Source organism: Aequorivita sp. IT1282, assembly GCF_058068205.1.
Genome location: NZ_JBYRHR010000002.1, coordinates 173,015 through 230,685, shown reverse-complemented (window position 1 = coordinate 230,685; position 57,671 = coordinate 173,015). Strand labels below are relative to the sequence as shown.

Here is a 57,671-nt window from a genome sequence, read left to right as displayed (position 1 = left end):
AATATATTGAAATGATAGAAACAATAAAAAATCACATAACCGAAGTACAAGCATTTTCTTCAATTAGTAAAGAAGAAATAGAAAACTTCCGCATAAAATATTTGGGTAAAAAAGGAATCTTAAACGACTTTTTTGCAGAGTTTAAAAACGTGCCAAACGAACAGAAAAAAGAGTTTGGACAAGTAATAAACACGCTTAAAAACGCAGCTCAGGAAAAAGTAGATTTGCTTAAAGACGCCTTAGAAAGTAAAACTGAATCTAAAGGCGTTTATGGCGATCTTTCCCGTCCGGGCGAAGTGATCCCATTGGGCTCTCGTCACCCTATTTCCATCGTAAAAAACAAAATAATCGATATCTTTTTACGTATCGGTTTCAATGTTTCGGAAGGACCAGAAATTGAAGACGACTGGCATAATTTTACGGCATTAAATCTGCCCGAATATCACCCTGCCCGCGATATGCAGGATACGTTTTTTGTACAAACAGATCCAGATGTTTTGTTGCGCACGCATACTTCGTCTGTGCAGGTTCGGTATATGGAAAATAACAAACCGCCCATCCGTACAATTTCACCGGGTCGCGTTTATAGAAATGAAGCTATTTCAGCACGCTCACACTGTTTTTTCCACCAAGTGGAAGGTTTATATGTAGACAAAGGTGTAAGCTTCGCAGATTTAAAGCAAACGCTGCAATATTTCACTACTGAAATGTTTGGAAAATCTAAAATACGATTGCGTCCATCCTATTTCCCGTTTACGGAACCAAGTGCCGAAGTAGATGTTTATTGGGGTCTGGAAACCGAAACTGATTACAAAATGACCAAAGGCACGGGATGGCTAGAAATTATGGGTTGTGGAATGGTAGATCCTAACGTTTTAAAAAATTGCGGTATCGATCCAGAAATCTATTCTGGCTTCGCATTTGGAATGGGTATAGACAGAATTGCCATGCTTTTACACCAAATTCCAGATATCAGAATGTTTGCTGAAAATGACGTTCGCTTTTTAGAACAGTTTAAAAGTGAACTATAATATGCGATGAGAAATGGGTCAAATCTACTGCAAGCTATTGCGGACGAAAGAGGCTCATTGCTCATAATAAACCAAAGGTGTGTTAGTTAAAAATTTAATTATTTTAAAACGTACGCTATGAAAAAATACCTCGTTATCGCCCTACTCGTAATTGTAGGTTTAGCTTTTGCTTATCTTACTTTTATAATTGCAGCCATCAAAATTATAATTGGTTCTATTTTGCTGGGCGTTGCGGCAATTGCACTGATGGCGGTATGGATTATGTGGAAAATTGATGATTAATTATGAAAAAAGATATTGAAATTCCTAAAGCCGAAAACATTCACATTGTTGCAGTAAAGGAATGGGATAAAGATTTTACCGGACAGCAATGGAATATTTATTTTGTTAACGACCGTGAAGACGAAATTTCTACCGTATTAGTTATGTCTCGTGGAAAAAGTGACGACAGAAAAACCTCAACATTGCGTCATGGCTTAGGAGATTTGCAGCCAAAAACATCAGTGAAAGTAGAATTGATTCCCGAAGAAGTTTTTGGTTTTACCAACGAATATTTGGTTACTTTCTTTGCCGAAAATAAGCTCTACGAACGAAAATTTATCTTTGAACCCAACAGTATTTCTGAAGAAAACGTAGTTGCTTTACCCGTTATGGAAAGCAAAGGAATTTTGGCAAAATAAAATTTCACGAAATGCTAAAAGTTGAAATCGATTCCTTTTCATATTCCGAAAAAACCATTTTAAAGAATATCGCTTTTACTTTAAATCCTGGCGAGCACCTCAGCATTCTCGGTGAAAGCGGCTGCGGAAAATCTACACTTTTACATCTTGTTTACGGCCTACTTCATTTAGAAAATGGAAGTATTTATTACAACGAAAAGAAGCTATTCGGACCCACCAAAACACTTATTCCGGGTGAGCCATTTATGAAGCTCGTATCGCAAGAATTCAATATTATGCCGTTTACAACCGTTGCCGAAAATCTTGGTTCGCATCTTTCAAAATTGGATGAAGAAAAAGATGAAAGAAGAATAGACGAACTTCTGGAAGTTGTTGAAATGGAAACTTTCAAAAACACATTGGTGAAAAATTTAAGCGGCGGACAAAAACAACGCGTAGCCTTGGCGAAAGCGCTAGCAAACGAACCCAAAATTCTTTTGTTGGATGAGCCATTCAGCAATATTGATACTTTCAGAAAAAATAAATTACAGCGAAAAATTTTCAGTTATTTAAAAGAAAATAAAATCAGCTGCGTAACCGCAACTCACGACAGCGAAGAGGCTTTGGCATTTTCTGACACTATTATAATGCTGAAAAACGGAACCGAGGAAATGTTCGGAACACCACAATATATTTACGAAAATGTTTCAACTGAATATCAAGCCGGTTTTTTCGGTGAAGCGAATCTGCTTCCAAAAAACATCTTTTCCTCCGCAAATACTTCCGAAGAAGTTGTTATTTTTCCACACCAATTAGAAATTTCTGAGGAAAAAACTAGGCTTAATGTATCTGTAAAAAAATGCTATTTTAAAGGAAGTTATTATTTAATTGAAAGTGATTTTAATAACAAAACTATCTTTTTTAATAATTCACATCTCGTTAAAAGCGGAGAATCGTTTTGGCTTAAAATCTCTGTTTAGCTTAAACTACAACTATCATCTTTCCTTTATTTTTTCCATCAAACAGGTCAATAAACGCTTGTGGAATATTTTCAAAACCTTCCACAACTGTTTCCAAATAGTTGAGTTTATCTTCTTCCATCCATGTGGCAAGTTGTTTTTGGGCGGGGCCAAAATCTTTTACAAAATCGCGTACCGTAAAGCCTTGCATTAAAACACTTTTTTTAATTAGCGTAGTTTCAACTCGTGGACCCGTTGGAGTTTCAGTTTTATTGTAAAGTGAAATCGCGCCACAGTTTATTACACGGCCGTACTTGTTCATATTTGCTAAAGCTGCATCCAGAATTTCGCCACCCACGTTATCGAAATAAACATCAACGCCATCGGGACAAGCCGCTGCAATCGCTTTTTTCATATTATCCGTGGTTTTATAATTTATCCCCGCGTCAAAGCTGAATTTTTCTTGAAGGCGATCAATTTTTTCTTCGGTGCCTGCAATTCCCACAACACGGCAACCTTTTATTTTTCCTATTTGGCCTACAACGCTACCAACGGCACCCGCCGCGCCAGAGACTAAAAGTGTTTCTCCTTTTTGTAGTTTTCCTATTTTTTCTAAACCTAAATAAGCTGTCAGACCAGTTAACCCCAAAACGCCCAAATACGCTTTTAGCGGTGCTTTTTCGCGATCAACTTTGTTTAGTCCAGTTCCGTTAGAAGTTTGAAATTGTTTCAATTGAAGCATTCCATTTACAAAATCTCCCTTTTTAAAATTCTTATTGCTTGATTCTACAACTTCAGCAATAATGCCAGATTCCAAAGGTTTACCAACTTCAAAAGGTGCTATGTACGATTTTTCGTCGCGCATTCTTCCGCGTAAATATGGATCTACAGAAACATATTTCATTTTAAGTAATATTTCGCCTTCTTGGGGTTGTGGTTTTTCTTCTTCGGAAAACTCAAAATCATTGAGTGAAGGTTTTCCTTTTGGGCGATTTTTCAGCAAAATTATTTTGTTCATCAGAATTGATTTTAAAATTTAAAATAAAGTTTCCTAAAGTTAAAGCTAATAAAAGCATCGGCAACACCGCTTCCACTTATTTAATAAAAGAATAACAAACTTACATTTCTGAAAAGATTAACGAACTTCGCTTATATAGACGATATCTTTGCGCGTTCTGAAAAACCATTAATTGAAACTTTCAAAAAACATAGTAGCCACATCTATAAAGGACCTTTCGGAGTTCTTTAAAAGTACCGATTTTTCAAAAGCCATACTTTTAGGAATTGCGCTAACACTTCCTATTGTTGCTGGTGTAAAACTTGATGCACTACATATTGGTATTACCATTACGGTTGGGGCTTTGCTATCATCACCAAGCGATGTTAGCGGTAGTATACGCCATAAAATAACAGGTATTTTATTTGCTACTTTATTGGCAATGATTGTGAGTTTGGTGGGAGGATATCTGCATCTTTCGCTTTGGTTGCTATTCCCGATTTTAGGGTTTTTAATGTTCTCTATTTCCTATATTTCAATCTATGGTTTTCGTGCCTCGCTTATAAGTTTCTCAGGTCTTTTTGCTTTGGTGTTAAGTTTTTCAACCGTTTCTGGCGGAATGGAGCCTTATGAAAGAATGTTGCTCGTTGGTATTGGTGGAGTTTGGTATGCTTCATTAGCCTTGTTGTGGCATTTTATTTTTCCGAAGGCACCTACAGAATATTATCTTTCAAAAACGCTGAAACTTACAGCAGAATATTTAAAAACTCGAGGCGAATTAGTTGCTGAAATCAACGACCGGACAGACCTTTTAAAGAAATTGTTAAACACCCAAACCGAGTTAACCACTATTCACGAAACGCTGCGCGATATTTTAATTGCAAGCCGAAAAGGTTCTGGTAAAAGTGATTATGAAGGCAAGCGATTGCTCATTTTTGTGCAGTTAGTAGATATGTTGGAACTTGCAATGGCGAATCCCGTTAACTATTCCAAAACCGATGAGTTTTTCGAAAAGAAACCAGAGCAGTTGGCAGATTTTCAAGGTTTACTTTTTGCAATGAGTAACAGATTGAATGTTATTGCAGATAATATTTCCACCCCTAAAAGACTTCGGAAAAACACTACAATAGAAGAGTTTCAAAAAAAGATTAGAAAGGATATTTCAGAATATACTTCCTCTTCAAACGAAACTTTTGACGAAAATTTGTTGCTTCTCAAAAATCTTTTCAAATATCAAAAAGAGCAAATTAAAAAGATTGAGAAAATTGAATGGTTGTTGCAAAACCCCGCACAACGAGAGCTATCATTGCTTAAAAAAGAAGATTCTCGAAGATTTTTAACCAAACAAAATTACGATTTTGAAATACTCGTAGAAAACTTCAATCTCCGCTCCCCTATTTTTAAACATTCGTTGCGGTTAGCTGTTATGACAATGATAGGTTACGGCGTAGGTATGTTGTTTGCAGTACAAAATCCGTATTGGATTTTACTTACGCTAATTGTAATTATGCGCCCAACTTTTGGGCTTACAAAAACACGTTCCAAAGAAAGAACTATTGGAACTTTAATTGGCGGTGCATTGGCGGTAGGTATTGTATTTCTAACTCAAAATACTACCGTTTACGGCATTCTGGCCATCACCACATTGGTTATTGCGTTTTCAATGATACAACGCAATTACAAAGCTGGAGCTACTTTTATTACGCTGAGTGTCGTTTTTATTTATGCGCTAATACGGCCAGATATTTTCAATGTAATTCAGTTTAGGGTGATGGATACGTTAATTGGAACTGGATTAGCGACTCTCGGAAACTTATTTCTTTGGCCTGCCTGGGAAATTCAGGGTATGCAAAAAACCTTGTTGGAAACCATTAAAGCCAATAGAATTTATTTGGAAGAAATCATAAACTTTTATACAAAAAAAGGTACTGTTCCTGGGGAATATAAATTAGCTCGAAAAAAGGCTTTTTTGGAATTGTCTAATCTCAGCGCCGCCTTTCAAAGGATGACGCAAGAGCCGAAATCTAAGCAGAAAAATCTAGACAAAGTTTACGAAATTGCTGTGCTAAACCACACTTTTTTATCGTCAATGGCTTCTTTAAGTGTCTATATTTTGAACAACCCAACGACACCTGCTTCCAAGAATTTTGAAAAGGTTTCTGAAAGAATAATTCAAAATTTGGAGGAGGCGGAAAGAATTTTGACTGAAGAAATAGCGAGTAATCCTACTAAATATAACTCGGAAGAAAACGAAATAACTTCATCATCTGAAGATCTTTTTGATGCTACTTTTGGACAAAGTCTTATATTTTCGGACGAAGAAAAAGCATCCAAAACAGAAGGGTTTCATTCAAAAATTGAAGAAGCACATTTGGTTCGCGAACAATTAAAATGGTTACTATCTATGAGTGAAAAAATGCCAAAACTTTTACGAGAAACGGAATTTTAAAAACAAGTTTATTTCACGTTCGTAATTGAATAAATAGTCCCGTTAAGGTTAAACTCATCGCCTTTTTTCTTCCCAGATAGTAACACGCCAACTGGCGAATTTAAAGCCACGCAAAGATAATCTGTCTTTCCAATTGCTACTGTACCAATAGAAATACTGATGAAATAAATAAACTTATCTGTATAAACCAAACTTCCCAATCGCGCATAATCTGAGACAGCTTTTACATCAATTTTTTTAAGAATCTGAACCACTTTTTCAATTTCCTGCAACTGTTTTCCTGCATTTTCACGATCTATTTGAAGCATTGCGCGACCAGTTTCATGCTTATCGCCACTGCTACTTTTTGATTCTTCAAGTAAAGATTCTTCAATCCCACTAATGGTTTGCTTTATTCTGGAATATCGGTTGTCAACCTGATTTTGGCAGTGTTGCAGCAATTCGGTTTTAAGTTCTACTGCGGTCATTTTTTCTTTTTATTAGTCTCTACTTTAGCTTCTTGTTTTTCCAGTCTAAAAGGGCCGTAATAGCGCATCTGTCGCACAATCCATTGTGTTCTTCGCGCCACATACGGACCAGGCGGATTAGCTTTATAGCGCTGTGGACTCGGTAAAATTGCAGCTATTGCGGCGGCATTTTCGGCTCTCAAGTTTATTGCAGATTTTTTAAACCAATATTGCGAAGCAGCTTCAGCGCCAAATACGCCGTCACCCATTTCAATGCTGTTTAAATATACTTCTAAAATGCGCTCTTTACTCCAAAGGGCTTCTATTAGTACTGTAAAATAAGCTTCCAATCCTTTTCTAAACCAAGTGCGGTCAGGCCATAAAAAAGCATTTTTAGCAGTTTGTTGCGAAATGGTACTTCCGCCACGAATTTTCTTCCCTTTTTCGTTGTTCTTTAGGGCCTTTTCAATTGCTTCGCGATCAAAACCGCTGTGACTTAAAAAGGTTTGATCTTCAGCGCAAATAACGGCGAGTTTTAAATTTGGTGAAATTTCATCAATCGGGACCCAATCGTGGCGTGTTTTGTAATCTTCACCGCCTTCTATCGAGCGAATTGCCATTAATGGCGTGTACGGTACGGGAACGAATTTATACAGTAAAACCCATAAAACAGTAAGCCCGATGAACCAAAGTATAATTTTAAATAGAAATTTGAATAGTTTTTTAATCATATTTTTTCTCTGTGGATTTCTGTGCTTTCTTTGTGTAGCTCTGTGAAACCGCTATTACACAGCGAACCGCAAAGTTACTCAGAGAAACATGTTTTTAATCAATTAATTCTGACAGTTGTTTTCCAATGGAGCTCCCAATAGCCACGCCCATTCCCCCCAAACGCACTCCACAATATACATTTTTTGAAACCGCTTTTAAAATAGGTTTTTTCTGTTTTCCAATGCCCATAATACCACTCCACCGCTGTTCAATTTCGAAAGATTGGTTTGGTAAAATTACGGTTTTAAGCAATTGCTCCAACTTGTTTTGCACCAATTGTGTCACCTCCATTTCAGTGGTTTCTTCAGTTTTAAAATCTAAGTTTCTGCCACCTCCAAAAAGAATTCTATTATCAATATTTCTGAAATAATAATAACCTTTATCAAGATGAAAAGTACCTTTTATTTGTAAATTTTCAATCGGTTTAGTTACCAAAACTTGTGCTCTCGCAGGTGTTACATCTTCTTTTAAAAATTGCTTTGCAAAACCATTTGTAGCGATAAATACCTTTTTTGCGCTAATTACTTCTGAGGTGTTTAGTTGAAATGAAACGGCTTCTTCAGTGTCTGAAATATTGCTTATTTCGGAAGAATTTAAAATTAAAATATTTTCTTCCGAAGCTTTTTTAATAAGGCCAAGCATCATTTTTCCGGTATCTATCTGACCTTCAAATTCGCTAAAAATAAGTTTTGTTTGAATATTTTTAAAGCCAAAAGGGTTTGCCTTTTCTGAAAAAATGTCTGCTTCAAATATGGGTTTTAATAGTTCATTTACATAACCAATCTTTGAATTACAGGTTTCAAAAAGCGCTTCGTCTTCCTTTGTAAAAAGTTCATAACCACCGTATTCTTTGTAATCTAATTGCTGGTCTCCTAAAGTATTACGAAGCAATTTTAAGCCTTCCACTCTGCTTTTTACCAGTTGGATAACTTCTTCTTCCGAATGGGTTTTTAAATCATCTAATATTTCAGAAATACTTCCGAAACAAGCAAATCCAGCATTTTTACTGCTCGCACCACTTGGAAGCATCCCGCGTTCAAAGACAACGATTTTACTTTTTGGAAATCTTTTCCGAAGAGAAAGGGCACAATTTAATCCTACAATTCCACTTCCAATCACCGCAAAGTCGATGTTTGAAAGCCAAGTATTGCGTTCCCAAAAGCTAAAGTTCATCATAAAATATATTCAAATTTAAAAAGCACCAAGATCCAAAGATAGTTTTTTGGAAATTGGTGCTTTTAAAAAGTTGTAGTTAACAATAAGACAGTGTCTATTGCCACTGCCTACAGATTTATTCCTCTTCAGGTTCGTTCATTTTAAATGTATTCATAAACGCTGTGGTGTAATTTCCGGCTACATAATTTGGCTCATCCATCAATTGACGGTGAAACGGAATTGTAGTTTTTATACCTTCAATTACGAATTCGTCCAGAGCACGTTTCATTTTACTTATTGCCTCTTCGCGTGTTTGTGCAGTTGTAATAAGCTTTGCAATCATAGAATCGTAATACGGCACAATAGTGTAGCCAGCATAAACGTGTGTATCTAGACGAACACCGTGTCCTCCCGGTGCGTGTAAAACGGTTATTTTACCCGGCGAAGGGCGGAAGTCGTTATACGGGTCTTCTGCGTTAATTCGGCATTCTATTGAGTGCAATTGTGGTGTGTAGTTTTTACCTGAAATTGGAATACCAGCAGCCACTAAAATCTGCTCACGAATAAGATCGTAATCTATTACTTGTTCTGTAATTGGGTGTTCTACTTGGATACGCGTATTCATTTCCATAAAGTAGAAATTGCGGTTTTTATCCACCAAAAATTCGATGGTTCCGGCGCCTTCATATTTAATGAATTCGGCAGCTTTTACGGCAGCGTTACCCATGTCTGTACGAAGTTTTTTCGTCATAAATGGACTTGGCGTTTCTTCGGTAAGTTTTTGGTGACGACGCTGAATGGAGCAATCGCGCTCACTTAAATGGCAAGCTCTACCCGTGCTATCGCCTACAATCTGAATTTCGATATGGCGTGGTTCTTCAATAAGCTTTTCCATATACATGGCATCATTTCCGAAGGAGGCAGCAGCTTCTTGACGAGCACTATCCCAAGCCTTTTTAAGCTCTTCCTTTTTATATACGGCACGCATACCTTTTCCACCACCACCAGCGGTGGCTTTCAGCATAACGGGATAACCAACTTCTTGCGCTAGTTTCTCACATTGCTCGAAATTTTCTATAATTCCCTCGCTTCCTGGAACTGTGGGAACTCCGGCGGCTTTCATTGTAGCTTTCGCAGAAGCTTTGTCGCCCATGCGTTCAATCATTTCTGGAGAGGCGCCAATGAATTTTATACCGTGTTCATGACAGATTTTTGAAAACTTGGCGTTTTCTGAAAGAAATCCGTAACCAGGGTGGATTGCGTCTGCATTTGTAATTTCTGCAGCTGCAATAATATTAGACATTTTAAGGTAACTCAGGCTGCTAGAAGGCGGTCCAATACAAACGGCTTCGTCTGCAAAGCGTACGTGTAGGCTTTCTTCATCTGCCGTAGAATAAACCGCAACTGATTTAATACCCATCTCGCGGCATGTGCGAATAATTCGCAGTGCTATTTCGCCCCTATTTGCAATTAATATCTTTTTAAACATAAGGTTTCTTAAATAACAAATTTCAAATAGCAGATTCCAAAGGTTTGGAATTTAGGATTTGAGATTTGGAGTTTATACTAAGATGGATCTACTAAAAACAAAGGTTGATCAAATTCTACTGGTGAAGAATCATCGACCAAAACCTTCACAATTTTTCCTGAAACTTCGCTTTCAATTTCGTTGAAAAGTTTCATCGCTTCAATTACACAAAGCACATCACCTACGTTAATGTTATCTCCAACTTCAACAAAAACGGATTTGTCTGGAGAAGGTTTTCTGTAGAAAGTACCTATTATTGGCGACTTAATAGTTATGTATTTAGAATCTACAGCATCTGTTGCTGGAGCATCTGTTGCAGGAGCTGTTTGTTGAGTTCCTGTAGCAGTTTGAGGCTGCATTTGCATTTGCGGTTGCCCCATTGTAGGTATTTGCTGAATGTAAGTTGTTTCACCTTTAGCGTCTTCAGATCCTGTTTTAATGGTGATCTTTATGTCTTCAGTTTCAAGTTTTACTTCGCTGGCACCACTTTTTGCCACAAACTTGATCAAGTTTTGAATGTCTTTTAAATCCATATTACAAGTATTAATCTTTTGAGTTATAAATTATTTTGAATCATAGGCCCATTTCACATAAACGGCGCCCCAAGTGAAGCCTCCTCCGAAGGAAGCAAATATCAAATTATCTCCTTTTTTAAGCTGTTTTTCATAGTCGGCCAAACACAGTGGCAAGGTTGCAGAAGTTGTATTGCCGTATTTGTGAATGTTAATCATTACTTTTTCTTCAGGTAATTTCATACGTGAAGCAGCCGCATCAATAATGCGTTTATTGGCTTGGTGAGGCACTAACCAATTTACGTCCTCTCCTTTTAAGTTGTTCCGAAGCATCACTTTTTCGCACACATCTGCCATGTTTGAAACTGCGAATTTGAAAACGGTTTTTCCCTCCTGAAAAACGTAATGTTGTTTATTTGCAAGCGTTTCAGTTGAAGCAGGAAGTAAAGAGCCGCCGGCATCAATTTTTAAGAATGGTCTACCCACACCATCAGAACGCAGGTACTCATCCTTTACTCCTAAACCTTCGGTATTGGGTTCAAACAAGACTGCTCCGCCGCCATCACCAAAAATGATACAAGTAGTTCTATCGGTATAATCAATAATTGACGACATTTTATCTGCGCCAATAAGTAGTACTTTTTTATATTTTCCGGATTCAATGTATCGCGCAGCAGTTGACATTCCGAAGAGAAAACTGGAACAAGCTGCAACTAAATCAAAAGAGAATGCATTTACTGCTCCAATTTGTGTAGCCACATAAACGCCTGTTGCCGCCACTGGCATATCTGGCGTTGCTGTTGCCATGATAACCATGTCTATTTCAGCAGGGTCTGTGTTACTTTTTTGGAGAAGGTCTTTAGCTGCTTGTATAGCAAGAAAGGAAGTGCCTTTGTCTTTATCCTTTAATATTCTCCTTTCCTTAATTCCGGTCCTGCTGGTAATCCAATCGTCGTTGGTATCTACCATAGTTTCCAGAATTTTGTTGGAAAGTACGTAATCTGGAACGTAACTGCCTACAGCGGTAATAGCTGCCGTGATCGTATTCATAAAGCTGAATTAAAATTCACAAAAAAGACCAAAAATCTTTTAAAAAGAGTGAAAAATACTAAATTTTACTTGAAATTCGGCACTAATTAAGTTGTTTTTGACTTTTTGCAAAGTTAAAAAACAAAAAAACCCTCACGGTCGGGTGAGAGTTTTGAATAAGATTATTGAATGTTATGCTTCTACCTGCTCAGTTGCATCAATTACAACTTGACCACGATAGTACATCTTGCCTTCATGCCAGTGTGCTCTATGGAAAAGATGTGACTCTCCAGTTGTAGGGTCTATTGCAAGTGTAGGGGCAGTAGCCTTGTAATGCGTTCTTCTCTTATCTCTTCTGGTTTTCGAGATTTTTCTCTTAGGATGTGCCATTGCTATTTATTATTTATCCGTTAATAGTTTTTTTAATGAATCCCAACGGGGATCGGTATTGTCGTCTTCGGGCGCTTCTTTTTCTTCTATCGCTTTTAGACTAAGTTCTTCAAGTTTATCAAGTATGTCACTTTTTAATGTGCCGTCTTTTACTCCGGGATGAATTTTTCGGGAAGGCAAAGCCAACACGATAGATTCATATATATATTGCTGAATATTCACTTCGTAAGTTCCGTGAGGCAGAATGAGTAAATCTTCATTTTCATCATTATATTCCTCACCAAATTTTACTACAAAACTATAAGTACCTGCAATCGCTAGATCAAAAGGCTCATTTGTTGTGTCGCAAGCAACGTTTACAGTTCCATTATATGTTAATGTGAACTCTAACAACGTGCTCATTTTTTCCAGCAGTACATCGAGATTAATGGCAGCGTCATTAAATTCGTCATACTCAAAATGCTCAAAGAACGCTTTATTTAATTCAAAGTTAAACTGGTGTTTGCCTAATTTTAGCCCTACGAAAGGGATGGTAAACTCTTTCAAATCCTTCATTTTCACACCTATTTAAGACCTTAACCTTACGGATAAGGCGGGTGCAAAGATAAAAAATTATTTGAATAGCAATTAGTTTTTCTATTTCTTTTTTGAGAAGCCTCTTTTACGGTTAGTTTGAAGCGGATTTTTTGAGATTTCTGTGTATTGTTCGCGGGTCTCAAAAATTGAAATAGCACTGAAAACAGCTTCGCGAAAAGATTCAAAATTGGCAGTATTTTTACCAGCCAAATCGAAGGCGGTACCGTGATCTGGCGAGGTTCGGATGCGGTTAAGACCTGCAGTAAAGTTTACGCCTTTTCCAAAAGCAAGCGTCTTAAAAGGTATCAAACCCTGATCGTGATAGGAGGCTATAATGGCATCAAAATTTTTATAATTACCCGACCCAAAAAAGCTATCTGCAGCGTACGGACCAAAGACCATTTTGCCATTTTTGCGAATATTATCTAAGGCAGGACGCAAAATTGTGTCGTCTTCATCGCCAATTACACCATTATCTCCTGTATGAGGATTAATTCCTAAAACAGCAATTTTTGGTTTTTCGATTCCAAAGTCTTCAACTAAAGTATGGTAGATGGTATTTATTTTTTTATCGATGCGCGCTCGGGTGATGTTTTCTACCACATCTTTAACCGGCACGTGATCTGTTAAAAGACCGACGCGAAGATTTTCAGAAATTAAAAGCATTAAACTATCGCCTTCAAGTTCTTGTGCTAAATAATCTGTGTGACCAGGAAAATTAAAATTTTCAGATTGTATGTTTGATTTATTTATGGGCGCAGTAACCAAAGCATCAATCTTTTTTTCTTTTAAAGCTGAAACGGCGGCTTTTAAAGATGTTATAGCATATTCTCCACCTGTTGAAGTTTCTTCGCCAAAAGCAACATCAACGTGTTCCTTCCAAACATTCAAAACATTTATTTTCTTCGGAATAAGATCTTCTATTTTATCAATTCCGTGGAAGTTTATATCGGTTTCGTATTGTTTTTTATAGAAAGACATCAACTTAACAGAAGCAAAAATAACGGGCGTACAAAATTCTAGCATGCGCAAATCCTCAAATGTTTTCAGAATTATTTCACTTCCAATGCCATTGATATCTCCAATGGAAATACCCACCACTATTTTATCTTCTGTGCTCATTATGTTTGGCTTTTTAAATTGTTACTTTTGCAGTACAAATGTAACCAAATACTACGATGTTTACAGGAATTATTGAAACCGTTGGCGAAATAGCCCAACTTACACAAGAAGGTGAAAATCTTCATATAGAAATAAAAAGCCCTTTAGCGACGGAGCTTAAAATAGACCAGAGTGTATCTCATAATGGAGTGTGTTTAACCGTGGTAAAAACACGTGATGCATCTTATATAGTTACCGCTATTAAAGAAACTTTGGACAAAACAAATCTGAAAAACTTAGAAAAAGGCGCTTTAATAAACTTGGAGCGTGCAATGAAAATGGGTGACAGACTAGACGGCCACATAGTTCAGGGCCATGTAGACGGGGTTGCTATTTGCAATAATGTTGAAGAAGCAGACGGTAGTTGGGTTTTCACTTTTCAATATAAAAACACAGATTTCAGTACTGTTGAAAAAGGTTCTATTACCGTAAATGGCGTTAGCTTAACGGTGGTAAATTCTAAAAAAGACGAATTTAGTGTTGCTATTATTCCCTACACTTATGACAATACAAATTTTAAAGAAATTAAGGAAGGAAGCGAAGTAAATTTAGAATTTGATATTATTGGGAAGTATGTAAAAAACCTTATGATGCCTTATTTGTAGTTTGATTGCGATTGTAAACTACATAAAATCCAAATGACAAACCGGCTATTAAAAGAATCCAAATATGATCATCTATAGGCAACTGCGGTCCAGGTGGAGGCAGATCATTAGGGGGTTCAGGCAACGAATCCGAAGCCTGTAATGCCAATAGAATAAAGCCATATATAAATGAAAACATGGTTAAGTTTCAACAATTTGGGATCGTTAGAATCTGCTAAAATACTAAAAAAAATATATAGTAAATAAAAAATGAATTATCGCAACAGTAATAACTCACTATTACACTGTAAATTGTACAGTAAATATATTTTTTATTAGCTCGTTATTGAACAATAACTAGTTTGGTATTTTAAGTCGATATACTTAACATTTTTAAGAACATTCTTCGAGAGCGCTAATTGCAGACTTTTTAATAAAAAGTAATAAATCGCTCGTTTGATGTTAATAATTGCAAAGAAATTGGATATCAATCAACTTTCATTCGGAAAAAATGTGGTCCCACATGGGCTCGAACCATGGACCCCCTGATTATGAGTCAGGTGCTCTAACCAGCTGAGCTATGGGACCTTTATAATATCAATATTTCAATTATCTGCCTAAACTTATACCAAAGCGAAAACACTAATGGGTAGGTTTAAGGTTTGCAAATGTAAAACACTTTACAAATACAGCAAAACTATTTTTAGTTATTCTCAATTTCTTGGCACAATTCGATCAAAACTCCATTTGAAGACTTAGGATGAAGAAAGGCTACTAGCTTATTATCAGCACCTTTCTTGGGTTCGTCGCTCAGTAAAATAAATCCTTCATTTTTCAGCCTATTCATCTCTGCTTTAATATCCTTCACTGCAAAGGCTATATGGTGTACGCCTTCCCCTCTTTTATCGATAAATTTCGCAATCGCACTGTCCGGGTTAGTAGCCTCCAAAAGTTCAATTTTGCTTTCTCCGCATTTAAAAAATGAAGTTTCAACACTTTCGCTTTCCACTTTTTCGCTCTTGTAGGGGGCACTTCCTAACAAGGCTTCATATATTTTATTAGCATCGGCGAGGTTTTTAACCGCAATACCAATATGTTCTATTTTTTCCATCAAGAGTTTCAAATTTCAATTCCACGAGGGTGGAAATACCTATTAAAAACGTAAAAATACAAACTTAATTCTATTGAATTTCAACAAGCTTGCCACTTCATTAACATTCCGTACGGTTTTATATTCTATTTTTGCACTATGGAAGAAACTAACAGACAGAAAAAAATAGGTAGCGTTTTGCAGAATGATCTTGCAAACGTATTGCAGAGTATGCTTCGCGAAGCTGGTCAAATGGGCATTATTATTTCGGTGAGCAAAGTGAGCACAACTACAGATCTTTCCATTGCGAAAGTTTACGTAAGCATTTTCCCCGCAGATAAAGCAGAAGCTATTGTGGCAGAACTGAACAAATTAAAACCAAACATAAAACACCAAATTGCGCAATTAACAAAAAATCAACTGCGCAAAATGCCCGATCTTTCCTTTTATAACGATGATTCTTTGGAATATATTGAAAAGATTGATAGAGCCGTAAAAGGCGAAGAAAACCCACTAAAAAACCCAGATTTGCTTCCGAATAGAAAAAAATCGTAAGTTGAATTTTTCGCTCTACATCGCCAAACGCTATTTGTTTTCAAAAAGCAGCAACAATGCCATCAATATTATTACAGGTATTGCAGCCTTGGGCGTAGTTGTAGGCGCAATGTCTTTGTTTATAGTTCTTTCGGGCTTTTCGGGTTTGAAAGATTTCAGCCTTCAGTTTACGAACCAATTTGATAGTGATCTTAAAATACTTCCCGAAAGCGGAAAAACAATCGTTTTTTCTGAAGCACAAAAATCGCAGCTGAAAGATATTGAAGGAATTGAAAACTTTTCTGAAATAATTGAAGAACGTGTTTTTCTTCATTATAAAGGAAAAAATCACATTTCGTACATAAAAGGAGTGGATTCACTTTACGGTAAAGTAACCCAATTAGACAGTATAATGTATTACGGCGATTGGTTGGTACCCCACGAAAATGAAGTGGTAATTGGCCTTTCCACCGTTGCAAAATTATCTTTGGGCGTTCGCGATTATGGCGAATTGCTAGAAATTTACGTTCCAAAACCTGGTACGGGACAATTAAATGCTTTGGATCCTACCGATGCGTTTACCCAGGAAAAGGTGGTGGTTTCCGGCGTATATCAAGTAAACGAAGATTTAGACTCTAAATATGTTTTTTCTGATTTAGAATTTGCTCGCAACTTGTTGTCGTTAGACAGTACTAAAATATCCGCTGTTGAAATTAAACTGCTTCCAAACGCTTCTGAAGAAAACGTACGAGCCAAAATTGAATATATTTTTCCCGAAAAAATCAGTATCAAAAATCGAATTCAGCAAAACGATGCGCTTTACAAAATGCTGAATACTGAAAATATTGCGGTTTATTTAATCTTCACTTTAGTATTAATAATTGCGCTTTTCAATGTAATTGGTTCCATAATAATGATGGTTTTGGACAAGCGGAAAAATATAAAAACACTCTATAATCTGGGTGCTTCCTTACCCGAAATACGCCGCATTTTTTTCTTACAAGGCACGCTAATGACCGTGCTTGGCGGTTTACTGGGAATATTCTTAGGAATTCTTGCCGTACTTGCGCAATTAAAATTCGAGTTCGTGGCTATTACCAGCACCTTGCCCTATCCTGTAAAAATGGACTTCCTAAATGTTGCGATTGTTTTTGTAACGATAACAGTTTTAGGGGTTATCGCTTCAAAAATTGCATCGAGTAGAGTTAGAGAAAAGCTGTTGGTTTAATACCACTGGTTTGCACCGTGCCTATTTAAACGATTAGGAATTCCGGATCTGCTCCCAAACTTACTAAGGCTGCACAAATCTCTTCAGTAAAAATCTTGGGACCACATACGTAAAAGCGAGAATTAAAATCGCCAATGGTCTCTATTAGAAATTTTCGATCAATTCTGCGCTCGCGAAAACCAATTACTCCCTCTTGGGTAAACACATTTCTATAGGCAGGTCCCAACATGTTCGTCAATTCATCGTGCAAAATTATATCCTCTTTGGTTTTATTTGAATACAAAAGCGCGAGATTCCGCAGATTTCCACTCTCCAAAAGCGCTCTAAATATTGCAATAAAAGGCGTAATACCTGTTCCGCCAGCAATAAAAATGCCCGGTCCTTTATATTGAATTGTACCATAAACGTCGTGAAGTAGCAACTCGTCGCCCGTATTGAGCTTACCCATTTGCGACGTAACGCCTTTATGGTCTTCGTAAATTTTGACTATAAATTCTAAGTAATCCCAATGTTGTAACGAAGTAAACGTAAACGGCCGAATCTGTTTCTCCCATTCCGGCAGATTAATAGAAATATGTGCAGATTGTCCCGGAGTATAAGTAAACTCCGATGGTTTTTCTAGTACAAAGCGCTTAACGTTGTGAGAAATAAAATGTGTGTTGAGTATCTTGAGCCGCTGCATGACGATAGTTTGGTCCCCAAAGATAGAAGGATTTATAAGAAAAACAGTTTAGAGGTTAAGACACTTAAAAATTGTTATTCATTTAAGCAAACTCAAAATCACTAAACACTTCCAAAACCTCATCAAATGCTTCAAATACCGACGCAGAATCATCGCTGGTAACCATCTTCATTCGGTATTCTTTAAAATTTGGAATGCCTTTAAAATAGTTTGTATAGTGACGGCGTGTTTCAAAAACGCCTAGTGTTTCACCCTTCCAGTCAATCGCCATTTGTAGGTGACGTTTGGCGGCATAAACACGTTCAGCCATTGTGGGTGGCGGTAAATGTTCGCCAGTTTTAAAATAGTGTTTTACCTCTTTAAAAAACCAAGGATAGCCAATACTTGCACGGCCAATCATTGCGCCATCTAAACCGTATTTATCGCGCATTTCCATTGCTTTTTCGGGCGTATCAACATCGCCGTTTCCGAAGATTGGAATGTGCATTCGTGGATTGTTTTTTACATCTGCAATCGGTTTCCAATCGGCATCGCCTTTATACATTTGAGCGCGCGTTCGACCGTGAATAGACAAAGCTTGACAGCCAACATCCTGCAAGCGTTCGGCAACTTCCATAATTTTTATGGAATCGTGATCCCAGCCCAATCGGGTTTTTACGGTTACTGGAAGTTTTGTGTGCTTCACCATTGCTTCGGTTAGGCTTACCATTAAATCGATATCTTTCAAAATACCAGCACCGGCACCTTTTGAAACTACTTTTTTTACCGGACAGCCAAAATTAATATCAATCATATCTGGGCCGCTGGCTTCAACTATTTCTACACTACGAAGCATAGATTCTAAAACAGCGCCGAAAATCTGGATACCCACGGGGCGTTCCTTTTCGTAAATATCTAGCTTCATCACACTTTTGGCGGCATCGCGAATAAGTCCTTCCGAAGAGATAAATTCAGTAAAAACCACATCGGCGCCCTGTTCTTTGCAAAGTGCGCGGAATGGCGGGTCGCTAACGTCTTCCATTGGTGCAAGCAGCAATGGAAAATCTGGCAGTTGTATGTTTCCTATTTTTGGCAATTCTTTTGTTTTTGGAACTGCAAAAGTAGTAAATATCAACTAATAAGCGATGAATGAAAAAGCTTGATAACTATTAAGGTTTGTCGAAGCCAAAAAAACTGAATCTTCTCTAGCAATCGGTCGGGGTTAGTTTTATTCAATAGCGAAGAAATTAGCTATCCTTTAAGCCTATCGCCCTCATCCGTTTGTATTTCTTTGTTGTTGTCGCGAAGTCGCGCATTTCCGAAGTTATACTTGAATCCTAAACGAAATAACCTACTCTCTTGAAAACTGGTAAACCGATTGTCTTGATTGTAATATTTTGCAACAGATTCAACATTGTTAAGTGTATCGAAAACATCATCTACACCAACGGTTATACTTGCACGCTTATTCCAAAATTCTTTTCTAAAAGAAATATTTACAAAATTCTGGTTTTTGAAATAGCGGTTTCCGAAGACAAAATTAGAAATATAAAGGGCGGTAACATCTGCAGTAAACGATCGATCTTTCGTAAGCGTAAAGCTGTTATAGGTTTGCAGATATTGCCCAAAAGTATCATTAGTATAAGCATCTTGTGAACTTTCCAATGCTTCAAACTTATTCGATAAATAGAAAGATGAGGTGGATAAATGAAAATACCACCAAGACGTTAGCGAATTAAAGTAACCAATATCAAAACTGTACTGATACGCTTCAATTAAATTTGCATTCACGCTCCGTAAAACGCTTTTTTCATTATCCTGAAAAGACAAGTAAGCCAATTCGTTGTTTACGTTTTCATAATACAAATCAAAGAACCACTTATTATTTAGGGAATAAGTTAAAGTAATTTTATCTTTTATAGATGGAACTAGATTAGGGTTTCCGCCTATGTAATTATTTTCGGTTATAAAATATTTAAAAGGGTTTAAGCTTTCATACCTCGGGCGTTGGATGCTTCGGTTGTAAGCAAGACCAATGCTGTTATTATCATTAATACTATAATTTACCGATGCCGATGGGAAAACATCAAAATAGTCCTGATTGCTTGTTGATCCAAGCCTACGCGAAATAGCATTAGTTTCTGTGTATTCCGCACGCAGTCCGGCAGTAAAGCTCCATTTCTCCCATTCCTTTTCGAAGTTTATATATTCGGCGTAGATATTTTCATTATAATTGAAATCATCTGAAAGTGCATTATTGAAAGTATTTATATTATTAAGAGTATTAAAAAAGTCTATTTTGCTTTCAGTATCTATATTGCTCACTTTAAAACCAACTTCCAATTTACCACCCCAATAACCTGTAGAAACATCTGTTTGTCCCGTAAAAATATTGCTCTTCTGTGCTGAATTTGTAAAAAAGCTGTAGTTCCGTAAAAACTCATTGTCTGCCAAAAAGTAATCGGTGCTTAAACCTTGATCTTGATAGCTGTTGTAATAAATATAATTGGCCGTTGCAGAGATAGTTGCTCCGCTTTCGTTTAATTTTCTTTGATAATCTAGGGCAAAATTTAAGTTATCCTTTTTATAATTCACCTCGCTCATGGTAGTGTTTATAGAGTCTAACTGTTTTTTGGCATCATAAATAGAGGCATTCCCATTGTTATAATACGTACTTGTCGGAGCCACCGAAATACTTGAGGTTAGACTAAGTGTATTTTTTTCATCTAAGGAGAAATCTAAAACTATATTTCCATTATGATTTTCAGAATTTGTAGTTCTATTAAATTCTGTTTCCCAAATAGATTTTGTAGATACCTCATCTGGCTCAAAAAAACGGATGAAGTTATCGTCTTCTTTATACTCCTTTTTGGTATTGTAATTATAGCTGGCGTATAGGTTCAGCCATTTGTTTTTATAGAAATGTGAAGTTCCGAAATTATATTTCGGATAAATACCTTGGGTGTATGTAGTGTTTACCGAACCTTTATAACCTATTGAAATTGCCTTCGAAGTAACAATATTTAGTACTGTTCCCGCCTCGGCATCGTACTTTGCAGTAGGGTTTGTAATAACTTCAATAGATTTAATATTTGTAGCATCGGTATTTTCCAAAAGTGAAGTTACTTCCGAATCTGAAAGATAAACCCGTTTTCCGTTAATATAGATAATCGGAGATGAAAACTTTACTTGAATACTTTCGCCAATAACGACGACACCGGGCGTTTTTTTAAGAAGATCCATTGTACTGCCAACGGAAAGTGAAGTATTCTCAACATTGAAAACTAATTTCCCGACGGTTTTTTTTATGGTTGGTAGTTTTGCAACAACCACGGTCTCGTCCAGCATTTCTTGACTTGCTTTTAGAGTAATATTTCCCAAGTTCTCGTTTGAAGAAAGTTCGACGGTTTGCCGATAGTCTTCAAAACCAATATAACTGAAGATAATGCTATAGCTTCCAACTGGTAAACCCTTGATAAAAAAAGAACCATCCTCATCTGTGGTAGTTCCCTTAAATGGGCTTTCGGCTTCGGCCTTATAGACCAACACGTTTACAAAAGATAATGGAGTTTTTTCTAAATCGCTCACCTTCCCAGAGACTGTTAGGTCCTGAGCCATCATAACACTTGCCTGAAGGCAGGATAAAAATATGAATAATCTTCTCATAACAATAAGTAGACATCTGGGGCGATACCCGTTACTATGACTTTAACTTGGGGAGAAAATGATAAATCTAGCTGAAATATATCAACCGTACTACAAATATGTTAAAAATATATTCAAAACAAAATCTTGAAGGCTATTTTTTTAACTCTTAGAATGATAATAAATATAGTCACTCTTTTAATATATATTTGCAACTTATAGCACGAGAAGGAATTTTTATGAAGAACATCCGCAATTTTTGCATTATAGCCCATATAGATCACGGAAAAAGCACCTTGGCAGACAGACTTTTGGACGCCACCGGTACAGTGACAGATCGCGAAAAACAGGCCCAATTATTAGACAGTATGGATTTGGAGCGCGAGCGTGGCATTACCATTAAAAGCCACGCCATTCAAATGGACTATGTTTATAAAGGCGAAAAATATACTCTTAATTTAATTGACACTCCCGGACACGTAGACTTTTCATACGAAGTTTCACGATCTATTGCTGCTTGCGAAGGTGCGTTGCTTATCGTTGACGCGGCACAAAGCATACAGGCGCAAACCATAAGTAACTTGTATTTAGCGTTAGAGAATGATTTAGAAATTATTCCGGTGCTAAACAAAGTAGATCTTCCTTCAGCAAACATAGAGGAAGTAACAGACGATATTGTTGATCTTTTAGGCTGTAAAGCTGAAGAAGTAATTCCTGCAAGTGCAAAAACAGGTCTTGGAATCGATGAAATTTTAAGCGCTATTATTGAACGTATTCCGCCGCCAAAAGGTAATCCGGATGAATCTTTACAAGCTTTGATTTTTGATTCTGTTTACAATCCTTTTAGAGGAGTTGAAACCTATTTTAGAGTCCTTAATGGCGAAGTAAGAAAAGGGCAACACATTATGTTTATGGCTACCGGAAAAAGCTACTACGCAGATGAAGTGGGAACTTTAAAACTGAAACAAGTACCAAAAGATGTTATTAAAACAGGCGATGTAGGTTATCTAATAACAGGTATTAAAGAAGCCAAAGAAGTAAAAGTTGGTGATACAATTACAGATTCTAAAAGCCCAACAGTCAATATGATTGAAGGTTTTGAGGATGTAAAACCAATGGTTTTTGCAGGTATCTATCCTGTTGATACTGAAGAATACGAAGAGTTGAGAAACTCGATGGAAAAACTACAACTTAACGATGCTTCTCTCGTTTTTGTTCCAGAAAGTTCTGCGGCACTTGGTTTCGGTTTTCGTTGTGGATTCTTAGGAATGCTTCACCTAGAAATTATTCAGGAAAGGTTGGAAAGAGAGTTTAATATGACGGTAATAACAACCGTTCCAAACGTATCTTACCACGCCTTTACCAACAAACAACCGGATACAGTAATTTTGGTAAACAACCCTTCAGATTTACCAGAACCTTCATCTTTAAACCGCGTTGAAGAGCCTTATATTAAGGCTACAATTATTACAAAATCAGACTTTGTTGGTTCGGTGATGTCACTTTGTATTGAGAAAAGAGGTGAAATTACCAATCAAACATATTTAACAACAGAACGGGTTGAATTAACTTTCGACATGCCTTTAGCAGAAATTGTTTTCGATTTTTACGATCGTCTAAAAACTGTTTCAAAAGGATATGCTTCTTTTGATTATTCACCAATTGGATTGCGACAGTCGCACCTTGTGAAAGTAGATGTGCTACTTAATGGAAACATTGTAGATGCACTTTCTGCTTTACTTCACCGTGACAATGCTTACGATATTGGTAAAAGAATTTGCGAAAAATTGCACCAACTTATTCCAAGACAACAATTTGATATTCCAATTCAAGCGGCTATCGGCGCAAAAGTTATTGCCCGTGAAACTGTAAAAGCATTGCGAAAAGATGTTACTGCAAAATGTTACGGTGGAGATATTTCACGTAAACGTAAACTTCTTGAAAAGCAGAAAAAAGGAAAGAAGCGAATGCGCCAAGTGGGTAATGTGGAAATTCCACAGGAAGCCTTTATGGCAGTACTTAAGCTAAACGATTAATTATAAAAGCCCAGAATTTCTGGGCTTTTTCATTATATAATTTTAGTAGTTTTATTCGAAATTTTACTGCCCACAAGTAGCTCCCGCTTCTTGTAAACCTTGAATATAGACATCATAAGGTGTTCCCGTATTTTGGCCGTTAACAGATGCATTCCCATTACTTTCTTCGCAAACTTGAAAATCTGCCGTCTCAGGAGAGGAACAGGTAGTACAACTGCCGCCATCATCCTTCTTGCAAGATATAACTGACAGACCGCAAATAATAGCTATAATTAAAAAAGAGTTTTTCATTAAAAAGTAGTTTCTATGAAAACGTTTGTATTTCAAATTTATTTCTAAGCCTTTCCTTCGTTTTCGGTTCTGGTGGCGTTTACAACATCTTCAAAATCCATTGGTTTTCCTAAATATACAAGACTGCACCCAACTTCAACCTCAAGTTCTGATGGTGCATTTAAGAGGTTTAAATATCCCGTTTCGTGTTTTAGGAAAAGTGGGATCGCATTTTCGTTTTCACTTATAATATTTAGCACTCTTAAAAATTGATTGTGATTTTCCACAGGAATTTCTTGAATAGAAGGGAAGTCTTGAGCAACTTGTGTAAACTTTGTATAATCGTGGGTGTGCGAAAATAATTCTTTGGCAGAGAGCGTTTGTCTTTTCTGCATTTCATCAGAAGTCATCAATCTAAAAGTACCATTTTCACCAAAATATCTTCCAAAACGGTTAATAGCTTGTTTGTTAATTTCGTCGCTCCCAGTCATTGCAAGTAAATAACCTACATCGTTCAATTCTATATTATCTGTTAGATCGTCTGCATAGATGTTTGCCGTAAATGCCTCTAAACCTAATTCTTTTGCTCTGTTTATATTTAATTGGTTGGAATCAATAAGCACAACATGTCGGTTGTTTTTGTGTAAATACGTTGCAATAAGTCTTGATGCTTTTGAAGCACCAACCATTATAATTCCTTCAGATTTTTTTAAATAGACTCCTAGCCAGCTTGCAACAACTCTAGCTGTTGTGGCGTTCATAATTACAGTTATTAAAACCACTGCAAAAACTAAAGGTGTAATATATTCTGCTCCAACTACACCTTTTGAAACCAACTTGGTACCAAATAGTGAGGATATACCTGCAGCAACAATTCCGCGAGGGCCTACCCAACTTATAAACAGCTTTTCATTGGTTTTAAGCGAGGAGCCAATGGTACTGGCAAAGACCGTCAAAGGCCGAAGTATAAAAATTACTATTGCCAATAATATTGCTGTTTTCCAATTATAAACTAGCAATAAGTCTTCAACACTTATGTTTGCCGCAAGTAAAATGAATAATATAGAAACCAATAAAACGCTTAGTGATTCCTTAAAATAAAGAAGCTCCTTTAGGCTTGGCAAATCGCTATTACCAAGAAACATTCCCATTACCACTACAGCCAAAAGCCCAGATTCGTGTGCGAATAAATCACTTATAACAAACACTGCCATTACTAGCGAAAGAGATACCACATTTGATAAATAGTGCGGTACGAGTTTCTTTTTTATAGCGAAATAGAGCGCGTACCCTGCAGTAATTCCGAAGGACATTCCTATTAAAACAATTTTTCCGAAATCTAACAATGCCTGTTTAGTATAGCCAGAATCACCTTCTACACTAATAAATTCGTATACAAGTACAGCAACTAAAGCACCAATGGGGTCAATGAGAATTCCCTCCCATCTAAGAACAGCAGCCACATCTTTTTTAAGTGGAATATTTCTTAAAATAGGAGTAATTACGGTTGGTCCCGTAACAATTATTAAGGCCGAAAAAAGAAAAGCAATACGCCAATCGAGTCCAAACACATAATGAGCAGCAACACCAGCACCTATAAAAGTGATGGCAGCACCAATACTAATCAACTTACCAATGGATGGTCCTACTTTTGAAATTTCGTCTCTTTTTAAGGTGAGTCCACCTTCAAAAAGAATAATTCCTACGGCCAAAGACACAAAATAGAAAAGATTTTCACCGGGAAATAATCCCTTTTCGCCATTCCAAATAGGTTGAAGCCATTGAGTTCCATCTTCTGACAAAAATGTGGAAATCGGACCAACTAGTAGTCCTATCAAAATTAAAGGTAAAATAGCCGGGATTTTAAATTTCCATGCGACCCACTGGGCCAGGATTCCGAGAATTATAATTCCTGCAAGTTCTACCATTCAGTTGGGTTTTCGGTAAAAATAAAGATTTTTCGCTTCCACGAAACACTAATGAATTGTTAAAAATAGTATAATTAAGTTATACTTCGGTCTTTGGTCTCTAAGGCTTTTGTTAATTTGCGATTCATTTCTTCAAATTATGAAATTATTCCCTATTGAATCCGGCAATTTTAAACTAGATGGTGGCGCTATGTTTGGCGTTGTACCAAAAACTCTTTGGACCAGAACCAACCCAGCTGATGTAAATAATATGATAGATATTGCCGCGCGATGTCTTCTTATTGAAAACGGCGATCGGCTAACGCTAATCGACACTGGAATGGGTAATAAACAAAACGATAAATTCTTTAGCTACTATTACCAATGGGGCGATCATAATTTGGACGATTCCCTTAAAAAATATGGGTTTCATCGCGATGACATAACAGATGTTTTTATGACGCACCTACACTTTGACCATTGCGGAGGAAGTGTACAACGGAATAAAGACCGAACGGGTTACGAGCCAGCCTTCAAAAATGCTACATATTGGAGCAATAAAGATCACTGGCAATGGGCAACCGAACCCAACCGACGGGAACAAGCTTCCTTTTTAAAAGAAAATATCATGCCCATGCAGGAAAGCGGGCAGTTAAAGTTTGTGACGCAACCCAACTCAGATTTTGCAGAGGCAAGCGAACTCGATTTCGGAATTTTATTTGTTGACGGGCACACAGACAAGCAAATGATTCCGCATATAAATTATAAAGGAAAAACGCTGGTATTTGTGGCAGATTTATTGCCTACAGCGGGCCATTTACCACTTCCGTTTGTGATGGGTTATGATACTCGACCGTTGCTGACACTTCCCGAAAAAGAAAAATTTCTAAACAAAGCAGCGGAAAACAATTTCTATCTTTTAATGGAACACGATGCTCACAACCCAATAATTACCGTAAAAAATACTGATAAAGGTGTTCGTCTAAACGAAACATTATCACTCACCGAATTTTTTAATTAATTCCTTATTTCAAAAATGAAAATTTTTAAGATCACTCTTTTTGCAGTTGCATTATCAACTGTATTTGCAAGCTGCGGTAGTGGAGCAACTATTGTTGCCACACCAATTTCAAACATTGATTCAAACCCCATAAAAATAGTACCGCTTACAGATGCGCAACTTAAACACTGGCCAGCGATGGATTTAGTGAAAGATACCGTTCCAGGTATGAGCGTAGATAAAGCCTACAGCGAAATAATTAAAAAACGTAAAGGCACAAAAGTAATTGTAGCTGTAATTGATAGTGGAGTAGACATTGAACATGAAGATCTTAAAAACGTAATCTGGACCAACCCAGGCGAAATAGCCGGAAATGGTATTGACGACGACAATAACGGTTTTATAGACGATATTCACGGTTGGAATTTTCTTGGCGATATTACCGATGAAAACATGGAATATGTGCGTATCATCAGAAAATTGAAGCCAAAATTTGAAGGGAAAAGTGAATCTTCAATTAGTGCTGCAGACCGCGAAGATTACGCATTGTATCTAAAAGCAAGTGCTGAATACGAGAAGGAAGTTTCAGAGATAATGGCTAATAAAGAACGTTACGGGCAGATTGTTTCGCAACTGAAGCCAACGCACCAATCAATGGCTAAGAAACTTGGTAAAGAAAATTATACGCAAAAAGATTTAGCCGCTATAACTAATCCTTCACCACAAGAAAAGCAACAAATAGCAATGCTTAACCAAATGCTGAACTTTGCAGAATCCGTACCTGAAGTTTTGAAAGAACTTGAAGGCGGTTTAAAATATTTCGACGGAAGATTGAAGGGTAATTTTAATATGACTGAAGATTTTCGTGGCGTTTTAGGCGATGATCCAGACGATATTACGGATAATGTTTATGGTGATAACAATGTAGCAGGACCAGACCCTACCAAAGAAAATGTAAAACACGGAACTCACGTTGCAGGTATAATTGCCGCAGAACGCAACAACGGTATTGGTATGGACGGCGTTGCAAATAATGTAGAAATTATGGCTGTTCGCGCAGTTTCTGAAGGCGATGAGTATGATAAAGATATTGCGTTAGCAATTCGTTATGCCGTAGATAATGGTGCGAAAGTAGTAAATACAAGTTTCGGAAAATACTATTCTCCACATGCAGACTGGGTTTATGAAGCTATAAAATACGCAGCTTCAAAAGATGTTTTAATTGTGAACGCTTCTGGAAACGACGGTTTCGACTTAGATACCGTAAACATTTATCCAAACGATCAGATTGATAATGGAACCGAAATGGCAGATACATTTTTATCTGTGGGTGCACTTAACTTTGAATATGGAAGCGAAATTGTGGCAAACTTTTCAAACTACGGAAAAACAAACGTAGATGTATTTGCTCCAGGCGTTAAAATTTGGGCAACCACACCATTAAACACTTATGAATATTTACAAGGAACTTCAATGGCATCTCCTGAAGTTGCTGGAGTAGCTGCAATGATTCGTTCGTATTATCCAAACCTTTCCGCAAAACAAGTAAAGCAAATTTTGATGGATAGTGGACTTTCAATAAATACAAAAGTAATCTTGGCTGGTGAAGCTTCCAATACCGAATCTTTCTCAAATATTTCAAAATCTGGTAAAATTGTAAATATGTATAACGCCTTAATAATGGCCGATAAAATGTCTAAATAATGAAGCTAATTGTAAATCTATTTTTCTTATCAGCAGTATTTTTTTCGGCTGTAGCTCAAAATAACACTAGCTATTGGCAGCAAGAAGTTGATTATAAAATGAACGTTCAAATGGACGTGAAAACCTTTCAATATAAAGGTACGCAAGAGTTGAAATACACAAACAACTCTCCCGATACTTTAAACAAGGTTTTTTATCACCTTTACTTTAACGCCTTTCAACCCGGAAGCGAAATGGATGTGCGTTCGCGCAATATTGCCGATCCAGATAGCCGAGTGACGGATAGAATTTCAAAATTGTCTCCTGAAGAAATTGGGTATATTAAACCTACATTATTCACTCAAAGTGGTGTTGCAGCAAAATATAGAATTAAAGGAACAGTGATGGAAGTTATGCTTAACCAACCCATCCCACCAGGCGAGAGCACCGTATTTAATATGGAATGGGATGCACAGGTTCCATTGCAGGTTCGTCGTTCAGGCAGAGATAGTTCAGAAGGTGTTGCATTAACAATGACGCAGTGGTACCCAAAACTAGCAGAATACGACTTTGAAGGTTGGCACGCCGATCCTTATATTGGCCGTGAGTTTCACGGGGTATGGGGTAATTTTGATGTTACTATCACTATCGACGCAGACTACACTATCGGTGGAACTGGTTATTTACAAAATCCGGCGGAAGTTGGCCACGGCTACACAGCCCCCGGACAAAAATGGATGAAACCTAAAAAAGGAAAATACACTTGGCACTTTTTAGCGCCAGATGTTCACGATTTCGCCTGGGCGGCAGATAATGAATATGTGCACGACACTTACCCAGGACCCAATGGCGTAACGCTTCATTTTTTCTATAAAAATGATCCTGAAATTGCCGAAAACTGGAAAAATCTTCAGCCTAAAACTGCAGCATTAATGGAATTTTTCAACGAGCAAGTTGGGCAATATCCTTATGAGCAGTATTCAGTAATTCAAGGTGGAGACGGTGGAATGGAATATGCCATGAGCACGATGATTACCGGTGGTCGCGAGTTTGGAAGCTTAGTGGGAGTAACAGCTCACGAGCTGGCACATTCTTGGTTTCAATTTGTTTTGGCAACAAACGAACTTAAGCACGAGTGGATGGATGAAGGTTTTACCTCATACATTTCAGACGAAGCGATGAATTATGTTATGGAGGAAAACAAGCCAAATCCGCATGCTGGTTCATACAGAGGTTATTTATATATGGCCACTAGCGGAAAGGAACAACCACTAACCACGCACGCAGATAGATATGCTAGCAACCGCGCTTATGGCGTAAATGCATATAGCAAAGGCTCTGTATTCTTAACGCAATTGGGGTACATTATTGGCCCAGAGAATCTTTCAAAAACGTTGAAGCGCTATTACTCAGATTTTAAATTCAAGCATCCAACGCCAAACGACTTTATTCGCACTGCGGAAAAGGTTTCAGGATTTGAGTTAGATTGGTATTTAATGGATTTTACGCAAACAACAAATACCATAGATTACGGCATAAAAGCTGTTGAAAATGAAGGAGAAAACACGAAGATTACTTTGGAAAGAATTGGTTTAATGCCATTGCCAATAGACCTTTATGTAAATTATGAAGACGGGACGCAAGAGTTATTTTACATTCCATTGCGAATGACTTGGGGCGAAAAACCAAATCCGTTTACAGATTTAAAACGAACTGTTTTAGAAGACTGGGCGTGGGCATATCCAACCTATACTTTTGAAATAAAAAACGGTAAAAAAATAAAAAATATGATGATTGATGCCACACGACGAATGGCCGATATTAATCCTGACAATAATTTATGGGAAGCCCCCTAGCCCCCAAAGGGGGAAATTGTTGAAATGACATTAGACCTCAAAGGTTTTAAAAACCTTTGAGGTCTTTCTTTTTATATATTTACAGCGTGAACCAAAAATTTCCAAAACCTCAAAAATTAAAAAGTTCTAAAACGATTGAAAAATTGTTTTTGGAAGGTGAAACGCTTTTTAAATTTCCTATAAAAATATTTTTTCTTCCGAAGGAAAATATTGAAACTCACCTTGCCGCATTCGCTGTTCCGAAACGGAATTTTAAATCTGCTGTGGATCGAAATCGGGTAAAAAGACAGCTTCGCGAAGCATACCGACTTAACAAACATTTGCTTGAAGAAATTCACGGCAAGAAATTTGTGATGCTCATTCTTTATTTAGGAAAAGTAAAACCGCAGTATGCCGAGCTGGAAAAAGCAATGCAAAAGCTGCTTAAAAAATTAGGGGATGAAAATAATTAGCACGTTACTTTTATTGTTTGTCTTGGGATGTTCGGATGGAAGTTCCAATAAAAATTATGCGGGAGATTCTTCAATGGCAGATGTAAAGATGATGACAGAAGCTTCATTTACGCAGCAACTCACGCCTCCGCCACAAGAAGAACAGAAAATAATTAAAACTGCCCGCTTAGCTTTTGAAACAATTGATGTAGAGGCCACGCACAAAAAAATTCTTCAGCTTGCATCGCAATACAAAGGCTTGGTGCAAAGTGACAATAGTGGAAAAGATTACAACCGTCTTTATAAAAACTTAATTGTTCGCGTTCCCACAGAAAACTTTCAACCCTTTATCGATGGTGTTTCTGAAGGGGTGGCTTATTTCGATAGTCGCGAAATTAACCGACAAGATGTTTCCGAAGAATTTGTAGATCTGGAAGCGCGTTTAAAAGCAAAACGCCAACTTGAAAGCAGATATCTGGAATTGCTGAAAAAAGCCAACAACGTAAAAGATATGCTTGAAATAGAACGCGAACTTTCAAATATTCGTGAAGAAATTGAAGCAAAACAAGGGCGTTTGCAATATTTGCAAAGTCAAGTATCTATGAGTACCGTGAATATTGAATTCTATAAAACCACTGCCGAAACTGGAGTTACTCAATCGTACGGTCAAAAAATGAAAAACGCTATGCAAGGCGGCTGGAATGGTATTTCGGTGTTTTTCTTAGGCATTTTATACCTTTGGCCTTTATTCCTCGTTGCAATTGTAGTTGTTGTCATTCTTCGTATATTGTTAAAAAAGAAAAGGAAAACGCATTAAAATTTCAGAAAACTGCAGGGTCTTTTTCCCGACTTTGTAGGTTTCGAGATCAGTCATAAAGACCTACAAGGTTTTTGAAACCTTGCAGGATATATAAATTTCAACAAAATGAAAAAAAGAATAATAATTCCCATTGTGGCCCTTGGTATATTTTTTACCACGGTAAGTTTTAAAAGTGACTTTTTCGAAATTGCCAAACAGATTGAAATCTTCACAACGCTATTCAAAGAATTGAACATGAATTACGTGGACGAAGTTACTCCTGCCACGCTTATGGACAAAGCCATAAAGGGAATGTTGGAAGATTTAGACCCTTACACTGTCTATTGGAACGAACAGCAAGTAGAGGACGCTAGAATCAATAATTCGGGCGTTTATACAGGCATTGGCGCAATTGCACAAAGCAGAAAGGATAAAATTATTATTGTTGAGCCTTATAAAGATTATCCAGCCGATAAAGCAGGTTTAAAAGCTGGCGATGAAATTGTAAAAATTGGCGATATTACAGTTGCCGATTTGCAAGACGATGCTGGCGAATTATTAAAAGGTGCCCCAGGTTCTAAAGTAGAAGTAACTTACAAACGCCAAGGAAAATTAGCCACAACCATCATTACCCGCGACGCGGTAGATATTAAAGCTGTACCCTATTACAAACTAATAAATAGCGACATTGGTTATATCGTGCTTTCGCAATTCAATAGTAAAACTACAATTGAAACCAAGGCGGCGCTGGTAGATTTAAAGTCGCAGGGAGCCACAAAAATTATATTGGATTTACGCGGAAACCCTGGTGGATTGCTGAATGAAGCTATAAATGTGGTAAATCTTTTTGTTGATAAAGGCGAAGTTATTACAACTACAAAGTCTGTAATTGAAAAATACAACCAAGTTTATAAAACCAAATACGACCCAGTTGATAAAGAAATTCCTGTTGTGGTTTTGGTAAATGGAAGAAGTGCTTCCGCTAGCGAAATTGTTTCCGGTGGCTTACAAGATTTGGACCGCGCAGTAGTTGTGGGCGCACGTAGTTTCGGAAAAGGATTGGTGCAACGACCAAAAAAACTAACATACGGAACGCAGTTAAAAGTTACCATTTCTCGTTATTACACGCCTAGTGGCAGGTCTATTCAGGCTTTAGATTATTGGCATCGCGATGAAAATGGAGACCCTATCAGGAAAGATGCAAAAGAATACAACGCGTACAAAACCAGAGGCGGCAGAACGGTTTATGACGGCGGCGGAATCCTTCCGGATGTTGAATTAAAGTCGGCTGTTTTTAGTCCAATCACCACAGCACTTTTGAAAGACAATGCTATTTTCGACTACGCAACAAAATATTATTACAGCCACCAAATGGCAGATTGGAAGGATTTTAAATTCACCCAAGCCGATTTTCAAGATTTTCTTAAGTTTTTAAAAGACAACAATTTTGAATACGAAACCGAGACAGAAAAGAAGTTTGCAGAAGGTTTAAAAATTTCGGAAGGTGATGATATGAGTAAAGAGATTGCGACGAGTTACAACCAACTTATGGCCGCAATCGACAATGCAAAAGATAAAGCCGTTATTGACAAAAAAGTAGAAATAGAGTCTTTATTAATTGATGAAATTTTGAAACGATATTTCTATAGAGAAGGATTGTATAATTATCAAATTGAGCACAATCCAGAGATTTTAGAGGCTGTTTCAGTTTTGAATGATGCAGGGAGGTATAAGAAAATTTTGAAGTGAATTTTGTCTCGGTCGAGGTCAGTCGAGACCTATTAAGGTTAAAAATTTTGATTTTGAATCTATACTTAAAATGTCCGAATTGTAAATACGAGAATAGCTTTAAATCTACTACAGCTACTCGTGTTGAATATGCAATGAAGTATGGAAAAACTAAGACACTAAATTGTAGCAAGTGTAATTCGAAAATTAAAACGCGATTGAATAAAATTTATGCTAAGGAATCAAAATTGGCATATCTATTAGCTGGTACTATTTTCTTAATCGGTTCAATTTTGGTTTTGGTATTTTGGTTAAAAGTTCTAAGATATTCTAATAATTCGATGGGATTGTATGCAGTTGCTTTAATTTTTTTAATTCCTGTTTACATCTTTATAATAATAGAAAAGGAGGAAAGAAATAGAGTAAATACTTTTAATCATTCTTATGTTAGTGAGTAGTACTAATTAAAAACAAGCAAAACAATATATTGTGTCTTTATGCGAAAATAAAGGCTGTTTTTAAAAAAGTTGCTTTCGGTTTTAAAGGATTCCAAAGCTTAAAAGAAAAAACTATTCCTTTATAATTTTAAATGAATTCGACGCTTTTTCCCCAATTTTTAAAATATAATTTCCCGTAGACAATTCCGAAACGTTAATGGTTGAATGTTGGGCTGAGAGCGTACCTTCCTTCACTTTTTTTGTAGCAGAATCAAAAATGATATAATTTAAAGGAAACAAATTTTGAGTATCTACAATTTCAAGCAAGGAAGTTGTTGGGTTAGGAAATATTTTAAACTGCTCATTATCTTCAATTGATAAAATGCTAAGATGTTGATCTAAATACGGAGTAAGGTATAAAGTGTGCAATTTTTGGATTGTTCCCGTGCTGTCAAATCTTTCGTTAGAAATATAATAATTTAGACCGTCACTGGTGGTAATTCCTTCTACTTGATGAAATGGCAAGTTTATACCTAGTTTCCGTTTGTTCGCCCCAAAAAAGTCCTCTCCAAAATAATCATATAACAGAAAAACAAAAGGTTGTAAAAAGTTGCTATAGCCTGAAAGAGCAATAATGTTTTCATCTTTTTTATATACTGCACCAGTTAATAACCCATCAATATCATATGTATCTTGTAATTCAGCCTGATATGTACCAGGGATCTTAGGGATTTTATAGAGCCTAGTTTTATTACTTACCCATTCCTTTGTAAAAAGAAAAATAGCATCAGTAGTTACAATAAAAGCTTCACAGTCATAATCGGTATTATTGGGTTCCTGAGGAGTAAAATCGACCTGATCTTCATATGCAAAATTTATAAAGTCAAATTCAGGCGTTCCAGCTTGTATTGAAACCTTGGTAACGCGAATAATTTTTAAATCTATACGATTGCCATTGAGATTATTCCCAAAATCCCCCAAGTATATATAATCGTCATCTTGCGATATTTCCTCCCAATCTACATTTATTAGAGGTTCTAAGGAAATTTCACTCTCAATTGAACCATTTGAAGGGTTAAGTTTATAGAGATTGTTATCGTCACTATCATTATGCGTCCAGAGGTTCTCCTCCCAATAAATTAGTCCCGAAGTTTCTGCAAGTTCGGCGTCCAACTGATAGCTATTTGTAGTAGAAACTGCTACAGAATTGTACGTACAACTCCCATCGTTTTGCATAGCATCCGGATTATAATTATTAGCTAGAGGATCTGTACAGCCCGTTTGGGAATAAATTTGACCCATTCCCATAAAAAGTATAGAAATAGAAATCGTAGTTATTTTGACCAATGAAATATTCACAATTTTAAATGATTTAATATATTATGCTAAAGTACTTTTTAGAAATTACTCCTTCCCGAATGACAATATCATTTCGAATAGATTACTTGGATAATTTCATTTAAAAAATAAAATGAAACCATCAATATATATATCCCTAACAAAACTTTTTCTTCACTTAACATAAGCTTAACTCACTGTTTATCAATATTATCGTACTTTAGGCCTTATGTTAAAAGTAGACAGAGATGAAAATATGGAGATTCTAAAAGAATCTGTAGCCTATTTAGAGAACAGGGGTTTTGAACACATTCAGGCTGATGTGGACGGTTATGAAACTCCAAAATCCTATCATAAAAAAGATAGCGATGTAGTAATTACCCCAGACATTGTTGCTGATCGTGCTGGCATAAAACATTATTTCGAAATAAGTTTAAAATCAGCAAAACCGCGATTGCTTAAATCGAAATGGCAATTTTTAGATACTTTAACGCGAATGAGAAATCAGCGTTTTAAAATAATTACCCGTCGTGGTCATTATAAATTTACAGACGAAATGCTGAAAGACCTTAATTTGGAAAAAAACCTTATTAAGCTCTAACCATAGCAATGTGCGGGATTCCATCCTCCATATAACGGTCGCCAATAGTTTTAAAACCGTGGCTTTCGTAAAAAATGACTAAATAAATTTGAGCCGATATCTTAATGGTATTGGCTTTATAATTTGTTTTAATAGCCTTTATGGACGCTTTAGTAATTTCATGCCCATAACCAAGTTTTCGATAATTTTCACGCACTAAAACTCTTCCTATAGATGCTTCATCAAAATAATCGCCAGCTTTAAAGCAGCGCGTATAAGCAACTAATAATTCATTTTCCCAAGCCATAACATGCAAAGCACGTTCGTCTTTTCCATCAATATCTTGATAGACGCAATCTTGCTCTACTACAAATACTTCACTTCGTAATTGCAAAACTTTGTACAGTTCATTTATGCTTAATTCCTCAAAATTCTTTACGTCAATTTCCATAGCTTTTTAAATAAAATCAATCTTGAACAATTATATCCTTTGGGTCGTCTTTTTGATGTTCGGGCTGAATAGTAACGTGATTAATTCCGTAATCGCGATAAAGAACTTCCTCAACCTTCGTAAGCACAGCGTCAAATTGTGAAAGGGTTACGTCTTCATAAAAATCGATATGTGCTTCTAAATGTGTCTCATCTTCATTGAGCTGCCAAATATGCATATGGTGCACGTTTTTTATCTCAGGAATTTCACAAAGCGCATCACTAATAACAACCAAATTTAAATCTCCGGGAGTAAATAACATTAAAACTCTGAAAGAAGTTTTAAGTAAATCGTAACCCATTACTAATAAATATAGTGCTATTAAAACTGTTAGTAGGCTATCCACCCAAAACCACTCGTAATACTTCATTAATAAACCGCCAATTAAAACAGCTACTGATGCAGCCATATCAGTAATTAAATGAAGATATGCTGAGCGCATATTCATATTACTTTTTGAATCTTTAAAAAGTAATAAAACACTAAAACCATTAAAGAAGATACCTAAAATAGCTAACCAAATAACTAAGTTACTTTCAATAGCTTGTGGATTGAAAAAACGAATAGAAGCTTCGTAAATTAGATAAATCGCAACTACTATTAAAGTAGCAGAATTTACAAAAGCAGCTATTATTTCGGCGCGTTTGTAACCGAAAGTCTTTTCTACAGATGCCTCTTTTTTTGAATATCTATCGGCAATATAACTAACCACCAATGAAAGCACATCGCTAAAATTATGAAGCGCATCAGATAACAACGATAAGCTACCAGAAATAATACCACCAATTGCTTGTGCAACGGTAATACCAATATTTAAAAGAATGGAAAGCAATAACTTTCTTCCTTTCAAATCTGGATGTGAATGGATGTGAGAGTGTTCGTGATTGTGAGGCATTTTAAACGGTTATGAACAGGCAATTTTTTCTACCCGGTTTTGATGACGACCGCCTTCAAATTCAGTTGCTAAAAAGGTTTTAACCATTTCTACAGCTTGTGGTTTGCTAGTGAATCGTGCCGGAATACTTAAAATATTTGCATCGTTATGTTGACGTGCAAGTTGGGTAATTTCCTTTGTCCAGCAAAGTGCCGAACGCACTTTTTGATGTTTGTTAGCGGTCATATTAGCGCCATTACCACTACCACAGATTATAATACCTAAATCTACTTTTTGGTTTTCAACATCATCTGCTACTGGATGTACAAAATCTGGATAATCAACACTCGATTCAGAATCGGTTCCATGATTAATAACAGTGTGTCCTTCCTTTTCAAGAAACGAAATTATTTCATATTTATACTCTGTGCCTGCGTGGTCGTTACCGATGGAAATTTTCATAATATCTATTTTTTTTCAAAGGTAATGATTTCGGATTCAGAAATTTTCTTACATAAAATTTTAAGAGTAAAAAATTATATTTTAATCACTATTGAAGACAAAGTCAGTGAACCCGTTTTAACCAATTGGTTTTAAAATAGTAATGATTTCTTAACCACAACTTCACATTATAGTTAACAACATTGTTGATATTTGTTCACTGAAATACGACAACTAAAATTGCAGATGTGGTTATTATTTACAATAGGTTCAAGTATTTTAATAAACCTAAATAATAACTCCTTTTTTACATATTAGTTGTCATCAAAAATTCTTCCCTTCCAAACAACATTTCTAAAAAAACTTATAACAATTCACTTATCAAATTACGTTGTTCACAGTTGTTAATTACTATTTCTATTCTATTATTTTCAAGGCTATTAAATCTTAAATCTATGTTAACAACCTATTATTAAAAGAGGATAAATTAATTTCAAAACAAATCTTCAAAAAGTTATTGTACATATTAACACCCCATAATCATCACCATTTTTTATTTTAATAATTTCAAAAAAACAAATGATGTATTAATATATGTTGATAACTCAAAAAAGGGATTTATAATGAAATTTAAGATGAAGGAATAAATGAAAATTGTATTACGCACTTTATTAAACTATTTTAAGATTGGAAGGATGATCAAGATTTTTAATAATTTCTTCAGCTTCTTCTATATCTTCAATATGAACTTGAAGTCTAATACCACCCATAGCGTTAGAATAGAAAGGAAAAACACCAATCATGGTTTCATTTTGAAAGAAATACCGAATTTCCGCCTGATCAAACAAAAGTTGAAGCACCGCGTATTCTGCAGGATATTGAAAGATTGCTATGGTTTTAAAATGCTTCATTTTCGGTTTACTGAAATTATAAAATAATATATAATCAATTCAAAATATGTCTAACTTTTCAAAAATATAATTTAAAGTGGTGGGGTTACTTAATTATTTAGACGAAACCCTAATTAACTACTAACTTAATAAGCTATTAACCTACCATAAGGTACTAAATCTTTGCTAATGTAAACACGTCATTCTACGAGAAGTAGTACTTTTACGATTATTACAAAATATACTATGCCAAAACAAAAACGAAAAAAGAATAACAATAAAATTGAAAATCTTTCCCAAACCATTTTAAACATTCTTCGGAAAGATCATTCACAAGCTTTCAACTACAAACAAATTGCCGCAAAATTACAACTGGACGACGCCAGTAGCAGAAACCAAATAGTAAAAAAACTAAAGGATCTGCAAGGAAAAGGTAGCATTCAGGAAATTGAACGCGGCAAATACATACTTACCCCTTCACAAAATTATTATACCGGAAAAGTAGATATAGCTGGCCGTGGCCAAGGTTATATTATTGTTGAAGATTTAGAAGAAGATATTTATGTGAAAAATCAAAACTTAAACAAAGCGCTAAATGGCGATATTGTTGAAGTTTATGTTTTTAAACGCAAAAAAGGCAGCAAGACTGAAGGTGAAGTAACAAAAATTATAGAACGCAAACGAACAGAATTTGTAGGTACCATTCAAGTACAAGAAAATTTTGCCTTTGTTGATGTTACAGATTATAAAATGTACACCGATATTTTTGTTCCAAAGAATAAAATAAACGGCGCTAAAAATGGCGAAAAAGTACTAGTTGCAATGGAAGATTGGCCAGAAAAAGCTGATTCTCCTTTCGGAAGTGTTATAAAAGTTCTGGGAATGCCAGGAGAACACAATACTGAAATTCATTCTATTTTAGCACAATACGGCTTACCGTATGATTTTCCACCAGAAGTGGAAGATTTCGCTAATAAAATTGATACTTCAATTAAAGAATCTGAAATTAAAAAGCGTCGCGATATGCGAGAGGCGTTAACTTTTACTATAGATCCGAAGGATGCGAAAGATTTTGATGATGCCCTATCTTTTGAAAAATTAGACAACGGAAACTACGAAATAGGAATTCATATTGCAGACGTTTCACATTATCTTACTCCAGGAAACGAGTTGGATAATGAAGCTTACGAACGCGCAACCTCGGTTTATTTAGTAGATAGAGTAGTGCCAATGCTTCCGGAAATTCTTTCAAACAACGCTTGTTCACTTCGTCCAAACGAAGAAAAATATACTTTTTCTGCAGTATTTGAAATGAATCAAAAAGCAGAAGTTGTTAATCAATGGTTTGGAAAAACGGCAACGTATAGCGATGCCCGTTTTGCGTATGAAGAAGCACAACATGTTATTGAGAATCCTAAAGAAGAAACACATATTATTCCTTCAAATATTTCAATTACAGATACGGAATACACGGTTAAACCAGAAATAGCTTCGGCTATTATAGAAATGGATCGTTTAGCTAAAATATTACGTACAAAACGTATGCGAGCTGGCGCTATCTCTTTTGATAAAGTGGAAGTAAAATTCATTTTAGACGAAAAGAGTAATCCCGAAGGTGTTTATTTTAAAGAGAGTAAAGACGCCAATAAAATGATTGAAGAATTTATGCTTTTGGCAAATAGAAGTGTAGCTGAATTCATAGGAAAACAACAACCAAAAAAGACTTTTGTGTACCGTGTTCACGATGAACCGGACGATGAAAAGATAGCAGCTTTAGAAAATATTATAAAGCGTTTTGGTTATAAATTAAACACCAAAGACCGTCATACTACAGCTACTTCAATGAACAAGCTTTTAAAAGATGTTCAAGGTAAAAAGGAACAAAACTTAATAGACACACTTACCATCCGAAGTATGAGTAAGGCTATGTATACCACTCACAACATTGGTCACTATGGTTTGGCGTTCGATTACTATACGCACTTTACTTCACCTATTCGTCGTTATCCAGATGTAATGGTGCACCGTTTATTGCAGCATTATTTAGAAAATGGAAAAACTGCAAAAGAGGAAGAATTCGAAGAAAAATGTAGCCATAGTAGCGATATGGAAAGCCTAGCTACTAATGCCGAACGCGATAGTATAAAGTATATGCAAGTAAAGTATATGCAGGACCATAAAGACGAAGAATTTTTAGGTGTAATTTCTGGAGTTACTGAATGGGGTATTTATATTGAAATTATTTCGAATAAATGCGAAGGAATGGTCAGATTACAAGATTTACAGGATGACCGTTACGAATTTGACAGAGACGAATTTGCAGTAATTGGTCAACGAACGAACAACGTTTATCGCCTTGGTGATGAAGTTTATGTGAAAGTAAAAAATGCAGATTTAGTTAAGAAACATTTAGATTTCACGATGATTGGTCATCAAAACTAAGTTAAAAACTAATAAATAGTACCGATGAAAAAACTGATTTTAATAGCTATACTTTGCGTATCAGCTATTTCATTTTCACAGCAAACCACAGAAGTTGGCGATTTTAGTGAATTGAAAGTTTACGATCTAATTACGGTAAAACTTGTACCTGCAGACAAAAACGAAGTAGTTGTAAACGGCATTAATTCAGATTATGTAAAAACAATAAACGACAACGGTGTTTTAAAAATACGAATGCAGTTGGAAGAACGTTTTGATGGGAACGCAACCAATGTAACGCTTTACTTTAAAAATATTTCGGTTATCGATGCTAACGAAGGTTCGGTTATTTATTCAGAATCTGAAATAAAAGTACCTTCACTAGTACTTAGGTCCCAAGAAGGCGCTAAAATAAATGTAGAAATTTCTTCTGAAAATATCATTATAAAAGCTGTTTCTGGTGGAATTATTGAAGCGAAAGGAGTTGCAAACAAACAGGATATTACAATAAATTCTGGTGGAGTTTACGAAGGTTTAAATCTTATTACTGCAGAAACAACGGTTAGTGTAACTGCCGGTGGAGTTGCTAATATTTATACTACTGAAAAAATAGATGCCAAAGTAACTGCAGGCGGTTCTATTAAAGTTCACGGTAATCCCGAAGACATAAAAAGGAAAAGACGTGCAGGCGGAAATATTGAAATAGTTAAAGCTAAAAATTAAAATTTTAAAGCGTTTGGGTAAAAGTAATTTGTATTTTTACCCTTACTATGTTTGACGGTTTACTCTACGCAGCATTTTACGGATTTTTATTGGCATTTGCAGTCGGACCAGTGTTTTTTACATTGATTGAAACGGCAATTACCAAAGGAATTAAAGCCGCTATTTTTTTTGATCTCGGGGCTCTTGTTGCTGATGTTATTTTTATATTAATCGCTTTTTACAGCACCAGCAGAATTCTTGAAAAAGTTAAGAATGATCCAGGGTTACTTATCTTTGGAGGGGCTATTTTAATAGCTTACGGAATCATTTCCTACATACGTACTAACAAATCTATTTTCAAAATTGTCCGCGAGCATTATGCGGTTAAGGTGAAGAAAAATCTTGGTGGTTTATTCCTAAAAGGCTTTCTTTTAAATTTTGTAAACTTTGGTGTTTTAGCTGGTTGGATAGGTACATTAATAATGGCCAATGCGCTAACCACTTCAGATAATGGAGTGTTTCTGTTTATTGCTACGGTGTTGGCTACATTTTTTCTCACCGATCTTTTAAAAATGATTTTAGCAAAAAGACTGAAGAATAAAATGACTCCCCGCGTAATTTTCAAAACCAAAAAATGGATTAGTATTTTAATACTGGCGTTTGGTATATTACTACTTACCCAAGGAATTTTCCCAAAAGGAGTGGAGGCGGGACTTGAAAAAATTCCTGTAAATCAGCATCCGCTGGAGAAGCCTATTCCACCTATTGAAGAGCCGTTATAATATTATAATTAGTAGATTATTAATTTCTGTAATTATATTTTTTACCACCGTCCTGTATTTCTATTTGCACAATGCTATCCATAGGAATTTCTCTCGTTAAACCTTGCAAAAATCGCGAACGCACACCTTTCAATGTATCATTTTCCAAAATAACTGTATCAAAATAGAATTGATATTTTTTTGAATTTACATCCGTAACCCGCAGTTCGATTGATGGTGAGTTGTCTAAAAATGTTGTATTCCCATCTTTATCGGTTACAATAATTTGTCTGATATTATTTGAATTATATTTAATATCCCGATGAAAAAGTGGGTTATTAATTTGGGTGTTTTTTACATTTTCCGAAGTTTCACCAATCATTTGTTCTCGAAAACTTTCTACCGGAATTGTATAGGTTTTGCAGGAGATAACCATAAGTAAAACTCCAATTGCCAATAATCTATTTTTAAATCTTTTCATATTTCGAAATTTATAATAAATAGAAACACCTTCCAAATTTATATTGAAGGTTTCGTAGGGAACTACTGTAACACTTCTTATAAATAAAAAAACCCCAACGTTATGTTGAGGTTTTTTTGAGGCATCGAGCGGATTCGAACCGCTGTAGCAGCTTTTGCAGAGCTGAGCCTAGCCACTCGGCCACGATGCCTTATTAAGGCTTGCAAATGTAAAAAAATTAAACTTAAAAATCCTATTAAAAAAGCAAATTACCTTTTCCTTTTCAATGTAACGCTCACTTCGGCTACATCGCCTCCAGTTGGCGGATTTCTTTTGGCTACAGAAACTTTTACTTCAGTTACCATTTCAATTTTTAAAAGAATGGAATCAATTATTCTTTTTGCAACCTGCTCTAAAAGTTTGGCGCGAACCGCCATTTCTTCGCGAACAATATTTTGCAGCATAACATAATCTACGGTATCTGCAAGCTCATCAGTGTTTGACGCATTTTTTAAATCTGCTTTCACAGAAACGTTTACTAAATAGTCTGAACCTATTTGCCCCTCTTCAATTAAGCAGCCGTGAAAGGCATAAATCTTTATGTTTTTTAAGCGAATAGTTCCCATGTAATTAGTTTTCGCAAAGATACTTTTTTATGTTATTTGGTTACCTTTGTAGCACTAAAATCAAAAGCATTATTTACAAGACAGTTTACGTCTTTAAACTAAAATATATGACAAAGGAAGCCGCGCCGCTGAATTTTATAGAGCACATTATTGAAGAAGATCTTACAAAAGGTTATAAAAAAGAAGAACTGTGTTTTCGTTTTCCACCAGAGCCAAACGGTTATCTGCACATTGGTCATGCCTCATCTATTTGCTTAAATTTTGGTTTGGGTGAAAGATACAATGCCCCCGTTAATCTACGTTTTGACGATACAAACCCAGCAAAAGAGGAACAAGAATTTGTTGATTCTATAAAACGCGATATTTCGTGGTTAGGGTATGAATGGGCTACTGAATGCTATGCTTCAGATTATTTTCAGCAGTTATATGATTGGTCAGTTCAACTTATAAAAGATGGAAAGGCATATGTAGATTCACAAACTTCTGAAGTAATTGCAGAACAAAAAGGAACACCAAATACTCCTGGAAAACCTAGTCCGTTTAGAGCGCGTTCGGTTGCCGAAAATTTAGAATTGCTTGAAAAAATGAAGAATGGCGAAACCAAAGAAGGTGAACACGTACTTCGTGCTAAAATAAATATGGAATCGCCAAATATGTTGATGCGCGATCCTGTTATGTATAGAACTATTACTAAGCATCACCACCGCACAGGTACAGATTGGAAAATCTTCCCAATGTATGATTGGACCCACGGTGAAAGCGATTACATCGAACAAGTATCTCATTCCTTCTGTACGCTCGAATTTCTACCCCATAGAGAGCTTTACGATTGGTTTTTGGACCAAGTGTACGAAAAAGAAAAATTACGCCCTAAGCAGCGCGAATTTGCCCGTAGAAATTTAAGTCATACTTTAGTTAGCAAACGTAAACTTGCACAGTTGGTAAGTAGCGGTGTTGTTACTGGATGGGACGATCCGCGAATGCCAACAATTTCTGGTCTTCGCAGAAGAGGATATACGCCAGAATCCATCAAAAATTTTGCAAATAGCATTGGTGTTGGTAAGCGCGAAAATTTGATAGATGTTTCACATTTAGAATTCAATGTTCGTGAAGATTTGAACAAAAAAGCACCTCGAATAATGGTGGTTTTAGATCCGGTGAAATTAATTATAGACAATTACCCTGAAGGCAAAACCGAAATGCTGGAAGCGGAAAATAATCAAGAAGACGAAAGTGCAGGCTATCGCGAAGTTCCTTTTTCAAAAGAACTTTTAATTGAAAGAGATGATTTTCTTGAAGAAGCGAATCGTAAATTTTTCCGTTTAACAATTGGGAAAGAAGTGCGTTTAAAGAATGCATATATTATTAAAGGCGAAAGTGTAGTTAAAGATTCCGAAGGAAATATTACTGAAATACATTGTACCTACGATCCCGACAGTAAAAGTGGAAGTGATTCTGAAGCTTCACTTCGCAAAGTAAAAGGCACGCTTCACTGGGTTTCTGCGCAGCACGCATTAGCTGTGGAAGTACGTCTTTACGATCGTCTTTTTACTGAGGCATCTCCAGATACCCATAAAGAAAAGGATTTTATGGATTTTATAAATCCAGACTCATTACAAGTAATTACAGGCTATGCAGAACCAAGTGTGAAAGATTCTATTGCGGAAGATAAATTTCAGTTTCAACGTTTGGGCTATTTTGTGGTTGACCGTGATTCAACTGCGGAAAAAGTAGTTTTCAACCGTACAGTTCCGCTACGCGACTCTTGGGTAAAATTGTCTGAATAATTAACATTTAAATTTGAAAATAACTCATATTTTAAGATAATTTGGCTATAATTTGCACTTTTTAAGAGAAATTTATAGTTTAAAAATTAACTATTAACCGGTTGTTAACAACAAGATGAAAGTCCGTTAACTACCTTTGATGTTATTAACTAATAAAATTATAAAACAATGGCATCAAATACAGGTCAAACACTTCTTGCATTATTAACAGGCGCAGCAATCGGTGCTGGTATCGGAATTCTTTACGCACCAGATAAAGGTTCAAAAACAAGAGATAAACTTAGCAAAGAAGCTAAGAATGCGCAGAAGCAGTTAAATAAGCAAATACAGGAAACAACAAGCACTTTAAGCGAAAAAGCCCAACGTGCTCGTCATAGTTTTGAAGAAAAATTAAATGAGACACTCTCATCTGCTAGTTTTAAAGCTGATGATATATTGTTGGCAATGGAAGACAAGTTGGAAGCATTAAGAAAGCAAAATGCTAAGTTTCATACAGAGGCTTCCGTAGATAAGGCCAAAGCAAAGGCCAAAAAAGTAACTTCATAATATGGCGTTTAGCGACTTAAAAGAAAGTCTAAATCGGGTAACCGAGAGATTAGAAGATTATAGTGTAAGCATGGCGGAGTACTATAAACTCCGCCTGTTTAAGTCTGCTATGAAGTGCTCTATATCACTAGTTAACTTACTTGTATATGGCAGTCTTACACTTTTTGTTATGCTTTTCTTTTCAGTAGGCGCAGCATATTGGCTGGCAACTTTTTTTGATGAAGTCTATATTGGTTTTTTATTAGTTGGAGTCTTTTACGGGATAATCCTAATATTCATGTTTATTTACGGCAGAAAAATTATAGAACGTAAACTTCTTATAAAATTCTCTGATATTTTATACGATGAAGATGATATTACTCCAAAGGCGGCAGCGGAGAAAGAAATTGAAGAATATCAAGAAATCCTGGAAGAAGAGGAAAATAGTAAATAAAACACTTCAAATCAACTTTTATGAAGCGATACACTACTTTTGAAGAAATAGATAGAGACTTAAAATATCTTAGACTTAAATCTCAAATAGATCTTGAAGAATTTAAACTTGGTATAAGCGAAAGCAAAAACACTATAAGTGAAGCATTTTCGCCAATCAATTTTATTGCAAATACAGTTGGCTCTATTCTTAAGAAAGCTTTTGTTTATAAGATAGTAGATAAACTGGTAGGAATAAAACCAGTTAAAAAGGAAGAATACGAAGATTAATTATTTTCAAACAATAATACTTCAATAAAATAGAAGCGCCCCTCAATATTTTGAGGGGCGCTATTGTTTTTACAATTGTTCTATTTTAATAATTTAAATCATCACCTTCTTCGGCTCTTGGCGGTGTTTTACGTTTAGATTTCTTTTTTATAACAATGCCATTTTCAATGTTCTTTTTCTTCATTTCCTCACCAATTTGATTACTTGCCACGAAGGACGCAATCATATTATTCAGCATTTCGCTACCTGCTTGTGGTGAATTTGGCATAAGTATAAGATTTGTATTAGTTGCTTCCCCTATAGATTGTAGCGTATCGTAGTGTTGCGTAACTACAATCAAAGCTGAAGCTTCTTGCGAGTTGATTCCAACATTGTTTAAAACGTCTACACTTTCCTCTAAACCACGCGCAATTTCGCGACGCTGGTCTGCAATACCTTGACCCTGCAAACGCTTACTTTCGGCCTCTGCACGCGCTTTGGCAACAATTTTTATTCTTTCCGCTTCGGCTTCAAATTCTGCCGCAACTTTTTCGCGTTCGGCGGCATTAATTCTATTCATCGCTGCTTTTACTTGAATATCCGGATCAATATCTGTAACTAAAGTTTTAATAATGTCGTAACCATAGGTGCTCATAGCTTCGTTTAATTCTGCTTTCACAGCAATTGCAACGTCATCTTTTCTTTCAAACACATCATCGAGTTTCATTTTAGGTACCTCTGCACGAACCACATCAAAAACGTATGACGTTATCTGATCGTGCGGATTTTCCAGTTTGTAAAAGGCATCATATACCTTCTGTTCCAAAACCTGAAATTGCACTGAAATCTTCAATCTAACAAAAACGTCATCCTTTGTTTTAGTTTCAACAATTACATCTAATTGCTGAATTTTAAGGTTGATACGTCCAGTAATACGGTCTACTAAAGGAATTTTTAATTGTAATCCCGAATGGCGTATACTTTGAAACTTTCCAAACCTTTCTACTATTGCGGCCGTTTGTTGTTTCACGGTAAAAAAACTCGCAAAGAGAATAAACAAGCCAATAATTAAAATTGGCACTAAAATAAACCCACCCATATTTCTTAAATATTTATAAATTATACGTTGTGGAAGATACAAAATTAAAGCTATTTTCACGGTCAAAAATATCCCCAAGCATGAGTTTTAAAAAAATACTATTTGTTGCGTCATTATTATTTATTTGGCAAAATTCTTTTGCACAGCGAAATTATAGGGGCTATAATCTTTTGGGAATACAGGGTGGAATTGCCTTTTTTAATATACAAACTGATGATTTGGTTACCGAACAACGCCAAGGTATAACCGCAGGATTTACTACGCGTGGCGCATTTAGAAATAACTTCGATTTAATTTATGGACTTAGTTTTGAAAGTGCAACTATTGGGGTTGAAGGTCAAAATGTTTTAGGAACCGATACTCAGAATATCGGGTATGCCATTCAAGGGGTGCATCTAAATTTATTAGGGAGTTATAATATTATTGTGCAACATTTAAGCTTAGAGTTTGGACCTGTTTTCGGACTAAACGGTAAGATGAAATTAGATAATGACAAATTTGAAGATTATATACTTTCAGGTTATAACACCCTAATAGCAAAAGAAATTCAGGATATTTCTAAATTTAATGTTCGCCTGGCAGCTGGTGTTACTAGTGGCTTTGAGCATTTTAGAATAAGTGCACAGTATCAATACGGCCTAACAAATATGCTAGGCGGATTAAACGAGAGAAGTCTAGAATACAACAATTTTAAAGGCAATAGTTCCACCATTATTTTGATGGGTATAATTTACTTTTAACCTATAGTTTGAATTGCCTTTTCAATGCGTGAAATACTTTCTTCTTTTCCTAAAATTGAAATTATATCAAACACATCTGGTCCTTTCATTTCGCCAACTAAAGCTAAACGCAAAGGCATCATCACTTTTCCAAAACCTATATTTTCTGAAGTAATCCATCCTTTTGTTTTTTCAGATAAGTTGGTTACTGAAAAGTCGTCGGCTTCCTTTAAGATAGAAACTACATTTTGCAATAATTCGGGAGTTTCAGGTTTGAAAGCCTTTACCGAAGCTTTTGCATCGTAAGTTTGTGGAGCTTCAAAAAAGAAACTTCCCTGTTCCCAAAGATCGCTAACGAAGGTTGCGCGTTCTTTTAAAAGTGAAACAATCGTTATTAGGTTGAGCGCAGTCGAAACATTTTTCTCACTTAAATATTTGGAAAAATCTTCCGCGAGCTTTTCATCTTCAACAGTTTGTAAATATTGATGTTGAAACCACTTTGTTTTTTCTGGGTCGAATTTAGCACCTGCTTTATGAACACGTTCTAATTCAAAAGCGGCTATCAATTCGTCCAAACTGAAAATTTCCTGCTCTGTACCTGGATTCCAGCCTAAAAAGGCCAACATATTAACTACAGCTTCTGGTAAATAACCATCTTCACGATAACCTGAAAATTCATCGCCTTCGGCAGTTTTCCATTGTAGTGGAAATACGGGGAAACCCATTTTATCGCCATCGCGTTTGCTTAGTTTTCCGCTGCCGGTTGGTTTCAAAATTAGTGGTAAATGTGCAAATTGTGGCGCATTCCAACCAAAAGAACGATACAACAAAACGTGTAATGCCAAAGAAGGCAACCATTCTTCGCCACGGATAACGTGGGTAATTTCCATTAAATGGTCGTCTACAATATTTGCCAAATGATACGTTGGCATGCCGTCACTTTTAAAGAGAACTTTATCGTCGAGAACATTGGTTTCAACTTGCATACTTCCACGAATAATATCGTTTAAATAGAGTGTTTCATCTTCCGGCGTTTTAAAACGAATTACGTATTCTTCGCCATTGGCTATTTTTTGGTGTGTTTCTTCCGCAGAAAAAATGAGGGAGTTTTTTAATTTTAAACGGTTGTGCCAGTTGTAAATGAAGGTTTTTCCCTTTGCTTCATGGTCTTTTCGGTGTGCGTCAAGTTCTTCCGCAGTATCAAAAGCGTAGTAAGCGTTGCCTGATTCAAGCAACGTATCTGCGTATTGTCTGTAAAGATCTTTACGCTCGCTTTGGCGGTATGGTCCGCAATCGGCTTCTTTTCCCGGACCTTCATCGTAGGGAATATTTAGCCAGTTTAAAGCCTCAATTATGTAAGCCTCAGCACCTTCTACATAACGGTTTTGGTCGGTATCTTCAATTCGTAAAAGAAAATCGCCACCGTGCTTTTTCGCAAATAAATAGTTGAATAAAGCGGTGCGAACACCACCAATATGTAAAGGACCTGTTGGACTTGGGGCAAAACGCACCCGAACTTTTTGAGACATAATCTGCATTCTTTTTATGAAGGTGCAAAGGTACAATTATGCGACGTAATTTTAAAGCTATTGCGCTATGTGGTTGTTTCTTTTTTTGGTGTAGGTTTTGGGAGGTGTTAGGAACAAAATATTATTGTATTTTTAGCCTCCTGCAAGGTTTTTAAAAACTTTGTGAGATAAAAAGTTGGATAGAACTAAAAATTACACAAATGGAAATAATTTGGGTTATAGCATTAGCAATATCACTATTTTTTATTTACCTATTTCTTTTTTGGAGGTGTACAAAAATTCCACTAATAAAAGAATATGGTAAAAAATCGTGGATAAACTGGCGTTCAAGGCTATATTATTGGCAAGCGGCAATATATATTAGTACAGGATTTACATTTGTTACATTGTTCCTTTTAAGATGGAGCAATGTATTGACTTTTTGAAGTCTATATACCAATAAAAACAGAAGCTTTCAGTAGCAATTAAACAGTTTTGAAAATTTGAAGTTCTAATTTTATGACATATAAAATTTCCTAAACGTTTAGGAAATTTTACAGAAAAAGAATATTTATTTATGAGCACTTTTAACATCATCCAGCAAAAACTGGAAGAATTTATTAAGAAATACTACACCAATGAGCTTATAAAAGGAGCGATTCTTTTTTTCGCCATTGGCTTGCTGTATTTGTTGCTCACCTTGCTTGTTGAATATTTTTTATGGCTTAGCCCTCTAGGTAGACAGCTGCTCTTTTGGGCTTTTGTAGTTGTTGAATTGGGTTTATTCGTTCGTTTCATAGCTTTTCCGCTTGCAAAACTCTTTAAACTTCAAAAAGGAATTGATTACACCGAAGCTTCAAAAATAATAGGGAGTCACTTTCCGCAGGTTAACGACAAATTGCTGAATGTAATTCAGCTAAATCAAAATCAACGTGAAAGTGAATTACTCGCTGCAAGTATTGACCAAAAAGCTACCGAATTACAACCTGTACCCTTTAAAAGTGCCGTTAATTTTCAGAAAAATGCCAAATATTTAAAATACGCCGCCATTCCGGTTTTTGTGTTTTTGGCGTTTAGCGTCTTAGGCGGAATGGATATTTTTTCTAGCAGTTACGAACGTATGGTGCATTATGACACCGCTTTTGAACCGCCAGCACCATTTTCGTTTATTGTGATGAATGAAAATCTGAATGCAGTAGAAAACAAACCTTTCACTTTAAAAATCCGAACTCAGGGAACCGCAGTTCCAGAAAATGCAAGCATTAATTACAATGGCGAAACGTATTATATGCAGCAAACTATGCCTGGTTTGTTCGAATATACTTTTCAGCAACCTGTTGAATCTCTTGATTTCAACTTAAAAGCGAACAAAGTAAATTCACGCAATTATACTTTGGATGTTGTAAAAACTCCGTCTTTACTAAATTTCGAAATGGTATTAGATTATCCTTCTTATACAGGGAAAAGAGATGAAACCTTGAAAAGTACCGGAAACGCTACAATTCCCGAAGGAACAAGGGTGAAATGGAATGTTACTACAAAAAATACACAAGCAGTTACTTTGAAAACTTCGGACACGGCGTTTTTCTTTAATTCAAAAAAAGAAAACTTCAGTTTTGAAAAAGGTGTTTACAACAAACTAGATTATGCCATTACCACTTCCAACGAAAAATTAAAGGATTACGAGAATTTAGCTTTTACTTTAAATGTTGTAAAAGATCAGTTTCCTGAAATTGATGTTCAATCAAAACAGGACAGTACCAACAGTCAGCGTGTTTTCTTTTTAGGACAGATTTCCGACGATTACGGACTAACAAAACTTCGTTTGGTGTATTTTCCTGAGGGCGATGAAAAGCAGGCTAAAACGCAAGGTTTACCGCTTAGCAAAACTAATTTCGATCAATTTACTTATACCTTTCCAGGGAACCTTTCTTTGGAAGAGGGCATTGCTTACGAGTACTATTTTGAAGTTTTTGATAACGACGCTATTCATAATTACAAATCGTCAAAATCTGGTATTTATTCATTCAGAAAACTTACAAATGATGAATTGGAGGATGAGCAACTTCAAAATCAACAAGACGCAATAAAAGGTTTAGACAAATCTTTGGAAGAGTTTAAGGACCAAAAGCAAACTTTGGAAGAATTGTCCAAAACTCAAAAGGAGAAGAATGAACTTAATTATAATGATAAAAAGAAACTTGAATATTTCTTAAAGCGCCAAAAGCAGCAAGAGGAAATGATGAAGAATTTTTCAAAGGAATTGAAAGAAGAACTTCAGAATTTTCAACCTGAAAAGGAAGAGAAGGATTCGTTTAAAGAAGAACTTGAAAAACGTTTGGACGAAAATGAAGAACAATTAAAGGAGAATGAAAAATTGCTTGATGAATTGGAGAAGCTTCTTGAAAAAATTCAGAAGGAGGATTTAACCGATAAACTTGAAAAGCTCTCGAAGCAAAATAAAAATCAAGAGAAAAATTTAGATCAATTGCTTGAATTGACTAAAAGATATTACGTTGAAAAGAAGGCTGAAAAACTAGCTGAAGAACTTTATAAACTTGGTGAAAAACAAGAAAAACTCGCCGATAAGCCAGCTGAAGAAAATACGAAAGAAAAGCAAGAGGAGCTTAATAAAGAGTTTGAAGAACATAAAAAGCAGATAGATGAGCTTCAAAAGGAAAATGAAGATTTAAAGAAACCGTTGGATATTCCAAAGGATAAACCCGGCGAACAAAAGGTTGACGAAGAGCAAAAGAAAGCCACGGATAAATTAGAGGAACAAAAGCCAAAAGAAGCGGGTAAAAGCCAGAAGAAGGCTGGTGAGAAAATGAAAGAAATGGGCAAGGCGATTCAAATGCAAATGAAGTCTGGCCAAATGGAATCGATTGATGAAGACGTGAAAATGCTTCGGCAGATCGTTGATAATTTGGTGGTTTTCTCCTTTCAGCAAGAAGATTTGATGGAAGTCTTCAAAAAGATTGAATATGGAAATCCAGTATTCGGGAAGAAGTTAAATATTCAAAACGATCTAAAAACCAATTTTGAACATATTGACGATAGCTTGTTTGCACTCTCGCTTCGTCAACCATTGCTTGGAACACAAATAAACTCCTCATTGACTGAAATTCAGTATAATATAGATAAATCTTTAGACCGTTTAGCACAGAATCAAGCACGTCAAGGTATTGGCAATCAGCAATATACAATTACTGGTTCCAATGATTTGGCCGTTCTATTAAGCGATATTTTAAGTAATATGCAAATGCAGATGTCCATGTCGTCGGGCTCTGGTTCAGGTAAAGGAATGCCAAGTCCTGGATCTGGTAGTGGTGAAGGTTTTCAACTTCCAGACATTATTAAGAAACAGGAAGGATTGAGCGAAAAAATGGAGGAAGGTATTAGTAAAGGAAAGAAAGGTTCAAAAGGAGAAGGTGAAGGAAAAGGCGAAGGTGAAGGTAGTGGAGACGGTAAAGGTAAAGATGGCAAGAATGGAAAGGATGGCGAAAAAGGTGATCAAAAAGGAGATGGTAAAAATGGGAAAGGTGAGAGTGAAGATATGAATGGTGAACTTTATGAAATTTATAAGCAACAGCAGGATTTACGCCAGCAACTTCAAGACAGGTTAAGCAAGGAAGGATTGAAAGGAATTGGTGGCGATCTTCTGAAAAAGATGAAGGGTATTGAACAACAATTATTGGACAAAGGTTTTAATCAAAATACACTCGAGAAAATGCGTAATTTGAATTATGAATTATTAAAACTTGATGAAGCAGACCTTGAACAAGGACAAGAAAATAGAAGAGAATCTAAAACCAATAGAAGAGATTATCGCAATAATACGCAGCTAGCTCCGGAGGACATTAAAAAATACTTTAATACTACCGAAATTTTGAATCGTGAGGCCTTACCTTTGCGCCAAGATTACAAAAATAAAGTACAAGAATATTTTAAAGAAAGCAATGATTGAATTTAATTTTGAAACAGATTTTCAATTAGAAAATGAACCGAAACTTATCCAATGGATTTCCGATATTATTATTGAGGAAGGTTTTGAATTAGGTGAAATATTATACGTTTTTTGCGATGATGAATATCTTCTCAAATTGAATATTGAGTTTCTAAATCATGACACTCTTACGGATATATTAAGTTTCGATTATTGTCTGGGAAAACTAATTAATGGTGAAATTTATATTTCAGTGGATCGAGTTGCGGATAATGCAAAAGATTTTAAAACAGAATTTATTGACGAACTTCACCGTGTAATGATTCATGGGATTCTTCATTTCTGTGGTTATAAAGATAAGAGCGACACTGAAGAAGCACTTATGCGAGAGAAGGAAGAGGAATCCCTTAGAATTCTTTCCAAATTGTAGCATCAACTTGTTTTACTTAAAAGCTTTATAATAAGATATTTATTGTAATTTTGCACCCCCGAAAAAAATTGATATTGTTAAATGTTCCACGTGGAACAATTTAGAAAATTTATGTTTCAAGAAGAGTATGATGTTATTGTAGTAGGAGCGGGTCACGCAGGATCTGAAGCAGCAGCTGCGGCTGCGAACTTAGGATCTAAAACCTTATTAGTTACCATGAATTTGCAAACCATTGCCCAAATGAGCTGTAATCCGGCTATGGGTGGTATTGCTAAAGGCCAGATTGTACGTGAAATTGATGCAATTGGTGGTTATAGCGGGATAGTTTCCGATAAAACCGCAATCCAGTTTAAGATGCTTAATAAATCGAAAGGTCCCGCAATGTGGAGTCCCCGTGTTCAAAGTGATCGCATGCGTTTTGCTGAAACTTGGAGATTAATGTTAGAAGGCACCCCAAACTTAGATTTTTATCAAGAGATGATTTCGGGTATTATTGCCGAAAATGGAATTATTAAAGGCGTAAGAACTTCACTGGGTTTAGAGATTCGCGGAAAAAGTGTAGTACTAACAAACGGTACTTTTTTAAATGGTTTAATTCATATTGGTGAAAAACAATTTGGAGGAGGTCGTGCAGGTGAAAGAGCGTCTACAGGTATAACAAAAGATTTAGTCGATTTAGGCTTTGAATCTGGAAGAATGAAAACAGGAACACCACCGAGAGTAGATGGACGTTCTTTAGATTTTTCTAAAATGATAGAACAGCCAGGAGACGAAATTCCAGAAAAATTTTCGTTTTCTGATGAAACTACAACACTCAAAAAGCAACGTTCTTGCCATATGAGTTATACTAGTCTTGAAGTTCATAATATTTTGAGAGAAGGTTTTGATAGATCTCCTATGTTTAACGGATCAATTCAAAGTCTTGGACCAAGATACTGTCCTTCTATTGAAGATAAAATTAATCGTTTTGCCGATAAAGACAGGCATCAACTTTTTGTTGAGCCTGAAGGTTGGGATACTGTAGAATATTACATTAACGGCTTCTCCACTTCATTACCGGAGGATATTCAATTTAAAGCTTTGAAACAAGTAGCTGGTTTCGAAAAAGTGAAATTTTTCCGACCTGGTTATGCTATTGAATATGATTATTTCCCACCAACACAATTAAAACATACGCTAGAAACTAAATTGGTTTCCGGACTTTATTTTGCTGGTCAGATTAACGGAACTACAGGTTATGAAGAAGCAGCATCACAAGGTTTAATGGCCGGTATAAATGCGCATTTAAAAGTACACGAAAAAGAACCTTTCATTTTACAACGAAATGAAGCTTACATAGGTGTATTAATAGACGACCTTATTACAAAAGGAACAGAAGAACCTTACCGAATGTTTACTTCTCGTGCTGAATATAGAACCTTGCTTCGCCAGGATAATGCAGATTTTAGGTTAACTCCTAAATCATTTGACATTGGTTTAGCTAGTGAAAAACGTTTGAGAAAAATGGAGGAAAAGAAAGAAAAGTCTGATGCTTTTGTTCAGTTTTTTAAAAACACAAGTGTCGCACCCGAAGAAATGAATCCTATTTTTGAAGCTAGAGAATCTGCGGTTGTGCAGCAGAGCGATAAAATGTTCAAGTTCTTTTCGCGTCCGGAAGTAACTATGGAGGATATGAAAAGTATTTCTTCGGTTGAAAAGTATATTAATGAAAATGATTTGAATGTTGAAATGATAGAACAGACCGAAATTCAAATTAAATATTCTGGTTATATAGCGAAGGAAAAAAACAATGCAGATAAATTAAACAGATTAGAAGGTTTGAAGATTCCGGCTACGTTTGACTATTCTAAATTGAAATCACTTTCCTATGAAGCCAGAGAAAAACTCACTAAAATAAAACCTGCAACAGTTTCGCAAGCTTCACGAATTAGTGGTGTTTCTCCAAATGATGTTTCTGTGCTTCTAGTGTATATGGGGCGTTAGCCTCATTGTTTCACGTGGAACAATGGAGCGTTGCAAAATCTAAACTTTCAACACTACTTCTTAAATAATTCAAATTTTCTTTCTTGCAGAATCACGAAAATATATACGTATCGGTCAAAGACTATTTGGTCTCCGGAGAAACTTTTAGTTTAGTCTACGACGAAGATTTAGATTTTTTGAAAACTACCCCAAAGCCAAAGGAGGAAGATCTTTCTAAATATTACGAGAGTGAAGATTATATTTCGCACACAGATGAAAAGCGTGGTTTGCTTTCTAGCTTATACCAATTCGTAAAAAAATGGTCGCTTCAGAAAAAAACTAATTTGATATTAAATCAAAATAAACGAGTTGGATCTTTATTAGATGTTGGTGCAGGAACCGGAGATTTTTTAAAAGTTGCTAAAGAAAAAGGTTGGGATGTAAATGGGATGGAACCAAATAAAAGTGCTACTGAGTTGGCATTAAAAAAAGGAATTCAACTTGAACCTTCTTTAAACGAATTCTCAGGAAGCGTTTTCGATGTCGTTACAATGTGGCATGTTTTAGAACACGTTCCAAATTTGGAAGAAACTATTTCTACTTTATCAAACTTAGTTGAAAGTGGAGGAACTTTAATTATCGCTGTTCCAAATTTTAAAAGTTTCGATGCAAAACATTACGGCAAATTTTGGGCAGCTTACGATGCTCCTCGACACCTTTGGCATTTTTCTAAAGAATCAATGGAAAAACTTTTTGCAGAAAATTTTATTCTTCAGAAAATAGAACCAATGATTTTTGATTCGTACTATGTAAGTTTACTTTCAGAAAAATATAAAACGGGCAATAAATTTTCTTTAAAAGCATTTTGGATAGGATTATTGTCAAATCTTAAAGCGACTCGTTCAAAAGAGTATTCTTCCCACATATATTGTTTCAGAAAGAGGTAATTTGGCTTTTTGGAGAGATTTGAGGCGTTTTTAGAGTCAAATAAGTGTTACGCCTACTGCTAGCAAAAATAACCCCACAGAATCGTTAATAATGAGTTCTTTTTAATTGAGTATTTCTATCGCAAAAATCAATTCAATAGATGTTATTTATACTAATTCTTTCTTATGAATTAGGCGAGTCAATTTTATAGAAAGGTCAGTAAAAATTATTTTAGCATTTCCGTTTCTTTCAATATGGTAAGAAGCATCTTCTAATGCTTGGGTTATTTCAAAAATATTATTTTGATGTACAAAAGGCGCGAATTTTGGAAGTGAAAATGTTGCATCATTCGCTTCAAAAAATAATAGTGAATTGGCGCCGTAATTATTTAGCAATGCTTGTCTGAAAACTTCGGTACAATACGAAAGAAATTTTTTCTGTGTTTCGCGACCTTGTTTTGCCAGTTCTTCACTCCAATCCAGCAAATTGTTGATAGCGCCTTTATTTCCTTTCGCTCTAAAAGCTGTACGCACCCAACTAATAAACCACTTCTCAAAAATTTCGTCTTCACCAGTTTCTTCAAGTAATTGTAGCGCTTTATTATAATCGCCGCGCGATCTACGAGCGGTGTGAGTAGCGGCACTTTCTTTAATCTTCAAGTTTTGAATTAAACTTTCGGCAATATCGGCTTCTGAAAGGAGTGGGAATGTTATTTTTTGGCAGCGGGATTTAATTGTTGTGATAATTTGCTCTTCTTTTTCGGTTAAAAGTAGAAGCACAGTTTTGTCGGTAGGCTCTTCAACTAACTTTAAAATTTTGTTGGCACATTCACCATTCATATTATCTGCCATCCAAATAATCATCACTTTATAACCGCCCTCAAAAGCTTTTAAAGAAAGTTTTTTAGAAATATTTTCAGCTTCATATTTGC

The 57,671-nt window shown here is 35.9% G+C and carries 54 protein-coding genes and 2 tRNA genes (1 of these 56 cut by a window edge); 28 read left to right on the top strand and 28 right to left on the bottom strand.

Features of this window, described 5'->3' with window-relative positions:
* The first annotated feature begins 11 nt into the window (after positions 1 to 11).
* The 4 genes from pheS (at position 12) to AC3RVG_RS04910 (ending at position 2,670) form a co-directional block, all read left to right on the top strand.
* On the top strand, positions 12 to 1,031 hold the full coding sequence (gene pheS / locus AC3RVG_RS04925) for a phenylalanine--tRNA ligase subunit alpha (protein ID WP_489690331.1): 1,020 nt from the start codon (positions 12 to 14) through the stop codon (positions 1,029 to 1,031).
* Between the two features lie 117 nt (positions 1,032 to 1,148).
* Positions 1,149 to 1,313 (top strand): hypothetical protein, encoded by a 165-nt coding sequence (locus AC3RVG_RS04920; RefSeq protein WP_489690330.1) that lies wholly within the window; start codon positions 1,149 to 1,151, stop codon positions 1,311 to 1,313.
* A 2-nt stretch (positions 1,314 to 1,315) separates the two neighbouring features.
* Complete coding sequence (locus AC3RVG_RS04915; protein WP_489690329.1) at positions 1,316 to 1,711, top strand: hypothetical protein; 396 nt, start codon at positions 1,316 to 1,318, stop codon at positions 1,709 to 1,711.
* Between the two features lie 11 nt (positions 1,712 to 1,722).
* Entirely contained in the window at positions 1,723 to 2,670 is a 948-nt protein-coding gene (locus tag AC3RVG_RS04910; protein WP_489690328.1) for an ABC transporter ATP-binding protein, read from the top strand.
* Between the two features lies 1 nt (position 2,671).
* On the opposite strand, the gene AC3RVG_RS04905 is transcribed toward AC3RVG_RS04910, so the two are convergent.
* Entirely contained in the window at positions 2,672 to 3,667 is a 996-nt protein-coding gene (locus AC3RVG_RS04905; protein WP_489690327.1) for an NADP-dependent oxidoreductase, read from the bottom strand.
* A 172-nt stretch (positions 3,668 to 3,839) separates the two neighbouring features.
* Here AC3RVG_RS04905 and AC3RVG_RS04900 point away from each other — a divergent pair, with 172 nt between their 5' ends.
* Positions 3,840 to 6,095, top strand: a complete 2,256-nt coding sequence (locus AC3RVG_RS04900) for an FUSC family protein (RefSeq protein ID WP_489690326.1) — start codon at positions 3,840 to 3,842, stop codon at positions 6,093 to 6,095.
* A gap of 8 nt (positions 6,096 to 6,103) precedes the next feature.
* Here the strand turns inward: AC3RVG_RS04900 and AC3RVG_RS04895 are convergent, their stop codons facing one another.
* The 9 genes from AC3RVG_RS04895 to pdxA form a co-directional block, all read right to left on the bottom strand.
* Positions 6,104 to 6,562, bottom strand: coding sequence for a 3-oxoacyl-ACP synthase (locus AC3RVG_RS04895; RefSeq protein ID WP_489690325.1), 459 nt, complete (start codon positions 6,560 to 6,562; stop codon positions 6,104 to 6,106).
* Positions 6,559 to 7,272: a monofunctional biosynthetic peptidoglycan transglycosylase gene (gene mtgA / locus AC3RVG_RS04890; RefSeq protein WP_489690324.1), complete on the bottom strand. Its 714-nt coding sequence runs from the start codon at positions 7,270 to 7,272 to the stop codon at positions 6,559 to 6,561. Before mtgA ends, AC3RVG_RS04895 begins: the two co-directional genes overlap by 4 nt.
* Positions 7,273 to 7,366: 94 nt before the next feature.
* Complete coding sequence (locus AC3RVG_RS04885) at positions 7,367 to 8,485, bottom strand: NAD(P)/FAD-dependent oxidoreductase (protein ID WP_489690705.1); 1,119 nt, start codon at positions 8,483 to 8,485, stop codon at positions 7,367 to 7,369.
* Between the two features lie 118 nt (positions 8,486 to 8,603).
* Positions 8,604 to 9,956, bottom strand: coding sequence for an acetyl-CoA carboxylase biotin carboxylase subunit (accC, locus tag AC3RVG_RS04880; protein ID WP_489690323.1), 1,353 nt, complete (start codon positions 9,954 to 9,956; stop codon positions 8,604 to 8,606).
* 77 nt (positions 9,957 to 10,033) lie between these two features.
* Entirely contained in the window at positions 10,034 to 10,528 is a 495-nt protein-coding gene (gene accB / locus AC3RVG_RS04875; RefSeq protein WP_489690322.1) for an acetyl-CoA carboxylase biotin carboxyl carrier protein, read from the bottom strand.
* Positions 10,529 to 10,558: 30 nt separating this feature from the next.
* Complete coding sequence (locus AC3RVG_RS04870) at positions 10,559 to 11,557, bottom strand: beta-ketoacyl-ACP synthase III (RefSeq protein ID WP_489690321.1); 999 nt, start codon at positions 11,555 to 11,557, stop codon at positions 10,559 to 10,561.
* A gap of 171 nt (positions 11,558 to 11,728) precedes the next feature.
* A complete protein-coding gene (gene rpmF / locus AC3RVG_RS04865) occupies positions 11,729 to 11,926 on the bottom strand; it encodes a 50S ribosomal protein L32 (protein WP_111843057.1) in 198 nt (65 codons plus the stop codon).
* 9 nt (positions 11,927 to 11,935) lie between these two features.
* Positions 11,936 to 12,481 carry a YceD family protein gene (locus tag AC3RVG_RS04860; RefSeq protein WP_489690320.1) on the bottom strand — a complete coding sequence of 182 codons (546 nt, stop codon included), beginning with the start codon at positions 12,479 to 12,481 and terminating at the stop codon, positions 11,936 to 11,938.
* 81 nt (positions 12,482 to 12,562) lie between these two features.
* Positions 12,563 to 13,624, bottom strand: coding sequence for a 4-hydroxythreonine-4-phosphate dehydrogenase PdxA (gene pdxA / locus AC3RVG_RS04855; RefSeq protein WP_489690319.1), 1,062 nt, complete (start codon positions 13,622 to 13,624; stop codon positions 12,563 to 12,565).
* Between the two features lie 56 nt (positions 13,625 to 13,680).
* Between pdxA and AC3RVG_RS04850 the strand changes: the two genes are divergently transcribed.
* Positions 13,681 to 14,268, top strand: a complete 588-nt coding sequence (locus AC3RVG_RS04850; RefSeq protein WP_489690318.1) for a riboflavin synthase — start codon at positions 13,681 to 13,683, stop codon at positions 14,266 to 14,268.
* A gap of 493 nt (positions 14,269 to 14,761) precedes the next feature.
* Here the strand turns inward: AC3RVG_RS04850 and AC3RVG_RS04845 are convergent.
* Together AC3RVG_RS04845 and mce are read right to left on the bottom strand one after the other, a co-directional pair.
* Positions 14,762 to 14,835 (bottom strand) — tRNA-Ile (locus AC3RVG_RS04845).
* 115 nt (positions 14,836 to 14,950) lie between these two features.
* Complete coding sequence (gene mce / locus AC3RVG_RS04840; RefSeq protein ID WP_489690317.1) at positions 14,951 to 15,358, bottom strand: methylmalonyl-CoA epimerase; 408 nt, start codon at positions 15,356 to 15,358, stop codon at positions 14,951 to 14,953.
* Positions 15,359 to 15,496: 138 nt separating this feature from the next.
* On the opposite strand from mce, the gene rbfA reads away from it, so the two are divergent.
* Complete coding sequence (rbfA, locus tag AC3RVG_RS04835; protein ID WP_489690316.1) at positions 15,497 to 15,892, top strand: 30S ribosome-binding factor RbfA; 396 nt, start codon at positions 15,497 to 15,499, stop codon at positions 15,890 to 15,892.
* A gap of 1 nt (position 15,893) precedes the next feature.
* Positions 15,894 to 17,099, top strand: a complete 1,206-nt coding sequence (locus AC3RVG_RS04830) for an FtsX-like permease family protein (RefSeq protein WP_489690315.1) — start codon at positions 15,894 to 15,896, stop codon at positions 17,097 to 17,099.
* 25 nt (positions 17,100 to 17,124) lie between these two features.
* On the opposite strand, the gene AC3RVG_RS04825 is transcribed toward AC3RVG_RS04830, so the two are convergent.
* The 3 genes from AC3RVG_RS04825 to AC3RVG_RS04815 all read right to left on the bottom strand — a co-directional run bounded on the left by AC3RVG_RS04825 (position 17,125) and on the right by AC3RVG_RS04815 (position 21,426).
* Positions 17,125 to 17,781, bottom strand: coding sequence for an FAD-binding oxidoreductase (locus AC3RVG_RS04825; protein WP_489690314.1), 657 nt, complete (start codon positions 17,779 to 17,781; stop codon positions 17,125 to 17,127).
* A gap of 82 nt (positions 17,782 to 17,863) precedes the next feature.
* Positions 17,864 to 18,856, bottom strand: coding sequence for a tRNA dihydrouridine synthase DusB (gene dusB / locus AC3RVG_RS04820; protein WP_489690313.1), 993 nt, complete (start codon positions 18,854 to 18,856; stop codon positions 17,864 to 17,866).
* 155 nt (positions 18,857 to 19,011) lie between these two features.
* A complete protein-coding gene (locus AC3RVG_RS04815) occupies positions 19,012 to 21,426 on the bottom strand; it encodes a TonB-dependent receptor domain-containing protein (RefSeq protein WP_489690312.1) in 2,415 nt (804 codons plus the stop codon).
* Positions 21,427 to 21,644: 218 nt separating this feature from the next.
* Between AC3RVG_RS04815 and lepA the strand changes: the two genes are divergently transcribed.
* Positions 21,645 to 23,441, top strand: coding sequence for a translation elongation factor 4 (lepA, locus tag AC3RVG_RS04810; RefSeq protein ID WP_489690311.1), 1,797 nt, complete (start codon positions 21,645 to 21,647; stop codon positions 23,439 to 23,441).
* 63 nt (positions 23,442 to 23,504) lie between these two features.
* On the opposite strand, the gene AC3RVG_RS04805 is transcribed toward lepA, so the two are convergent.
* A complete protein-coding gene (locus AC3RVG_RS04805; protein WP_489690310.1) occupies positions 23,505 to 23,732 on the bottom strand; it encodes a hypothetical protein in 228 nt (75 codons plus the stop codon).
* Positions 23,733 to 23,776: 44 nt separating this feature from the next.
* A complete protein-coding gene (locus AC3RVG_RS04800; protein ID WP_489690309.1) occupies positions 23,777 to 25,639 on the bottom strand; it encodes a cation:proton antiporter in 1,863 nt (620 codons plus the stop codon).
* Positions 25,640 to 25,778: 139 nt separating this feature from the next.
* Here AC3RVG_RS04800 and AC3RVG_RS04795 point away from each other — a divergent pair, with 139 nt between their 5' ends.
* The 6 genes from AC3RVG_RS04795 (at position 25,779) to AC3RVG_RS04770 (ending at position 33,136) form a co-directional block, all read left to right on the top strand.
* Complete coding sequence (locus tag AC3RVG_RS04795; protein WP_489690308.1) at positions 25,779 to 26,639, top strand: MBL fold metallo-hydrolase; 861 nt, start codon at positions 25,779 to 25,781, stop codon at positions 26,637 to 26,639.
* 15 nt (positions 26,640 to 26,654) lie between these two features.
* A complete protein-coding gene (locus tag AC3RVG_RS04790; RefSeq protein WP_489690307.1) occupies positions 26,655 to 28,322 on the top strand; it encodes a S8 family peptidase in 1,668 nt (555 codons plus the stop codon).
* On the top strand, positions 28,322 to 30,157 hold the full coding sequence (locus tag AC3RVG_RS04785) for a M1 family metallopeptidase (RefSeq protein ID WP_489690306.1): 1,836 nt from the start codon (positions 28,322 to 28,324) through the stop codon (positions 30,155 to 30,157). Before AC3RVG_RS04790 ends, AC3RVG_RS04785 begins: the two co-directional genes overlap by 1 nt.
* Before the next feature lie 86 nt (positions 30,158 to 30,243).
* Complete coding sequence (gene rnpA, locus AC3RVG_RS04780; RefSeq protein WP_489690305.1) at positions 30,244 to 30,609, top strand: ribonuclease P protein component; 366 nt, start codon at positions 30,244 to 30,246, stop codon at positions 30,607 to 30,609.
* Positions 30,596 to 31,405, top strand: coding sequence for a DUF4349 domain-containing protein (locus AC3RVG_RS04775; RefSeq protein ID WP_489690304.1), 810 nt, complete (start codon positions 30,596 to 30,598; stop codon positions 31,403 to 31,405). The genes rnpA and AC3RVG_RS04775 overlap by 14 nt, the downstream gene beginning before the upstream one ends.
* A gap of 108 nt (positions 31,406 to 31,513) precedes the next feature.
* On the top strand, positions 31,514 to 33,136 hold the full coding sequence (locus AC3RVG_RS04770; RefSeq protein WP_489690303.1) for a S41 family peptidase: 1,623 nt from the start codon (positions 31,514 to 31,516) through the stop codon (positions 33,134 to 33,136).
* A 548-nt stretch (positions 33,137 to 33,684) separates the two neighbouring features.
* Here AC3RVG_RS04770 and AC3RVG_RS04765 read toward each other — a convergent pair.
* Positions 33,685 to 34,899, bottom strand: a complete 1,215-nt coding sequence (locus AC3RVG_RS04765) for a T9SS type A sorting domain-containing protein (RefSeq protein ID WP_489690302.1) — start codon at positions 34,897 to 34,899, stop codon at positions 33,685 to 33,687.
* A 220-nt stretch (positions 34,900 to 35,119) separates the two neighbouring features.
* Between AC3RVG_RS04765 and AC3RVG_RS04760 the strand changes: the two genes are divergently transcribed.
* The gene (locus AC3RVG_RS04760) at positions 35,120 to 35,491 is read left to right on the top strand and encodes a hypothetical protein (protein WP_489690301.1); all 372 of its coding nucleotides are present in this window, start codon (positions 35,120 to 35,122) and stop codon (positions 35,489 to 35,491) included.
* On the opposite strand, the gene AC3RVG_RS04755 is transcribed toward AC3RVG_RS04760, so the two are convergent.
* From AC3RVG_RS04755 to AC3RVG_RS04740, 4 genes are all read right to left on the bottom strand, one after another.
* Positions 35,481 to 35,921 (bottom strand): GNAT family N-acetyltransferase, encoded by a 441-nt coding sequence (locus AC3RVG_RS04755; RefSeq protein WP_489690300.1) that lies wholly within the window; start codon positions 35,919 to 35,921, stop codon positions 35,481 to 35,483. The genes AC3RVG_RS04760 and AC3RVG_RS04755 overlap by 11 nt on opposite strands.
* Before the next feature lie 16 nt (positions 35,922 to 35,937).
* On the bottom strand, positions 35,938 to 36,855 hold the full coding sequence (locus tag AC3RVG_RS04750; RefSeq protein WP_489690299.1) for a cation diffusion facilitator family transporter: 918 nt from the start codon (positions 36,853 to 36,855) through the stop codon (positions 35,938 to 35,940).
* A 9-nt stretch (positions 36,856 to 36,864) separates the two neighbouring features.
* Positions 36,865 to 37,296 (bottom strand): ribose 5-phosphate isomerase B, encoded by a 432-nt coding sequence (gene rpiB, locus AC3RVG_RS04745; protein ID WP_489690298.1) that lies wholly within the window; start codon positions 37,294 to 37,296, stop codon positions 36,865 to 36,867.
* 650 nt (positions 37,297 to 37,946) lie between these two features.
* Entirely contained in the window at positions 37,947 to 38,186 is a 240-nt protein-coding gene (locus AC3RVG_RS04740) for a DUF2007 domain-containing protein (RefSeq protein ID WP_489690297.1), read from the bottom strand.
* Between the two features lie 225 nt (positions 38,187 to 38,411).
* Here AC3RVG_RS04740 and rnr point away from each other — a divergent pair, with 225 nt between their 5' ends.
* The 3 genes from rnr to AC3RVG_RS04725 are packed head-to-tail and all read left to right on the top strand — an operon-like array spanning position 38,412 to position 42,070.
* On the top strand, positions 38,412 to 40,607 hold the full coding sequence (rnr, locus tag AC3RVG_RS04735; RefSeq protein WP_489690296.1) for a ribonuclease R: 2,196 nt from the start codon (positions 38,412 to 38,414) through the stop codon (positions 40,605 to 40,607).
* 24 nt (positions 40,608 to 40,631) lie between these two features.
* Positions 40,632 to 41,309 carry a head GIN domain-containing protein gene (locus AC3RVG_RS04730; RefSeq protein ID WP_489690295.1) on the top strand — a complete coding sequence of 226 codons (678 nt, stop codon included), beginning with the start codon at positions 40,632 to 40,634 and terminating at the stop codon, positions 41,307 to 41,309.
* 47 nt (positions 41,310 to 41,356) lie between these two features.
* A complete protein-coding gene (locus AC3RVG_RS04725) occupies positions 41,357 to 42,070 on the top strand; it encodes a LysE family translocator (RefSeq protein WP_489690294.1) in 714 nt (237 codons plus the stop codon).
* A 19-nt stretch (positions 42,071 to 42,089) separates the two neighbouring features.
* Here AC3RVG_RS04725 and AC3RVG_RS04720 read toward each other — a convergent pair whose 3' ends face one another.
* From AC3RVG_RS04720 to folB, 3 genes are all read right to left on the bottom strand, one after another.
* Entirely contained in the window at positions 42,090 to 42,530 is a 441-nt protein-coding gene (locus tag AC3RVG_RS04720; RefSeq protein ID WP_489690293.1) for a hypothetical protein, read from the bottom strand.
* A gap of 119 nt (positions 42,531 to 42,649) precedes the next feature.
* A tRNA-Cys gene (locus AC3RVG_RS04715) sits at positions 42,650 to 42,720 on the bottom strand.
* Between the two features lie 58 nt (positions 42,721 to 42,778).
* Entirely contained in the window at positions 42,779 to 43,135 is a 357-nt protein-coding gene (gene folB, locus AC3RVG_RS04710) for a dihydroneopterin aldolase (protein ID WP_489690292.1), read from the bottom strand.
* Between the two features lie 107 nt (positions 43,136 to 43,242).
* Between folB and AC3RVG_RS04705 the strand changes: the two genes are divergently transcribed.
* From AC3RVG_RS04705 to AC3RVG_RS04690, 4 genes are all read left to right on the top strand, one after another.
* Complete coding sequence (locus AC3RVG_RS04705; protein WP_489690291.1) at positions 43,243 to 44,922, top strand: glutamine--tRNA ligase/YqeY domain fusion protein; 1,680 nt, start codon at positions 43,243 to 43,245, stop codon at positions 44,920 to 44,922.
* Between the two features lie 168 nt (positions 44,923 to 45,090).
* Complete coding sequence (locus AC3RVG_RS04700) at positions 45,091 to 45,468, top strand: YtxH domain-containing protein (protein ID WP_489690290.1); 378 nt, start codon at positions 45,091 to 45,093, stop codon at positions 45,466 to 45,468.
* Position 45,469: 1 nt separating this feature from the next.
* Complete coding sequence (locus AC3RVG_RS04695; RefSeq protein WP_489690289.1) at positions 45,470 to 45,901, top strand: phage holin family protein; 432 nt, start codon at positions 45,470 to 45,472, stop codon at positions 45,899 to 45,901.
* Between the two features lie 20 nt (positions 45,902 to 45,921).
* Positions 45,922 to 46,170 (top strand): hypothetical protein, encoded by a 249-nt coding sequence (locus AC3RVG_RS04690; protein WP_489690288.1) that lies wholly within the window; start codon positions 45,922 to 45,924, stop codon positions 46,168 to 46,170.
* Between the two features lie 85 nt (positions 46,171 to 46,255).
* Here the strand turns inward: AC3RVG_RS04690 and AC3RVG_RS04685 are convergent, their stop codons facing one another.
* Positions 46,256 to 47,248, bottom strand: coding sequence for an SPFH domain-containing protein (locus tag AC3RVG_RS04685; protein WP_489690704.1), 993 nt, complete (start codon positions 47,246 to 47,248; stop codon positions 46,256 to 46,258).
* Between the two features lie 80 nt (positions 47,249 to 47,328).
* Between AC3RVG_RS04685 and AC3RVG_RS04680 the strand changes: the two genes are divergently transcribed.
* Complete coding sequence (locus tag AC3RVG_RS04680) at positions 47,329 to 47,988, top strand: outer membrane beta-barrel protein (RefSeq protein WP_489690287.1); 660 nt, start codon at positions 47,329 to 47,331, stop codon at positions 47,986 to 47,988.
* Here the strand turns inward: AC3RVG_RS04680 and gltX are convergent.
* Entirely contained in the window at positions 47,985 to 49,496 is a 1,512-nt protein-coding gene (gene gltX, locus AC3RVG_RS04675) for a glutamate--tRNA ligase (RefSeq protein WP_489690286.1), read from the bottom strand. The two genes, AC3RVG_RS04680 and gltX, sit on opposite strands and share 4 nt — an antisense overlap.
* A 556-nt stretch (positions 49,497 to 50,052) precedes the next feature.
* Here gltX and AC3RVG_RS04670 point away from each other — a divergent pair.
* The 4 genes from AC3RVG_RS04670 to AC3RVG_RS04655 all read left to right on the top strand — a co-directional run bounded on the left by AC3RVG_RS04670 (position 50,053) and on the right by AC3RVG_RS04655 (position 56,760).
* The gene (locus tag AC3RVG_RS04670; RefSeq protein ID WP_489690285.1) at positions 50,053 to 53,442 is read left to right on the top strand and encodes a hypothetical protein; all 3,390 of its coding nucleotides are present in this window, start codon (positions 50,053 to 50,055) and stop codon (positions 53,440 to 53,442) included.
* Complete coding sequence (ybeY, locus tag AC3RVG_RS04665; protein WP_489690284.1) at positions 53,435 to 53,851, top strand: rRNA maturation RNase YbeY; 417 nt, start codon at positions 53,435 to 53,437, stop codon at positions 53,849 to 53,851. The genes AC3RVG_RS04670 and ybeY overlap by 8 nt, the downstream gene beginning before the upstream one ends.
* Positions 53,852 to 53,962: 111 nt before the next feature.
* Positions 53,963 to 55,834: a tRNA uridine-5-carboxymethylaminomethyl(34) synthesis enzyme MnmG gene (mnmG, locus tag AC3RVG_RS04660; RefSeq protein ID WP_489690283.1), complete on the top strand. Its 1,872-nt coding sequence runs from the start codon at positions 53,963 to 53,965 to the stop codon at positions 55,832 to 55,834.
* An 83-nt stretch (positions 55,835 to 55,917) separates the two neighbouring features.
* The gene (locus AC3RVG_RS04655; RefSeq protein WP_489690282.1) at positions 55,918 to 56,760 is read left to right on the top strand and encodes a class I SAM-dependent methyltransferase; all 843 of its coding nucleotides are present in this window, start codon (positions 55,918 to 55,920) and stop codon (positions 56,758 to 56,760) included.
* A gap of 147 nt (positions 56,761 to 56,907) precedes the next feature.
* Here the strand turns inward: AC3RVG_RS04655 and AC3RVG_RS04650 are convergent, their stop codons facing one another.
* On the bottom strand, positions 56,908 to 57,671 hold the 3' portion of the coding sequence (locus tag AC3RVG_RS04650; protein WP_489690281.1) for a DNA polymerase III subunit. It continues 391 nt past the right edge of the window; only the last 764 of its 1,155 coding nucleotides appear in the window; the start codon falls outside the window, past its right edge; the stop codon is at positions 56,908 to 56,910.

Coding starts and splice junctions, on each gene's coding strand:
- pheS (WP_489690331.1), top strand. CDS start 12: ATGATAGAAACAATAAAAAATCACATAACCGAAGTACAAGCATTTTCT.
- AC3RVG_RS04920 (WP_489690330.1), top strand. CDS start 1,149: ATGAAAAAATACCTCGTTATCGCCCTACTCGTAATTGTAGGTTTAGCT.
- AC3RVG_RS04915 (WP_489690329.1), top strand. CDS start 1,316: ATGAAAAAAGATATTGAAATTCCTAAAGCCGAAAACATTCACATTGTT.
- AC3RVG_RS04910 (WP_489690328.1), top strand. CDS start 1,723: ATGCTAAAAGTTGAAATCGATTCCTTTTCATATTCCGAAAAAACCATT.
- AC3RVG_RS04905 (WP_489690327.1), bottom strand. CDS start 3,667: ATGAACAAAATAATTTTGCTGAAAAATCGCCCAAAAGGAAAACCTTCA.
- AC3RVG_RS04895 (WP_489690325.1), bottom strand. CDS start 6,562: ATGACCGCAGTAGAACTTAAAACCGAATTGCTGCAACACTGCCAAAAT.
- mtgA (WP_489690324.1), bottom strand. CDS start 7,272: ATGATTAAAAAACTATTCAAATTTCTATTTAAAATTATACTTTGGTTC.
- AC3RVG_RS04885 (WP_489690705.1), bottom strand. CDS start 8,485: ATGAACTTTAGCTTTTGGGAACGCAATACTTGGCTTTCAAACATCGAC.
- accC (WP_489690323.1), bottom strand. CDS start 9,956: ATGTTTAAAAAGATATTAATTGCAAATAGGGGCGAAATAGCACTGCGA.
- accB (WP_489690322.1), bottom strand. CDS start 10,528: ATGGATTTAAAAGACATTCAAAACTTGATCAAGTTTGTGGCAAAAAGT.
- AC3RVG_RS04870 (WP_489690321.1), bottom strand. CDS start 11,557: ATGAATACGATCACGGCAGCTATTACCGCTGTAGGCAGTTACGTTCCA.
- rpmF (WP_111843057.1), bottom strand. CDS start 11,926: ATGGCACATCCTAAGAGAAAAATCTCGAAAACCAGAAGAGATAAGAGA.
- AC3RVG_RS04860 (WP_489690320.1), bottom strand. CDS start 12,481: ATGAAGGATTTGAAAGAGTTTACCATCCCTTTCGTAGGGCTAAAATTA.
- pdxA (WP_489690319.1), bottom strand. CDS start 13,624: ATGAGCACAGAAGATAAAATAGTGGTGGGTATTTCCATTGGAGATATC.
- AC3RVG_RS04850 (WP_489690318.1), top strand. CDS start 13,681: ATGTTTACAGGAATTATTGAAACCGTTGGCGAAATAGCCCAACTTACA.
- mce (WP_489690317.1), bottom strand. CDS start 15,358: ATGGAAAAAATAGAACATATTGGTATTGCGGTTAAAAACCTCGCCGAT.
- rbfA (WP_489690316.1), top strand. CDS start 15,497: ATGGAAGAAACTAACAGACAGAAAAAAATAGGTAGCGTTTTGCAGAAT.
- AC3RVG_RS04825 (WP_489690314.1), bottom strand. CDS start 17,781: ATGCAGCGGCTCAAGATACTCAACACACATTTTATTTCTCACAACGTT.
- AC3RVG_RS04815 (WP_489690312.1), bottom strand. CDS start 21,426: ATGAGAAGATTATTCATATTTTTATCCTGCCTTCAGGCAAGTGTTATG.
- lepA (WP_489690311.1), top strand. CDS start 21,645: ATGAAGAACATCCGCAATTTTTGCATTATAGCCCATATAGATCACGGA.
- AC3RVG_RS04805 (WP_489690310.1), bottom strand. CDS start 23,732: ATGAAAAACTCTTTTTTAATTATAGCTATTATTTGCGGTCTGTCAGTT.
- AC3RVG_RS04800 (WP_489690309.1), bottom strand. CDS start 25,639: ATGGTAGAACTTGCAGGAATTATAATTCTCGGAATCCTGGCCCAGTGG.
- AC3RVG_RS04795 (WP_489690308.1), top strand. CDS start 25,779: ATGAAATTATTCCCTATTGAATCCGGCAATTTTAAACTAGATGGTGGC.
- AC3RVG_RS04790 (WP_489690307.1), top strand. CDS start 26,655: ATGAAAATTTTTAAGATCACTCTTTTTGCAGTTGCATTATCAACTGTA.
- AC3RVG_RS04785 (WP_489690306.1), top strand. CDS start 28,322: ATGAAGCTAATTGTAAATCTATTTTTCTTATCAGCAGTATTTTTTTCG.
- AC3RVG_RS04775 (WP_489690304.1), top strand. CDS start 30,596: ATGAAAATAATTAGCACGTTACTTTTATTGTTTGTCTTGGGATGTTCG.
- AC3RVG_RS04770 (WP_489690303.1), top strand. CDS start 31,514: ATGAAAAAAAGAATAATAATTCCCATTGTGGCCCTTGGTATATTTTTT.
- AC3RVG_RS04760 (WP_489690301.1), top strand. CDS start 35,120: ATGTTAAAAGTAGACAGAGATGAAAATATGGAGATTCTAAAAGAATCT.
- AC3RVG_RS04755 (WP_489690300.1), bottom strand. CDS start 35,921: ATGGAAATTGACGTAAAGAATTTTGAGGAATTAAGCATAAATGAACTG.
- AC3RVG_RS04750 (WP_489690299.1), bottom strand. CDS start 36,855: ATGCCTCACAATCACGAACACTCTCACATCCATTCACATCCAGATTTG.
- rpiB (WP_489690298.1), bottom strand. CDS start 37,296: ATGAAAATTTCCATCGGTAACGACCACGCAGGCACAGAGTATAAATAT.
- AC3RVG_RS04740 (WP_489690297.1), bottom strand. CDS start 38,186: ATGAAGCATTTTAAAACCATAGCAATCTTTCAATATCCTGCAGAATAC.
- rnr (WP_489690296.1), top strand. CDS start 38,412: ATGCCAAAACAAAAACGAAAAAAGAATAACAATAAAATTGAAAATCTT.
- AC3RVG_RS04730 (WP_489690295.1), top strand. CDS start 40,632: ATGAAAAAACTGATTTTAATAGCTATACTTTGCGTATCAGCTATTTCA.
- AC3RVG_RS04725 (WP_489690294.1), top strand. CDS start 41,357: ATGTTTGACGGTTTACTCTACGCAGCATTTTACGGATTTTTATTGGCA.
- AC3RVG_RS04720 (WP_489690293.1), bottom strand. CDS start 42,530: ATGAAAAGATTTAAAAATAGATTATTGGCAATTGGAGTTTTACTTATG.
- folB (WP_489690292.1), bottom strand. CDS start 43,135: ATGGGAACTATTCGCTTAAAAAACATAAAGATTTATGCCTTTCACGGC.
- AC3RVG_RS04705 (WP_489690291.1), top strand. CDS start 43,243: ATGACAAAGGAAGCCGCGCCGCTGAATTTTATAGAGCACATTATTGAA.
- AC3RVG_RS04700 (WP_489690290.1), top strand. CDS start 45,091: ATGGCATCAAATACAGGTCAAACACTTCTTGCATTATTAACAGGCGCA.
- AC3RVG_RS04695 (WP_489690289.1), top strand. CDS start 45,470: ATGGCGTTTAGCGACTTAAAAGAAAGTCTAAATCGGGTAACCGAGAGA.
- AC3RVG_RS04690 (WP_489690288.1), top strand. CDS start 45,922: ATGAAGCGATACACTACTTTTGAAGAAATAGATAGAGACTTAAAATAT.
- AC3RVG_RS04685 (WP_489690704.1), bottom strand. CDS start 47,248: ATGGGTGGGTTTATTTTAGTGCCAATTTTAATTATTGGCTTGTTTATT.
- AC3RVG_RS04680 (WP_489690287.1), top strand. CDS start 47,329: ATGAGTTTTAAAAAAATACTATTTGTTGCGTCATTATTATTTATTTGG.
- gltX (WP_489690286.1), bottom strand. CDS start 49,496: ATGTCTCAAAAAGTTCGGGTGCGTTTTGCCCCAAGTCCAACAGGTCCT.
- AC3RVG_RS04670 (WP_489690285.1), top strand. CDS start 50,053: ATGAGCACTTTTAACATCATCCAGCAAAAACTGGAAGAATTTATTAAG.
- ybeY (WP_489690284.1), top strand. CDS start 53,435: ATGATTGAATTTAATTTTGAAACAGATTTTCAATTAGAAAATGAACCG.
- mnmG (WP_489690283.1), top strand. CDS start 53,963: ATGTTTCAAGAAGAGTATGATGTTATTGTAGTAGGAGCGGGTCACGCA.